Raw genomic sequence first — 57,372 nt, 5'->3', positions numbered from 1 at the left:
CGCCCGCGATCAGCCCTTCCTTGAGCGCGGTGACGAGCGAGTCCTCGCAGACGAGCCCGCCGCGCGCCGTGTTGATCAGCAGAGCAGTGCGCTTCATCATGCGGAACTGGTCGAGCGCGATCATGTTGCGCGTCGCGGGCTTGAGCGGCGTATGCAGCGAGATGACGTCCGATTCGCGAAGCACCTGATCGAAAGGCGCGTAGGCGGTGCCATCCAGCAGTTCCTTCCTCGACGAGCCGTGCTCGGCAAACAGCACGCGCATGCCGAAGCCGCGCGCAATGGCCGCCGTGCCGCGCCCGAGCGACCCTTCCCCGACGATGCCGAGGGTCCCGCCATGCAGGTCGCGAATCGGATGATCGAAGAAGCAGAACTGGTCGCTCGCCTGCCAGCGGCCCCGCCGCACGTCTTCGCGATACGCGCTCAGGTTGCGGCGCAGCGCGAGAATCAACGCGAATGCATGCTCGGGCACGGTATGGGTCGCATAGTTGCGGATGTTCGCGACCGCGATGCCGTGGTCCCTGCAATACGCGGTGTCGATCACGTCGTAGCCGGTGGCGGCCACCGCGATCAGCTTGAGACGGGGCAGCCTCGCGAGCGTGTCGGCACGCAGCGGCACCTTGTTGGTGATCGCGATGGTCGCGCCTTCGAGCCGGTGCGCCACGTCGCGAGGGGCGCTCACGTCGTACTCTTCCCAGCGATGCTCGAACGAAGGACGCCGCACATCGGCTTTCAAGGTGGAACGGTCGAGAAATACGATGTCTTGTCGCATGCTGTCGGCGTCCTGGGTGGTGGGTCGGTTCGGTTCGGTCAGGCCACGGCCGCGGCGCGCGTTTCGTCCCGCTTCTCCTGACGCTGCGCGGGCTTCTTCTGCGTGCGCTCGTGGGTGCGCCAGTATTGAGCGGCCGCGCCCACGCCGCTGCCCGGCCGCACGTCGATTCCGACGTCGAGCATCGCCATCTCCGCACCCGCGATCGCGCCCATCAGCATCAGTTCGTTGAGGTCGCCGAGGTGGCCGATGCGAAACACCTTGCCCGCCACTTTCGAGAGCCCGGCGCCGAGCGCCAGGTTGTAGCGCCGGTACGCACGGTCGATCACGTGGGCCGCGTTGAATTTCTCGGGAACGACAATCGCGCTCACCGTGTCGGAATGCCATTTCGGCGCCTTTGCGCAGACGTCGAGGTCCCAGCCTTCGGTGATCGCGGCGCGCACGCCCTGGGCGAGGTAGTAGTGGCGCGCGAACACGTTGTCGAGCCCTTCTTCGAAGAGCAGGTCGAGCGCGGTGCGCAGGCCGTAGAGGAGCGGCAACGCAGGCGTGTACGGAAAGTAGCCGGTCGCGTTCGCCTTGATCATGTCGGCGAGATCGAAGTAGCAACGGCGCGAGGTGGCCGTCTCGCTCGCCTTCAGTGCCTTCTGGCTCACGCACAGGATGCCGAGGCCCGCGGGCAGCATCAGGCCCTTCTGCGAGCCGGTGACGGCGAGGTCCACGCGCCAGTCGTCCATGCGAAAGTCGATGCAGCCGATCGAACTCACGCCGTCGACGAAGAGGAGCGCCGGGTGGCGCGCGCTGTCCATCGCGGCGCGCAATGCGCCGATATCGCTCGTGACGCCCGTCGCCGTCTCGTTGTGGCATGCGAGGATGCCCTTGATCGTGTGCTGCTTGTCGGCGCGAAGGATTTCTTCGATCCGCTCGACAGGCACGCCTTCACCCCATTCGACATCGACGATCTCCACTTCGAAGCCGAGGCGGTGCGCCATGTCGGCCCACAGATGGCTGAACTGTCCGAAGCGCGCGACGACCACCTTGTCGCCCGGCGAAAGCGTGTTCGTGAGCGCCGCTTCCCATGCACCCGTTCCCGATGAAGGGAAGATGAACGGCTGGCCCGTCGTGGTCTTGTAGAGCACCTTGAGATCGCTCAGCACGCCATTGGCGAGTTCGGGGAACCTGCTCGAACGATGGTCTTCCATCGACACGACCATGGAGCGCAGCACCTGATCGGGGATATTCGTGGGACCGGGCACGGCCAGGAAGTTGCGGCCCGGAATGCGCGTGCCTGAGGGATTCGACATGGTGTGCTCCTCAACGTGGTGGTGTGGTGATCGGACTGGATTCGCTGGATTCGCTGGACTCAGCTCGCGGCGCGGCCCGAACCGGTTTCGTGGCGCGCGAGGTCGTGATCGGGGGCATCGCCATAGACCGGAAAGCGGCGCGTCAGGGCCTTCACGGCGTCCGCGACCCGGCGGATGACGAGATCGTTCGCGGGCGCTTCCAGCACATCCGCGATCAGGTTGCCGAGCTGTTGCGCTTCGAGGTCGCGAAAGCCGCGCGTCGTCATGGCGGGGGAGCCGATGCGCACGCCGCTCGTGACGAAGGGCTTTTGAGGATCGTTGGGAATCGCGTTCTTGTTGACCGTGATCGAGGCGCGGCCGAGGGCGGCCTCCGCGTCCTTGCCCGTGATGTTTTTCGCGCGCAGATCCAGAAGGAAGAGGTGCGAGTCCGTGCGGCCCGACACGATGCGCAGCCCGCGTTCCTGAAGCGTCGTCGCCATGACGCGGGCATTGGTCAGCACCTGTTGCTGGTATTGCCTGAATTCGTCGCTCATCGCTTCGCGGAACGCGACCGCCTTCGCCGCGATCACGTGCATCAGCGGGCCGCCCTGAATGCCGGGAAAGATCGTGGAATTGAGGGCCTTCTCGTGTTCGGCGCAGGCGAGAATCAGGCCGCCGCGCGGTCCGCGCAAGGTCTTGTGGGTCGTCGACGTCACGAAGTCCGCGATGCCGACGGGGCTCGGATAAAGGCCGGCGGCGATGAGGCCCGCGTAGTGCGCCATGTCCACGAAGAGATAGGCGCCCACCTGGTCGGCGATCGCACGGAAGCGCTTCCAGTCGATCACGAGCGCATACGCCGACGCACCCGCCACGATCATGCGCGGCTTGTGTTCATGAGCGAGACGCTCGACTTCGTCGTAGTCGATCTCCTCGGTGTCGGGATCGAGGCCATAGGCGATAGCCTTGAAGAGCTTGCCGCTCATGTTCACCGACGCGCCGTGCGTGAGGTGTCCGCCGTGCGCGAGCGACATGCCGAGGATCGTGTCGCCGGGCTTGAGCACCGAAAGGTAGACGGCCTGGTTCGCCTGCGACCCCGAATGGGGCTGCACGTTGGCGTACTCGGCGTGAAAGAGTTGCTTCGCCCGGTCGATGGCGAGCTGCTCGGCCACATCGACATGCTCGCAGCCGCCGTAGTAGCGCTTGCCCGGATAGCCTTCCGCGTACTTGTTGGTCAGGAGCGACCCCTGGGCCTCCATCACGGCAGGCGACGCGTAGTTTTCCGAAGCGATCAGTTCGATGTGATCCTGCTGACGCAGCGATTCCGCGAGGATGGCCCGTCGCAATTCCGGATCGGTTGCCGCGATGGTCTGTTTGAAGCTGAACATGTGCGCGCCCCTGAGTGAGTGATCGGGTAGTGAGTTCGAGTGCGTTGCTGCGCTTGTCTCTGTTGAAACGATGGTAGTGGGGTGGCCGCGAAAAGACTCATTCGGGTTTGTTATTCAACCCATAACCGGCCCGCAAAGCCGTGCGCCGCGGGCTTCGCGCCTCAAGAGATACTCCGTTATGGGCATTGCCCGGCCCTCTGCGGCTGGTACAGTGAAGGCCAGATCAGCGAGTCCGGAAAGCTCGCGAGGGGAAGCGGATGTTGCACCTGACATTGCGTCAATTGCTGGTATTCGAATCGACTGCGCGCAACCTGAGCTTTTCCCGCGCGGCCGAGGAATTGCATCTCACGCAACCCGGCGTGTCGACGCAATTGAAGAATCTGGAAGAGCGCATCGGCATGCCGCTATTCGAGCAGATGGGCCGCCGCATCTTTCTGACCGAAGCCGGCCGCGAGGTTTTCAACCATGCGCGCGCGATCCAGCAGCAACTGACGTTTCTCGAACACTCGATCGACCAGTTGCGCGATACGAAGCAGGGGAAGATCAAGATCTCAGCGGTGACGGGTACCGCCAGTCATCTCGCGTTGCAGTTGATCGCGAAATACGCGCACGCGTTTCCGGGCGTGCGCGTGAACCTGAACGTGGCAAACCGCGAGTCGGTGTTGAACGAGCTTGCAAGCAACGAGACCGATCTCGCCATCATGGGGCAGCCGCCCGAAGGCCTCGGCCTCGCGGCGAAGCCGTTCATGAAGAATCCACTCGTGGTGATCGCGCCGCCCGATCATCCCTTGGCGCGGCAGCGCGGCATTCCGCTCTCCGCGCTCGAGGACGAGATATTCCTGATGCGCGAGCCGGGCTCCGGCACGCGCCTCGCGATGGAGCGCTTCTTCGCCGAGCATCGCGTGACGTTTCGGCCGGGCATGGAAGTGAGCAGCAATGAAGCCGTGAAATGCGGCGTGCATGCGGGCATGGGCTTGTCCGTCGTGCCGCTGCAGACGATCATGCCGGAGCTGGAAACGCTGCGCATCCGCGTGCTCGATGTCGAGCGTTTCCCGATCGTTCGCCACCTGTACGTCGTGCATCGCGAGAGCAAGCATCTCTCGGCCGCGGCCGGTGCGTTCAAGGACACCTTGCTTGCCGGATCGGCGCTTGCAAACGAAGGCGCAACCTGATGGGTCAGCTCCAGTCGTCCATGTCGTGCTTGATCTTGTGGCGGTTTTCGATCAGTGTCTCGACGCTCGGTTCGTTGTTCATCGCGCGCTGGATCGCGAGCTTGGTCGCTTCGTAGTTCGTGCGGTACATGTCGCGCCGGTCGATGTTCGGGTCCTGGACGCAACGCGGGTCGATCCACACAAGGCTGATGATGCACAGGTCATTGGCCTGATCCTTCGGGAGAATGCCTTCGATCAGGCAGTCGACCACCGCGTCGGCGGTTGCGGACTGCACGACGCCGCCGAACAGGTTCACGGTTTCCATGTCCTTCATCGTGACCTTCGGCACGATCATCGTGGCGGGACGCACCATCTGGTTGCAGGCGCGGATCGCGAACATCGCGGTATGGCCCTTGCTTTGCGCCATCATGTTGGCAAAGGCCTGACCGACAGGCCCATCGACGCGGCCGATCAGAATCTCGGGCATCGCATCGGTGGCCTGGCCGGGAGCGGCGAGCACGGTTGCCTCTCCTGCGCGGAAAATCAGGTTGTCACTCATCGGGAAAGACTCCGGAATAAAAGACGTTGAACGGAAGTGGCGCGGCCCATCACTCTTGCAACGCGACGTTAGCGAGCGAGCAGCACTTCGCCTTTGCCATCGACGGAGATATCGCCTGCGAAGCGGCGCATCGAAGCCTGCGTCAGTTCGTCGAAGGGGCCGCCCTCGCGGGCGAGGCTGCGCGACAGCAGACGCCAGAATACATCGACGTCGCCATGATTTTCAGCGAAGCGGTTATCGGGGACGGCTTGCGCGCCCAGCAGCAGGAGCGAGCCGCGCCGCATGCCGTAGGCGAGATGTTCGCCGACCCCGCCCACGATGCCGATCGTGCCCGCCACCATCCTCGACGCCGCGAACGCGCCGGCATTGCCGAATACGAGCGCCGTGCCGCGCCGCATGCGGTCGCCGAAGCGTGCGCCTGCGTCGCCGCGCACGATCAGCGTGCCGCCGCGCATGCCGTCGAGGTCGCCGGGCAGCGAGCCCGCCGCGAAGTCGCCCGTGTTGCCGCCAATTTCGACCCGTCCGCCGGCGAGCTGGCACGCGGCGAAGCTGCCGGCATTGCCATCGATGACGAGCGTGCCCGCCGTCATCTGCGCCCCCGTGAGATCGCCCGCATGACCTTCCACGACAAGCTGCCCGCCGTCCATCTGCCAGCCGATGCGGTCGAATCGCCGCATGTCGCCCGCGAACACGAGCGAAGGCGCATCAGCCTGATTCGAAGCGTCGCCCATGCGCACGTCGAACAGGTCTGCAAGCGCGATGCGTTCCGTTCCATGCCACAGTGGCCTTCGTTCGATTTCATCGGCGGTGAGTGCCGCAAGTGTCGAGGGGAGCAGCGTGCGCGCGTCGATGCGGAGCAGGGGCGCGTGCTTCACGCGCAGCGTAATGCGCTTCATGACGCCTCCCGTGCGCCGCACAGTTCGCGCAGATGAAAGTGAAACGGCCCGAGCTTGCCGCCGTAGTTGCCCGCTGAGATGCGCACGACGCCGCCGTCTGCGCCGCGCGCGGTCACGGCTTCGATTCCCGCGCGCATGGCCTGCGCGACATCGGCGTCGCTCAGGCCGTCGATGACGATTTCGAGCACGCTGCGGGTGTCGCCGGTCAGCACGGAGCGCGGTGAGCGCTCGGCGAGCGTGGGGCAGAACGCATCGTTGGTCGACGCGGGAAGCGCGGCATACTTCGAGCCGACCTTCGACCCCGAGCGCACGACCCCGCCCGGGAACGGCATGATCACGTTCGGCACGCGCCGCATCGCGTCAACGGCGGCCTGCGCCGCTGCGAGCGCCGCATCGGTGTCGCGCGCGAGAAAGAGGAGGTTGCCGCCGCCCACGCCCTTGATCACCGAGGTGGTTTCCTGCGCCACGAACTCGCCGTCCATGACAGGCACGCGCCAGTAACGCACGCCGTCGATCATCTTCGAGATCTGCCAGCCGTCGCCGAAGAAGCGCAGGTTCTTCGCGAGTGCGATCGCTTCGCCTGCTTCGATGCCCGCAAAGATCGCGGTCGTGGGACACGTCAGCACGCATTGGCCGACGCGGCGCTCGACCTGCTTCGCGAGCTCCTTGCCCGACATCGAGAAGATCAGGATCGCCATACCGGGCCGGCCGTCCGGCGTCTCGCCGGCGGGAATCTCGCGTTCGATGCCCGCTTCGCAGCCGCACGCGATCACGGAGGTCGCGAAGCCGGTCGCGGCCACCGCCGCATGACGGGCCCATACGGCGTCGCGGGCCGTGATGATGAGGCGCGTCGCCTTCATCGGAAACGCTTCGGCGAAGGTGTCGTCGATGCTCACGCCGTTGATGGCGAAGGGCGCGGACACGTCGCTCGCCGGGCCTGTGCTCACGGTTGCGCTCATGATGGCTCTCCCGCTGGCGCGTCGCCGTGCACGCCGCATGCGGCCGGCAAGAGCCGCCCTCCGTTGCAGCACGAGCAGAGTTCGTCGCGCCCGATGGCGGCATGTCGGAAATTGAAGGCGAGATGATGGTCGCTAAAGTCTTCGAGCGTGCGTTCGATCGACCGGTCGAATTCGGGCTCCACATAATGCGTGCCGCCCGCGGGCGTCGCCACGATGCGGCCATTGCGCGCGACGAGTTCGCCATCCTTGAACACATACTCGGGCGCGGTGAACATCGCTTCGCGGTCGGCGTTCTCGCGATACACGGCGATATCGGCGGCGGCCCCCGCGTTCAGGCGGCCGCGCTCGCGCAAGCCGAGCAGGCGTGCAGGTGCGGCGCGCGTGAGGATCGCGATTTCATCGAGCGTGAGTTCGCGGGCCATGCTTCCGAGCGGCGACTGTTGGGCGACGTCGGGATGGAGCCGGGCAAGCTGGTCGTCGCGGAATGACTTGTCCATGAGCAGGCGGATCAGGTGCGGATAGCTCGTGAACGGGCCACCGTTCGGGTGGTCGGTGGTCAGCGTGATCTGCCACGGGTTCTTCACCATCAGGAAAAGTTCGAGGCCGATCGTCCATTGCAGCGCGTTCACGTAGCTTTGCTCGCGATAGCGAAAGGGCACGACGCCGCAACCTGCATCGCACTCGATATCGCCCGCGATCCACTTGCGCGGCGACGCGAAGTCCGCCTGCCTGACCTGCTTCATGATGTCGCCGGAAGCGGTCACCGTCTGGCCGAACATGATCTGGCCGACGTCGATCGAGATGTTCGGATTCGCGTTGACCGCATCCGCGATACGCGTGGCCGCTGAAGAAAACTTGCGCGGCCCTTCGTTGCCGTAGCTGTGAAACTGGATGTGCGTGAGATGACCGGGCAGGCCTTCGAGCGCATCGATCGTGGCGAGCGTCGATTCGATGTTGCCCGGCACGCCCAGGTTGCTCGCATGAATATGCAGCGGATGCGGCACGCCGAGATCGGTGAGCGAGCGTGCGAGCACGTTGAGTACCTGGCGCGGCGTGATGTCGTAGTGAACGTGCGCTTCGTCGACATCGAGGCTGCGCTGGTTGAACTTGAACGCCGAGATGCCACCGGGATTCACGACCTTCACGCCGAGCGCCTTCGTCGCGTTGATCGTCCAGCCGACGTAGTCGCGAATGCGCTCGAAATCCGTGCCTTGCGCGAGCATGCGCAGGAACAGCTCGTCGTTGCCGAGCATCACATAGGCGCCGTGATCGATGACCGGCGTGTCGCCCATTTCCAGGTGCGTATGGCGCGCGTTCGACGCGATCATTGCGGGCTCGAAGGCGGCCGTGTAGCCCATTTCGGCATAGTGGTAGCCGGTGGCGAGCGTGCCCGGCGTGCACACGCCACAGGATGCGAGTTCGAGCGGGTTGCGGGCGGCTTCGCGGGTGCGCAGGCGGTGGTCCTCGGGCATCAGCATGCGCGCGAGATTGACCTTGCCGCCGCCGATGTGCGAATGCATGTCGATGCCGCCCGCCATCACGGCCATGCCGCTCACGTCGTATTCGTGACCGGCGCTTTCATCGGGTTTCAGCTCGACGATGCGGCCGTCGCGCACGCAGATGTCGGCAATCTGTCCGTCGATCCCGTTGGCCGGATCGAACACGCGGCCGCCGCGCAGACGAAAGGTGTTCATGCGATCGCCTCCGCGAGACGGTGGGCAAGGCTTGTTGCGACGCTCGCGACCGTTGGCAGCGTGTCCGCATACACCGGGGCGAGCGGCAACACCACGCCGCCGTCCGCGCGGAACAGATGGCCTGCCGAGCCAATGCCCGGCGTCGATACGGGAATGAACACCGTGGGTCCGGAACGATCCATACAGGCGGCCGCCAGCCCGGGATGACCGAGCACGATGACGGGCAAGGCGGTTTCCGGGGGCGGCAGGTCGGCGGTGAAACTCGCGACCCACAGCAGGGAATCGACGGCGTGATCGGCCAGCAGGCGCGCCGTGTCATAGCGATGCGGTTCGTGCGCGAGCCCGTCGGGATGCACGCCGGTTCGCAGCGGCAGCCCCGAGAGCCACGCGAGCGTCTGGTTCACGGCCGCGCCGCCGTCATCGCCGCCGAGCGCCAGACCACCGGCGCGTGTCGTGCGATTGAGGGTCTTCAACAAGCGGTCGATGCCTTCGACCAGCAACGTCGCATGCTCACCCGGCAGGTCCGCTGGGGTCCAGACGATGGCCGTGTAGCGTGCATCCAGCATTCGCCTGACGAGACCGGCAAGTTCCGGATGCGTGTCGCGCGGCGGTCTGGCGGTCAGGCTCGCGTTGAGCGCCGCGATCGTGTCATACAGGTCGCCCTGGAGCGGGATCGCGCGAGTCGAGACCCCGTCCGATGCCGTGCCGGTCAGTGCCGGATCGATCTCGCCGCCCACGAACACGATCTCGCGTTGCAGGGAGGTGCTGTCGCCGATACCGCAGCGCGCGAAGAACTCCGGATGGCGGCTGGAAGGCGCCGTTGAACCGATGCAGATGATCAGGTCCGCACGCGTGCGGATTTCGGCGAGCGTCGTCGTGAATGCGCCGCGGTCCTGAAGCGCCGTCAGTCCATGCATCAGGGCCCGGCCGTGCGCATGATCGATGATCGCGCCGCACGCGTTGGCCAGCCGATACAGCGAGCGTGCGCCCGCGACGTCGGTCGCCATGCCGCCGAAAAGCGGCTGGCGTGACTCGCGAAGCCACCGCGCCGCGGTGTCGAGCGCGGCATCGGCGGCTGCCGGCTGTCCGTTCACGAAAGACGTTGCCTGCGAAGGAACACTGCCGAATTGCTCCAGCGCACGGGTCGCGCGAGGACATGTCGTGCCGGTTGGCTTGAGCGTCTCGCCCGCATCGACGCCGAAGCGGTCGCATAGCAACGCGCAGAAAGGACAGGTCCAGGGCGGAGAGGAAAGTGTCGGGTTCATGCGCGCACTCTTGCAAGGCATATGCCATGCAAGCGGCGTCAACGGTCGCGTGCGGATCGATGCCGGATCGCGCGCTGTGGGCAACGCATAGTGCGCCGCTCGCCGCGCGGTTCGCTCTACACACTGTAACGCGAGGAAAGCGTGGCGAACGAAGCCGGTCGCACGCGTCCGGCATTGGCATGAAACGTGATAGTCAGCGTTGCAAGGGGTTTGACGCTTGCGTGGTCGCCGGAATGCGCCGGTCGTGAAGCGCGGAGGCGATGAGCCACGCGTCGGCGCCAGCGGCTTGGGCCGCGTGCAGGTCGTCGACATGACGGACGCCGCCCGCACCGACGATCGTTCGCTCGTTGCCCGCGCGTTGGCGGATCGTGGCGATGGCCGCGAGGTCGGGGCCGCTGAAGGAGCCGACGCGATCGAGCGACATGACGATGAGGCGCGAAGGCCAGTGCGACGTATCGGTCCAGAAGGCGGGCTCGCCCAGCGGCACGTCGTGGCGCTGGTCAAGCGACAGGATCGAGTTGCCGGGCACGTCGCAAACGGTATCGGCGCGCAGTGATTCACTGCCGAACACCGGCGTGACCGTCGCGCCCGTGCCGTGCAACTGCGCAATGACGGCGCGGGCGCAAGCGCTATCGGAAAAGCCGGCATCGAGCCACAGGTCGATGCCGGGAAGTTCGCGCATCAGGCGCGTGAGCGTCGCGAGTTGTGGCGCTCCTCGCATGATGCCGTCGAGGTCCGCCACATACAGCACCGACGCGGCGGAGTAGTCGAGCAGCGCCTGTGCGATGGCAACCGGATCGCAGCCGCTGCACAACTGCGATTCGAGCGGCTGGTAGCGGCTGCGTTCACCGCGCACGGCGCGTACGGCAATGCCGTCGAGCACATCGACAACCGGGATGATTTGCATGGGGAATGAGCGATGACGAATGGGCTGTTGTACGAATATATCAGCGGCGCTGGTTGGGTGGATGCCGACGTCGCGCGCGGGCTGTTTTCAATGGAACGCACGGTATCGGGTTCGCGCGCCGGTCGCGAGCGAAATCGATCCGTGCGTGACCTGCACGTGTCCCGCACGCGCGGCGGTGTGCATTCCCATGCGCACCGGACGCAACATGAAGAACGGAGCCGGCATGCCGCGTGATTTCGTGATCGGATGGGATATCGGCGGGGCGCATGTCAAGGCGGCCCGCATCGAAGACGGACGCGTGCGGGACATCGCGCAATGGCCGTGTCCGTTATGGCAGGGGCTCGAACATGTCGACAACGCGCTTGCGCAGGCCGCGCTGCGCTGGCCCGATCTGGCGCACGCCGACCACGCGGTGACGATGACCGGCGAAATGGCCGATCTTTTCGAGCATCGCGAGGCGGGCGTCGCGGCGATCGCGGCGCGCCTCGCGTCGCATTGCGGCGAGCGCATCGCGTTCTATGCCGGTGCCGCCGGCTGGGTCGCGTTCGATTCGGTCTCGGCTCACTGGGAGCGGATCGCCTCGGCCAACTGGTTCGCGACGGCTCAACTGGTCGCAAGCCGGATTCCGCATGCGGTGCTCGTCGATATCGGCAGCACCACCACGGACCTGATCCCGATTCAGGACGGCCGGATCGTCGCGCGCGGCACGGACGACGCGGGGCGTCTTAAATCAGGCGAACTGGTGTATCAGGGCGTGGTGCGCACGCCGCTCTGCGCGCTCGCGCATCGCATCAGGTTTTGCGGGGAGCACTACAACGTGATGAACGAATTCTTCGCGACCACCGCCGATGTGTACCGGCTGACCGGCGCGCTCGATCCATTGCACGACCAGCAGCCGGCAGCCGATGGCGGCGCGAAGGATCGCCACGGAACCTGCCAGCGTCTCGCCCGCATGATCGGCCGGGATGCACGCGATGCAGCCGGGCACGATTGGGTGGATCTCGCCCACCGGTGGCGCGATGCGCAACTCGCGCACCTGTCGCTGAATCTGACCCGCGTGCTTGGCCGCACCGGGCTTGCGCACAACGTCGTGCTGATTGCGGCGGGGTGTGGAGCTTTCCTCGTGGACGCGCTCGCTGAACCGCTCGGCCGCGACGTGGTGCGCTTCGATGCGCTGCCCGGCATCGGTATCGACGCGGGCGAGGCGGGCGACGCGGCCCGTGGATGGGCACGGGTATGCGCCCCATGCGTGGCAGTCGGCATGCTGCGCACCGATACCGATACCGATACGCGCGAGACAAGCGAAGCGCTGTTCGCCTGAACCGCGTGAAGCCACGAATGGAGCGCCTATGTGGGTGGTGAAGATTGGCGGCAGCCTGAGCCGCGACCCGTCGCTCAAACGCTGGCTGAACGAGCTGAGCGACTTCGGCGGCGGAAGAGTGCTGATCGTGCCGGGCGGCGGCGGATTCGCCGACCAGGTGCGCGAACACCAGGCCGTGTGGGATTTCGACGATGTCGCCGCGCATAACATGGCGGTGCTCGCCATGGCGCAGCACGCGTTGCTGATGCGCGGCGTATGCCGCAGCCTCGTCATCGCCGCGACTGAAGCGCAGATACTTCGCGCGATGCACGACGGCCGCGTGGTCGTCTGGGCGCCGCTCGACATGATGCGGCAGGAGGCGAGCATGCTGACGAGCTGGGATGTCACGTCCGACAGTCTTGCCGCGTGGCTTGCGAATCGCCTGAACGCCGAGCGCCTTCTGATCGTGAAGTCCTGCGCGATCGAACGCTCGCACGACATCGCGCGACATTCGGCGGACGGGCTGCTCGATCGCCGTTTCGCCGAACTCACGCGCGATGCGCCATACCCCGTCGATCTCTTCAGCAAGAACGAATGGCCGCGCATGCGCGACCTGTTGCTTCACGCTGCCGTGCCCTGAGCGACGCGCTCGCTTGCGCCGCTCAGCAACGCGCGCAATTCGCGCACTTTGGCGGGGTCGAGCCTGCCCGTGCGCGCGCCCGTGCAGACCGCCGTGCGGAACCCCGCGAAATCCGGTCCTAGCGCACGCAAGCGGGGCAGGTCCGGCAGGCGCAATGCACCCGCGAGCCCTGCCATGACCTCATGCGTGCGCGCGATCTGCACCATGCGATCGAGCACGCCAAGCGACACGCAATGGAACAGGTTGCCGCTCTTCTTGCGTGCGGTATCCGCCATGACGGCCGGGAAGCCCAATGCGCAAGCATATTCGACGAGTGAAAGATCGAGGCCGTCGTCTGCGAGCAGCACCGGAACCATGTTCCATTGCAACGCGCGCATGCGCCTGAGCGTCTCGCATGCGTGCGGCCCGGGCGGCACCCCTGCCTTCACGTAGTCCACGCCGCATCGACCGATCAGGCCCGCGTGATGCTCGACTGCCGCGTGATCGCCGGGCGCGAGGTCGCCGATGGTTGCGCTGACCGGCACGCCCGGATGCACCGCGCGCAGCATGCGCACGATCGAATCGACGCGCGCCGCGGGCAACGCGCCGAGCGCACCCGCACGCGGCTCCTTCAGATCGATGAACGCCGCGCCAGCCGCGGCGGCTTCGCGTGCCTCGTCGAGGTCACGCACACTGATGAGCAAGCGGATCATGCAGCCTCCTAAGCGCACGCGCGTTGGTGGTGGGTGGGTCATTCGGGCTTTAGCAGTTTGTGCAGCTTGCGATACGCAATGTGACCGTCCGTTGGCATCGCAACCGCGCTTTGCCTGGCGATGCGGATGCCGCAACGGCGCTGTCACGCGATGCGGCGGCCACTTGCGCGTTGCGATGCAGGCGCCGCCTTGGTCGCATGAAATATCCATTGCGACATTCGTGCCTAGCGCGGTTCTTGCATGACGACTGTCGCGCTGCGCGGAATCGCGCATGCGCCAAGGAAGGGACACTTCAAAACCAGGCCACAGGAGCATCGATGAATTCGATCGACAGCAGCATCTTCGAGCGGTTTCCGGATCGTTCGGCCCATGGCGCGCGGCGTGCGGGCGAGGACCCGTCGCAGGCGATGGACATCATCTTTATCGAAGGCTTCGAAAGCGAGACGGTGATCGGCATCGATCCCGAGGAACTGCATGAGAAGCAGCCGGTGCGCATCGACTTGTGGGCGGGGCTGCCGAAAAGCCGTGCGTGCGAGACCGACCATATTGCCGACACGATCGACTATGGCAAGGTGCATGCTGCACTGGAAGGCCTGCTGGCCGCACATGGAATGCAACTGCTGGAGGGATTGGCCGAAGCGATTGCGCAGACGCTGCTGGAGGATTTTGGCGCGCATTGGGTACGCGTCTCGCTCGTGAAGCCGCGCAAGTTTCCGAATGTGAGGGCAGTGGGCGTAACGATCGAGCGGCGCTGCGAGGCATCGGGCAGCGCTCGCGTGCCGCGGCGCGAACGAGTCAGCCTGGCACTGCTCGGGGCGGGCATGTTTCCGCCGTCGTCTTCGCTTTGACATTGACATTAACGCCCGGCCGAAGCCGGGTTCTCGAACGCGGGGAGGCGCGGCTTCGCTGCGCCTAGGCCTCATCGAGCCAGAGCGGATGGAGCAGATCGAAGCGCGTGGCCCCCGCGTGATACGTGCGCCCAGTTGTCAGGTTGCTCACCCACACTTCGGCCGGCGCGAACAACGCCGGGTCGATTCGATAGAAGTCGTAGTCGTACTCCTTGAAGATGTCGGCGAATGAACGCCCGAAATCGCGCGATTCCGACGATGGCAGCCGACGCGCGAGATCGCGCGCGGCATCGTCGGCGCCTGTCACCGTCAGGTGAACGCGGCCGCCATAGAGAATGGCGTCATTGGTGCGGCCCATTGCATCGATCGCCTCGCGCCCCGGCGGCGGCAACGGCGCGCTCGCCGTGCCTTCGACGATGTCGGCCAGTGGAAAGCCCAGTACGTGTGCCTTGTGCAGTGCCACTTCGAGCGCCCGTGCGACCACCTGCGTCGTGCCCGCGCGGCTCGCGGTGGGCGTGAGGATCAGCGTGAGACTGGCAGGACCGAGCCGGCAATCGCGCAGGATCTTTTCGATCACGACGGCGGGCGGCGCGCGGTCCACTTCGAGCACGAGGCAACCCGAACGCGCCTCGTCGCGATAGCGCAGTTCCTCGTAGAGCGGCTCCTTGCACGCGAGCGACCGCGCCGGACCCGAGCCGAGCGCAAAGAACTTCTTGCCGCCGGTTTCTTCCTTGCTCGCGGACAGGCTCCATCCCGCGTACTGACTGGCGAGGCACGCGAGCACGGGTTGCGCGCTGGAAATCTCGACGAAGGTCGGCCATTCGTCGCGCGCGCTGTTCGAAGCAGCCGCGCCCACGCGCACCTGGCCCAGCCCGCCCATGCAGATTTCGGCGATGGCGGCGCCCGCCGCCACGCTGCCCGGCGCCTTAATGCCCGCATCGACCATCAGCACGCCGGTTTCGTCGCGGCTCGCGTCGATTCCGATTTGCCGCATACGTTCGAGCAATCGCACAAGTAACGGCCGGGTCAGCGCGTTGACGCTCAACGGTACCTGCGACGCCGCTCTATCGGCAGGCAGCGAATGTTGGCTCATGGGATACCTTCAATATGAATTCGGCGGGGTTGCGATGGCGGACCCGATCGATGGTTCACGCGGCCGCTTGCGCGGGACGCTCGGCGAGCACCTCACGCGCCATGGCGAGCGCTTCTTCGAAGCCGAGATAAAGCGGCTTCTTCGTCGCGAGCATCTGTTCGAAGAGACGCCGCTGAACCTGATACTTGACATTGCCGATGGCAAGCGCGCCGATGCCCAGCGTCTTTCCATTTGCGATCGACTTGCCGTCGTCCATCACGCCGACGCCTTCGATGCCCGCTGGCGGCACGGCGTTCACATCGGCGGCAATCAGCAGGTGCGGTGCCGACTGCAGTTGGCTCGCGCTCAGCACCTGCACGCCGGCGGCGGCCGCGGCGAACACGACATCGGTTTCGGCGAGCGTCGAGGCAACGGCGGCCCCGGATCGCGCATCGGCGCCTGCCGTCTGCACGCTGAACCGTTCGTTGATCCGGCTGCTCGCGCTTTCTGCCGCTTCGAGGCCGCGACTGCTCGCGATCGATACGAGCGCACCCGCCTGGGCCGCAAGCACCGCGGCGATCACGCCGACCGGCCCGGTTCCGCCGAGTACCAGAACGCGTTTGCCGGAAAGATCCGTGTCGCGTGCGCGCAGCAAGTGCGACTCGACGCTCGCGACGAGGGCCGCAGCGGTCGTATACGAGCCGCTCGGATCGGCGAAGACCGACACCTCGAACGGTGGCACCATGGCCTTTCGAGCGATGCGCAGCATGTCGGCGGCCACGACGACATCGCGCCCGCCGATGAAAATGCCGGTGTGCGCGACGCCTTTCGGACCGCGCGAGAAGATCGCGTCTTGCGTGAAAGCGGCGATGTTATCGACGCCGACATCGGCGTAAGGCACGACGATCTGATAGCCGGCATCGACGGCCATGTTGACATCGAAAGGGCTCATCTGCCGCGTGGGCGTGAACATATGGAGAATGAACGGACGTTCCATCTTTCCTCGGCGAAGGGGTAAGTGAATCGATGGCCGGCGGGCGTTTGAACTAGCGTTGTGCCTGAGTTTCGGCCCCTGAAGACTTCGAGGTGCAGCGACGCGCTGGGCCTTGCGGACGCGATCATGAGCGGTTCTTCGGTCCATGACGGGACGGCTGGCAGGCCCCGACCAACGCAAGCGCCATGCCATGCGGATGGTGCTTGCGTCCATCGGAGGCGCGCATTCGCTCACGCGCGATTCGCGCATCCGCTAACGACAGGACCGGTTTGCCGCGCGCCGCCGACATGTGCTGTTACGAAGACATTCTGTAACGCTCCAGCGTCTGGCGAGACGTGCATCGCGCGAGCTTTTTTGCGGCTTCCGCGAATCCCTCGTTAGCGCGGGGTCCTGTATGTCCGATCAGAAAGCGGCGAAATGCATGGCAGGTTGGCGACAGGTGCCCGGCGCTAATACGGACGTTCAGCCACGTCCGAGCGATGGGCGTTCCGTTTACCTGGAGGGATCGCGATCTCGCGCGTACGCAGTTCCAGCCTTGGCGTATGCAGGGATACGAGGCTGATGCCCATGCTCGCCATCATCGCCTGCTTCCCCGATTCGTCGCTGTCGAGCGTGACGATTCCTGCCGGTGTGAAGAGGTGATTGCGCAGCATCAGATCGGCGACGGTGCGCGTTCCCGAGCCCGCTTCGCACGACAAGAACGTCTCATGGCGCAATTCCTGCAAGTCGAATTGCTGTGTCTGAAGCTGGCGCAGGGCGAGCGCACGAACCACGGTTCCATATCGGTGAGCAAGTTCGCGGGCGGCGACGAAGCCGGAAGATAAGCTCGGCCTTATAGGATGGCTAAGAATAACTGTCTTTGACTGAATCATGCGCTGGCGTACCCTCGAACCAACGCCGGGTCATTGTCCGGTCAACCTCTGAGATGTTCCATACGAAAGATGCCGGCCACGGCACACGAGCAACGAGACAACGTACGCGAAGGAGGAACGCATGGCCGTATCGCCTGGACTTTCCGCTGACGAACTGGCGCGGCTCCAAGCCGCCCCGCGGTACGTCGACCTTTCAACCATCCTGAAGTGAGGCGACCATGCACCAACGCCCTATGACCTTGCCCGAGTTTCTTGTCGGACAGTTGCGCGAAACCGTCGATGAAACGGACCGCCCGCGCCTTCAGGTCCTCCTTCAGGACATCGCCCGCGCCGTGCGCGCGGTGACGTCGATTGTCGCGCGCGGCGCACTCGACCACGCGGGCGGCGTGGAAGGCGGTGTCGACGCTCACGGCGACGAGCGCAAGCATCTGGAACTCGCGGCGAATGCGGAGTTCGTCGCGATGTGCGAGCGCAACGCGTGCGTGGCGGGGCTGGTGTCGGACGCGACGAATATCGCCCGCGAGACGAGCGCGGGCGGCGCGCGCGGCGAGTATCTCGTGGTGCTCGATCCGCTCGCCGGATCGTCGAACACGGGTCTGAACGTGGCGGTCGGCTCGATCTTTTCGGTGCTGCGCAGACGCGCGGGCCAGCCGGTTTCGGACGCGGCGTTTCTGTGCAACGGCCGCGAGCAGCTTGCCGCGGGTTATGCGATCTACGGTCCTGCGACGATGCTCGTGCTGACCGTCGGCCTCGGCACGCACGGCTTCACGCTGGATCGCGACGCGGGCGCATTCCTGCTCACGCATCCGTTCATTCGCATTCCCGCGCCGGCGACGGAGTTTTCGATCAACGCCGCGAACGAACGCTTCTGGGAGCCACCCGTGCTGCGCTATGTGCGCGAATGCCGGGCCGGCAGCGCAGGCGAGCGCCAGCAGGATTTCAGCGCGCGCTGGGTCGCGTCGATGGTCGCCGACGTGCATCGGTTGCTGATGCGCGGCGGCGTGTACCTTCACCCGCGCGATCGTCACAGGGCGAGCCATTCCGGCGGCCTGCGGCTCTTGCATGAAGCGAACCCGATGGCGTTCATCGTCGAGCAGGCGGGCGGGCTTGCGAGCACCGGGCGCGGGCGGATCGTGGATGCCGAGCCGGAGGCGCTGCATGACCATGTGCCCGTGATCCTCGGTTCGAAGGCGGAAGTGGAGCGGCTCGAACGCTATCACCGTGAATACGACAACGGCGTCGACAAGCCATTCGTCTCGCCGCTCTTCAATGAACGTTCGCTGTTCCGTCCGGAGGCACGCATCTGAATGCGCCCCGCGACGGACCCCGCGACCTGCGCGAAGCGCTTCGCCGCGTGGAGATGCCGCACGTCAACCAAGCCTTGTCCGATGAGAGTTTCACCATGTCGATCAGACACCCGATCGTGGCGGTCACCGGCTCGAGCGGAGCCGGCACCACCACCGTGATGAAGAGCTTCCAGCACATCTTCCGGCGCGAGAAGCTGAACGCGCAGGTGGTCGAAGGGGACGCGTTTCATCGCTACGACCGCACCGCGATGCGTGTCGCGATGAAGGAAGCCGAAGACAGCCGCAGGCAGTTCAGCCACTTCGGTCCGGAAGCGAACCTGCTCGAAGAACTCGAAGCGCTCTTTCGCGACTATGCGCAGACCGGCCGGGGCCGGGTGCGCAAGTACCTGCACGACGAGATCGAAGCGGCGCAGCATGGGCAGGACCCTGGCACGTTCACCCGGTGGTTCGGGATCGAGGACGAAACCGACTTGCTCTTCTACGAAGGGCTGCATGGCGGCTTCGCGGGTCACGGCATCGATGTCGCGCAGCACGCGGACCTGCTGGTCGGCGTCGTGCCGATCATCAATCTGGAATGGATCCAGAAGCTGCATCGCGACAAGAACCTGCGCGGCTATTCGCAGGAGGCGGTCATGGACACCATCCTGCGCCGCATGCCCGACTATGCCCATTACATCTGTCCGCAGTTCAGTCGCACGCATGTCAATTTTCAGCGCGTGCCGACGGTCGATACGTCGAATCCGTTTGCCGCTCGCGACATTCCCACCGCCGACGAAAGCTTTGTCGTGATCCGCTTTACCCATCCCAAGGGTATCGACTTCCCCTATCTGCTCACCATGTTGCGCGATTCGTTCATGAGCCGGCCAAACGTGATCGTCGTGCCCGGCGGGAAGATGGGGATCGCCATGCAGTTGATCTTCACGCCGATGATCCTTCAGATGATCGACCGCAAACGGCGTGCCGTCTGAAGCACGCCTCACTGAGAAATCACAGGAGACAAGCCATGCAAGTCATGCCGCGCAAACTGCCCGTCGACGCCGTGTTGTTCGACCTCGACGGCACCTTGCTGCATACGTCGCCGGATATCGGACGCGCGCTGAATCGCGCGCTCACCGAACGAGGCATGCCGCCGATCGCGCCGGATGCGGCGCAGGGGCTGATCGGTGGAGGATCGGCCGTGCTCGTGCAGCGGGCATTGAGTCTGCTCGGGCTCGACGACGAGGCGCATACCCATAGCCAGGTGCTGCGCCGCTACGAACTGGCCTACGAGAGCATTTGCCAGAGCGCGGACGGCCACCTGACGCAACGCTGCCCGGGGCTCGAAGCCGCGCTCGATCAATTGCGCGAGATGGGAGTCAAGCTGGGTGTGGTGACCAACAAGGAGATGCGCTTTCTTGAGCCGTTGCTGCTGCGCTTCGGCTTGTCAGGATGGTTCGACATCGTCGTGGACGGAACCACCTGCGCGAAGCGCAAGCCAGACCCGGCTCCGCTCCTGCACGCTTGCGAGGCCCTCGCGGTGGAGCCGGCGCATACGCTGTTCGTCGGCGATTCGATTTGCGATGTGCAGGCAGCGCAGGCCGCCGGCATGCCGGTCGTCTGTGTCAGCTACGGATACAGTGCGGATCATCCGGTGGCAGAGTTGCCGTGTCTGCACGTCATCGACGATCTCGGCGAGTTGCCTGAGCTGATCGGCGGCCAGCCGCAGTTGCGCAAGCTGCGGCGCCCGGCGCATGCTGCGCTCGCCGCGCAACGGCAGGACGATCAGCCCGGCTATCTGATCTGAGGCTTGCGGCGCGTCACGGCTTGATGTGAACGCGCCGCATCTTCCGATACAGCGTGTTGCGCGTGACGCCGAGCGTGATCGCCACCTTGCTCACATTCCAGTGGTGCCTTTCCAGCATCCCGAGCAGCGTTTCGCGCTCGCTTTGCAGGATCGCGTTGAGCGCGGGGGCCGTGGCCGGGCATGCGTCGTCTTCGTCGATCTCCACCTCGGCGGATGCTTGCCGCGTGCCGCGATCGGAAGGGGGAGGGCGCTCCGCGCGGCCGCGCACGATATCGGCGGGCAAGTGCTCGCAAGTGAGCACCGGCCCGTCGCACAGCGCGGCAGCCATGCGCAGGACGTTGCGCAACTGCCGGATGTTGCCGGGCCACGCGCAGTCGAGCAGCGCGTGCCGCGCGTCCGGGCTCAGCGACGGCGCGCCGTCATGGGCATCCTGTTCGAGCAGATGTCGGATCAAGGCGAGCTTGTCCTTGCGGTCGCGCAACGGCGGAATATGCAGCGCGGCGCCGTTCAGGCGGTAGTACAGGTCCTCGCGAAACTGGCCGGTGCGCACCAGCTCGGACAGGTCCCGATGGCTTGCGCTCACGAGCTGAAAGTCGACCTTGATGACCGTCTCGGAACCGAGCGGCGTGACCTCGCGCTCTTCGAGCACGCGCAACAGGCGGGCCTGCAGCGTGAGCGGCATGTCGCCGATCTCATCGAGGAACAGCGTGCCGCCATCGGCCTGAAGTATCTTGCCGCGCCTGCCTTCGCGCTGCGCGCCGGTGAACGCGCCGGCACGGTAACCGAAGAGCTCGCTTTCGATCAGATGCTCGGGCAGCGAAGCGCAATTCACCGCGATGAATGGTCCGCGATGCCGCGCGCTTGCCGCGTGCAGCGCGTTCGCGAACACTTCCTTGCCGCTGCCTGTCTCGCCGTGCACGAGGACGGCAATGCCGCGCTCGATCATGCGCTCGCCGAGACTGAACTGGCTGGCAAGACCGGCATCGCCGAATTCGACACGCGGCACGCCGGCGCGGCGTGCGCGTTCGGTGGCTGATCGTGCGCCGGCCCGTGCGGACATTGGCGGCGTTTCTTCTTCGACGGGTTCGACCACCTTGGCCGCGTGACTGCGCGGCTCCTGCGCGACCACGAAAAAGCGATTCGCGGCGTGCGCGCGGAAAATCGGAATCGGATGGAACGAACTGCGTGCGCTGCGTCCGACGATGTCGGAAAGCGATGCGTTGAAGATATCGGTGATGAGCTTGCCGGCCACGTCGGCGAGCGACGAAAAGCCCAGTTGAAACAGGGCGCTTCGATTTGCGCCGAGCACCGTGCCATTGTCTGCGATCGTGAGCTTGCCCGCATGCAGTGTATTGACGAACTCGGGCCTGCTGTGAAAATGCAGGACATGCGAGCGTGCGTGACGTGCATCGAGCAACTGGTTCTCGATCATCTGCCGCGACATGCCGACGAGCACCAGCGAGTGCTGCTGCAACAGTTGCGAGCGGCTCGTGACATCGAGCGCGCCGACCAGGGAACCGCGTTCGTCGAGGACGGGCGCGGCCGAGCAGGTCAACCCGGTGTAGCGCGAATAGAAATGTTCATGCTGGCGCACGGCGATCGCTTCGCCTTCCGCGAGGCAGGTGCCCATGCCGTTCGTGCCCGCTTCGCGCTCGCTCCACAGGGCCCCGACGCAGAAGCCCCAGTCCTCGACCTCTTCGGCGAATTCCGTCGAAGAGACGAGATGCAGGATCACGCCATCGGCATCGGTCAAGACGACTGCAAGCTCGGCATCGCCGAGTTGCTGATAGAGCGTCGCCATTTCGAGTTTCGCGCAGCCGATCAGGTCGGCGAGCGGCTCGCGCCGTGCGGCAAGTTCGGCGCTCGTGAGAACGGGCGGCGCTCGCCACGCGTCGGGACGAAGGCCGTGATCCTCGATACAGCGCGTCCACGACCGGATGATGGCTTCGCTGGGATCGAAGCGGCCAAAACGAGGCGCCCTCTGACGCATGATCTCGCTTAAGCGGCTGTCGTGTTCCTTCAGGGCCTGACATGATTCCATGACGCGTATCTCCGAATAATGGCCGGCGGGCGAGCGGCACCCTCTGGCGGATTATTCGTTGACGAATCGGGAGCGGCAATACACCTCGATGGCCTACTCCCCCGGAGGTAGGGGGAACACCCGATGGCAGAAGCGCACGCGTGCCGATGCTGCGCACAGCATCGGCTGGAAAGGATGGACCGTGCTGGCAGTCAGTGATTGCGCTGCTCGTGCTCGTGCCGCCACACGACGGCTTCGAGCCGCGAGTGCAGGTCGAGCTTGCGCAGCACGTGCTTGACGTGAACCTTCACGGTACCGACGCTGATATCGAGCTTGCGTGCGATCGCCTTGTTGCAGAGTCCGCCGACGAGGTAGTCGAAGACTTCCAGTTCGCGCGCCGTGAGATCGGTTTGCGTCGCGGGAATGCGCTGGCCGCCGGAGAGCGCATGAACGAGGCTGCCCGTGACGGCTTCGCTCAGCACCGCCGTGCCCTTCAAGGCCTTCTGCAAGCACACGCAGAGGTCCTCGGGGTCCATGTCCTTGAGGAGATACCCGTGGGCGCCCGCACGCAGTGCGGCCACCACGTCGCGTTCGTTATCGGACACCGTCAGCATGATGAAGCGTGAATCGACGCTTGCCTGGCGCATCAGATCGAGCGTCTCGATGCCGCTGATCTCGGGCATGTTCAGGTCGATCAGAATCACGTCGGGCTTGAGGCGCACTGCCATGTCTACGCCATCGCGTCCCGACGACGCTTCACCGACGACGGAAAACGCGGGATTCATCTGGATCAGTTGCGCGACGCCCTTGCGGAACAACGCGTGATCGTCGATGAGAAGAACCGTATTGGGGGACATTCTCTTATCTTCCTTGGGCTCATTGACCAGACTGCCTGTCTCTTACTGGAACGGCCTGTGTGCAGTCTCTTGCGGCATGCGTCGTGCATTTGGTGCGTGACGTCATGCCCGATTTCGAGCTGCGGCTTTTTTTCTGCCGGATAGTCTAACCGCGGACAGCATGCGAAGAAAAAACATCTCAAAAATATTTCGGGACCGGCCGCCATTCGACGAACCGGCCCGCGTGCTGGATGATTTCCTCAGAAGTGGTTGCGCAACTCTTCGCCGATCTCGAAGATGTCTCCGACGATGCCGTACTTCGCGATCGTGAAAATGGACGCTTCGGGGTCGGTGTTCACGGCGATGATGTTCTCGACGTGCTTCATGCCCGCCATGTGCTGCACCGAGCCCGAGATGCCCATCGCGATGTAGACCTTGCAGTTCGCGGCGGTCTTGCCCGACTGCCCGACCTGATGCGCTTTCGGCAGCCAGCCCGAGTCGGCGATCGGCCGCGAGCAGCCGAGCGTCGCGCCCACGGCATCGGCCAGTTCCTTGAACTGTTCGACGTGCGTCTCTTCCCCGATGCCCCGACCCACCGACAGGATGAAATCGGCGCCGGGAATATCGACGTCGCCGCTCGCGGCCGGCTCCTCGAATTCGATATGCGTGCTGCGCTCCGTGACCGGCGGCGCGGCGAACGAAGTGAGCGCAGCCGTGCCGCCCGCCTCGGGTGCCTTGAACGAGCCAGGGCGCAACGTCACGACGACCGTCGCGCGGCCCGGAAACTCGATCTCCATGTTGACCTTCTGGCCGTAACCGGAGCGCGTGGCGAGCCATGCGTCGCCGTCGCGCGAGAGGCCGAACGCGTCGGTCGTGAATCCGTGATTACCCTTGGCGGCGAGCGGCGCGGCATAGCCGAGCGTATCGATGGTGTGCGGCAGCAGCACGAGCGAGGGTGCGCGATCCTGAATCAGCGCGCGTGCAACGGCTTCGTACGTGTCGGGGTCGAAGGCGTCGCTCGCGGTCTGCACCGTCACGATTTCATCGACGCCCGCGAGTTGCAGCGCCTCCGTGAATGTACCGGGACTGGCGCCGAGCACGGCCGCCGTGAGGCGCTCGCCGCTTGCTTCCTTCGCCTGCACGGCCGCGCCGAGCACTTCGAGGCTCACGGGGCGCAGTTGCCCCTGACGATGTTCTACGAGAACCAGAATTCCTCTCATCACGCTTCTCCTCTGAATTCCTTGATCAGGCTCGCCAGGCGTGCGGCCTGTTCGGCGGGGGTGCCGTCGATCATTTGCGCGCGGCCCACTTCCGGCACGTACACGCGACGCACGCGCGAGAGCGAGCCGGCGGCGCCGGTTTCGTCGGCCGGCACGCCGAGGTCGGCGGGCGAGAACGTTTCGATCGGACGGGTCGCGGCCTGCTTGATGCCGCGCAGCGACGCGTAGCGCGGCGTGTTGATGCCCAGTTGCAGTGTCAGTACGGCAGGTGTCTGCACCTTGACGGTGGCGTAGGCGCCGCCTTCGAGTTCGCGGCGCGCGGTGGCGCACAGCGAACCGGGGCTGTAGTCGAGCCCGGCCACCACCGCGGCGTGCGGCCAGTCGAGCAGGCCGGCGAGCGCCATGCCGGTGGCGCCATACGCATGGTCGGACGCCTGCACGCCTGCGAAGATCATGTCAGGCGCCTCCTTGCGCGCGAGCGCGGCCAGCACGCGCGCAATGCCGACCGGGTCCGCGCCTTCGAGGTCGTCGCTCCAGATCCGGATCGCGCGATCCGCACCCTTCGCGAGACACTTGCGCAGTTCTTCGTCGGCGCTGTCGGGGCCGACGGTCGCGACCACGACTTCAACGCCGGCATCCTGAGCGCCTTCCTTGAGTCGCATTGCTTCTTCGAGTGCGTAGTGGTCCCATTCGTTCAGGTCGAAGACGTGGAAGTCCGCTTCGACGTCGCGGCCGTCGTCGCGCAACTCGAAATCTTCATCGAGCGACGCAACCTGCTTAATGGTTACGAGTATCTTCATCTTGGCTCCATCGTGTTCGTCGGTTCATGCACGGGGTGCTGCTGTAAATCGGGGGCTGCGATAGTGCCGCGGCACGGGACGCGTGCGCGGGCGATGTGTCTGGCGCGAGCGTGCGGCCGAAGTAGCCGAAGATGCGCATGCGCGCTTCGCTGTCCGGGTCGAGGCGCATGCGCCAGCGATCGGCGTCGGTGAGATTGGGATGCTCGAACACCAGCACGCGATGCAGCGGGTAAGCCTCCTCGCGCAGCGGCAGCAGTACGCGCCGCGTCGCCTGCCGGTTGAGGATCACGCCGCGCCGCACGTCCGGCACGTCATGTTCGGCGAGCCGGGCGAGGCCTGCCTGCGGCGTGGCCGGATTGCGCGCGACGCCGGAGAGCACGTCGATGTCGGTATCCCGCGCAAGCTGGCTCAGCACCGCGCGGGGCAGGTCGTCGCGATAGGCGACACCCGCGCGCACCCACGCCACGTCGTCGGTGGCGAGCAGGGCGAGCAGGCGCGCTGGGCAGCGCGGATGACGGCTCACCGCGCGGCGCACTTCCGATTCCGCGTCTTGCACAAGGCGTTCGAGCCATTCGGTCGAGCAAGCGGGATTGCGAGCGAGCGAGCGGCGCACCCATGCATCCGCATCTTCGGCAAGCCAGTCGGCGACCCTCGGTGCCACGTCGGCGCGCGCGGCCACGGCGCGTCGCACGGCGGGTTCCGCGTCGAAGCAAAGCGCGATCAGCGCGCCCGCCGGCGTGCCGGGGTTGACGGCGGCCGCGCGTCGCACGGTGGCTTCGTCGTCGCGGGCGAGCAGCGTTAGCACCTCGCCGCTCGTGCGCGCATGAAGCGCCACGCTGCGCTTCTCCGGCACCGACGCGGGAATCGAGCGCAGCAGCGCATCGGGGCAATATGGGTGGCGCAGCACCTGCGCGCGGACCGCGTTCGCGCGCGTGCTGTTCCACAGACGCGTGAGTGTCTCTTCGTCGGTGGCAAGGTGAATCGCGAGCAGGCGCTGCAGCGTCGCGATGCCGCGCCGTTCGAGCTGTGTCAAAAGATCCGCCGGTACGCCGACGTTCTCGCACAGGGCGCGCAGCACGGCGACGTCGTCGGTTCGCGAGGCGATCGCGGCAAGCAACGCGTGCGGCGCGTTCGCGTGGCGAGCGAGCAGTTGCCACAGGCGCCCGGCATCGTCGATTGCGCCGGCTTGCGAAGCCAGTGCGTCGAGCGCCGGGCCGGGCGTCGAAGGATTGCGCGCGAGGCGGACCCCGAGCGTCGTGTCACTACTTTCAGACGCGACGGTGGCAAGCCGCGCGAGCACGGCGGCAGGCGCGAAGGAGAGCGCCGCGAGCGCGAGCCGGTCGCGGCGCGTGTTGAAGAGCCGCGACCCGAGCCGTTTCCGGTCGCTGCCGCTGGCATACGGATAGAGCGCGGCCGCGCCGTACAGGTCGTCGGCTTCGAGAGCGAGGCAGACCAGTTCGCGCCAGTGACGCCTTGGCGTAGCCGCGACGGCCGGCGTTCGGACGGCCGGATCGGCGGGGGCGATGGGCATTTGCGGAGTGGACATGTGCGCCGGTCCCTGGTCGCCCTCACGCGGGCACGGCTTCGCGCTGGTCGTCCGATACGGGGCCGTCTCGCGCTGCATCGGCAAGACTTTCCGCGACCAGCTCGATGAGTTCGCGCACGACGAACTTGCCTTCGTAACCGCTCGTCTTCAGCGCGTCCTCGAACATCGTCAGATCCTTGGGGCAGCACACGACGAATACTTCGAGCCCTTCGATGCGCGCGGCCTCGTGCATGCGCAGTTGCGACGGCTTTTCGACGCCCACCGGATCGCTCATCCAGATCCTCCCGCCGCCCGCGCCGCAGCAGAACGAATTGTCGCGTGAGCGCGGCATCTCGACGAGGTCGCAACCGAGCGCGGCGAGAATCTCGCGCGGTGCGTCGTAGCCCTTGTTGAAGCGGCCGAGATGGCATGGATCGTGGAAGGTCACGCGATAGTCGAGCGAGCGCCGGGGCGTGATCGTGCGTTCGCGGATCATGCGCGCGAGAAGGCTCGTGTAGTGCTCGATTTCGTACTTGCCGCCGAAGTCCGGGTATTCGTTGCGGATCGTGTTGTAGGAGTGCGGGTCGGTCGTCACGATGCGCTTGAAGGTCGACTTGCCGAGCATCGCGATGTTGTTTTCCGCGAGCAGTTCATAAAGCCCTTCCTCGCCGACGCGGCGCACATCGTTGCCGGCGTTCGACTCCCCTTCATAGAGCAGGCCGAAGGCGACGTTTGCTTCATGCAGCAAGGTTGCGAAGGCCCGGGTCACGCGCTGGTTGCGGGGGTCGAACGAGGCATAGTCGCCGACGAACCACAGCATGTCCACCGGCTCCTTGCGCGCATCCTTGATCTCGAAGGGCAGGGGCTTGGCCCATGCCGCGCGCTTGCGCTTCGATTCGTTGAACGAGTTGCCGTTCTTGTGGATGGCCTGCAGCGTCTTTTGCACTTGCGGTTCCATCTCGCCGTCTTCGACGAGCTTGCGGCGCAACTGCACGATGATCGGCACATGCTCCACTGCCACCGGACAGATTTCGACGCACGCCATGCAGGTGCGGCACGACCATACGGTCTCCATGAACACCTGGCCGATGCCCTTGCCATGCACGTCGAGCTTGACCTCGTCGGGCAGCGTGTTCTTCTCGAGCGCCTCGTTCGCGAATTCGCGCAGCGACAGGATCACGTCGCGGGGGGAAAGCGGCGCACCTGACGCATTCGCCGGACACGCTTCATGGCAGCGTCCGCACTTCGTGCAGGCGTCGAGATTCAGCAGATGTTTCCAGGTGAAGTCGGTGATGGTTTTGTAGCCGACGCTCTCGCTGTCGGGCGCGATGCGCGGCAGCCGTTGCGCGGCGAGCGGATCGCGCATCATCAGCGAGCCCGACGCCGTGAAAATGTGCTTGATCTTCGTGTACGGAATCAACGCGATGAAGGTCAGCGCGAGCAGGCCGTGGAACCACCAGAGACCGGTGCGCAGGATGTACGCGCCGGACGATCCGAGCCCTGCGGCACGCATGGGCTCGGCGAGGAGGGCGGCGACCGGCGACCACCAGCGCGTGTCCCACACCACCGCGCGATCCTGCAGCCACACGAGACGCAGCGCGCTCAGCACGAAGCCGGTGATGCCGATCAGGATCAGCGTCCAGAGGAACGCCCAGTCTTCGCGGCGATAGCCGCTGCGGTCGTAGTCAGGGTCGCCAGGCTGGCGGTCGGGGCGCTTGTAATCGAGCTTGGGCGGCTTGATCCAGCCGCGGCGGACCATCATGTAGATCAGGCCGCCGATCAGCGAGACGCCGGCCAGGTTCATCGCGAGCTTGAAGAACAGATAGAAGTTGCCGTTCCAGAAGTGGTAGCCGAAGACGCGCGCCGTGATGTCGTAGTCGACCGTGACCGTCGCCGTGCCGATAAAGAGCACCGCGAAGCCGTAAAAGATCATGCGGTGCGCGCGGCCTGCTGCCGGATCGCGGCGCGCGATCGTGCGGTGGTCCGCCACGACTTTGAGCATGTCGGCGAAACGTGCGCGCAGGTCGATCGGACCGGTGACCGGCCGCCCGCGCCGGTACTTGCGGATCTGGATATGGACGCCCCACGCGAACACGCCGATTGCCGCGATGCCGACGGCATAGAAGAGCACGATCGCGAACGAAGGGAAGTTCTCGAACAGGATGCGCGTCACCGAGGTTTTGTCGAAGTTCGATGCTGTCAGCATGGTTTGTCGATTGGACAGGTTGAGAGAGGGTTGGGTTGGAGTAACACCGTTTGATGCGCTTGTGCTTCTATGGAACTTGTTTTGTTTTTGGTTTATTTGCTCTGCCCCTGTCCGGGGCGGGACTCACTTTCTTTGCTGCTGCAAAGAAAGTAAGCAAAGAAAGCAGCTTCCCACCGCCAATCCTTGCCAAGCGCCGCTAGCCCGTTATGTCGGAGTGGTCCAACCGGGGGAGTGTCGTTAGCGGGGTTTCCCCGTTGTTGGCATGTAGAAGAGGCACGGGCATCGCACCGCTATACGGAGTGGACCAGCAGTCATACATCCGGCCTCGCGCTACGCGCTCACCCGTCAGGCAAAACCGAAACCCGAAACCCATCGCTACATCACCATCCTACGTGCGTGTTTGCTGCATGCTTCAATTCACCGCTTAGCGAACCTGTCGTCGGGCACGCAGTGCCTAGACGGATGTATGACTGCTGATCCACTCCGCGCAGCGGTGCGACGTGCGCGCCTTTTCTACATGCCAACAACGGTGAAACCCTGCTAACGACACTCCCCCGGTTGGACCACTCTGAGGGAGCGGTCTGGAGGCGAATGGCAAGGATTGGCGGTGGGAAGCTGCTTTCTTTGCTTACTTTCTTTGCAGCAGCAAAGAAAGTGAGTCCCGCCCCGGACAGGGGCAGAGCAAATAAACCACTAAGAAAACAATTTCCATAGAAGCACAAGCGCATCAAACGGTATAAACACCTCACCTCACCTCACCTCACCTCACCTCACCTCACCTCACCTCACCTCAAGCGCCAGCGATCATCCCGCCCCGCATCACTTCTTGTAGACGATCTCAAACGTCCCGCCCGGCATATGCGGCGTGCCCCACACCGCGACTTCCCGCTTGTACGGCAATGGAATCTGCGGATTAGCTTCCTCGATCTCACGCGCGACGCGGTGACCCGTGAACGTCGCATCGGCGATCAGGCGCGGCGCTTCCGCATCGCCAATCAGGTAGACGGCCTTGACGCCCTTGTCCGCCCATTCGCCCTGACGGGCCTTCAGTTCGCGATACAGGCCGTCGTTCGACTTGCGGCCCGTGACGAGCACGAGCGAATCGAATTCGAGCCAGCGGTGCGTCTTGTTCGCATCGCGCGGCAACTGGCCCGCGCCCTTGTAGGTGCGGCGTGAACCATCGCCCCAGATGTTGTAGATCTCGATGCGGCCGCGTTCGATCCGGCTCGCGAAGTGATCGCCCAGTTCGTTCACGTGAAGCTCGTGCAGACGCCGCATCATGTTCGGATATTCGAGGGTGAAGTGCATGTAGTTCGCGAGATGCACGCCGCTCACGATCGTCACTTCATGTCCCGCCGCCGCGAGCTTTTCCGCGATGCTCGGCGCCATGAAGTACGTATCGGCGTTGAGGATCACGACGCGCTTGCCAATCGGCTTCTTGCCCGCGAGCACCTGTTCCGGCGTGAGCTGGTCGGGCTGCGATGCATCGGCGCCGGGAATCGGATCGTGCGTCAGGCAGTTCGTGCCGTCCGTGACCCAGTGCGAGCCCGTTGCAATGACGACCTTGTCCGCGCCATAGTCGAGCACGTCATCGGCGGTGAGCGGCTTCTGGCCGAGTGCAAGCTGGCTCTGCTTGTTCTTCTTCAGGAGCTTCGCGATCTGCGTTTCGCGGTAGTCGCGGTGATAACCCCATTCGCCGAGGCCCGGCAGCGTGACGACGCTGTTCAGATGGCCGCCGATCTTCTCGGCGGAATCCACGAGGTGGACCGTGTAGCCGCGCTGCATCAGCACGCGCGCCGCTTCCGAGCCAGAGGGGCCCGCGCCCACGACGAGCACCGAATTGTTCGAACTGCATTCGGCGAATTTTTCCGGATGCCAGCCACGGCGATACTCCTCGCCGGCGGTCGCGTTCTGCGTGCAGATCATCGGCGGGCCGCCGATTTCCCAGCGCGAGATGCACACGTTGCAGCCGATGCACACGCGAATATCGTCGATGCGGCCTTCCTCGACTTTCTTCGGCAGGAACGGGTCCGCGATCGAGGGACGCGCCGCGCCGATGATGTCGGCGATGCCCTTCGTGACGATCTCGGTCATCTTTTCGGGGTCGGTGAAGCGGCCGACGCCGAGCACCGGCTTCTTCGACACCTGCTTGATGAAGCGCGTCCACGGAATCTGGTGGCCTTGCAGGTTGAAGCGCGACGGCCCCGCATCCTCGCCCCATTCAGCGATGTCGCCCACGTCGACGTCCCACAGGTCGACGAGCGAGTCGGCCATCTCGACGAACTTCACGCCATCGCGCTCGACTTCGATGCCGCCCGTGCCATAGAGCGTATCCACGGCGAAGCGCGTGGCGATCGCGCAATCATGGCCGACTGCCCGGCGCACCTTTTCGAGCGTCTCGACCCAGAAGCGCGCGCGGTTTTCGAGCGAGCCGCCGTAGCCGTCCGTGCGCTTGTTGTAGTAGGGCGAGAGGAATTGCAGCGGCAGGTACGAGTGCGCCCCATACACATAGACGATGTCGAAGCCTGCGTCGCGTGCGCGCAGGGCTGCATCGACGTAGAACTGCTGGACGTCGCGGATATCGTCGAGGTCCATTTCCTTGCAGTACGTCAAGGTCTCGAACTCGGAGGCGAACTGGCTCGGGCCGCGCGGTGTCGCGCGGCTTTCCATGCAGGGCGCATGCGAGCCGCCGTACCACATCTCGATGCCCGCCAGCGCGCCGTACTTGTGCACTTCATCGGTCATCGCGCGCAGGTTGCGCACGTCGCCTTCGTCCCAGATGCGCGCGGAGAGACGATGCGTGTCGTCCGATTCCGGATGGATCGAACAGTACTCGGTGTTCATGGCCGCCCAGCCACCCTCGGCTTTCATCGAGCGGTGCGCAGCCTGGAAGCCGGGCAGGTTGCTGCCGGCGCCGATGCAGTGCGGCACTTGATAGAAGCGGTTGCGCAGCGTCTTCGGTCCGATCTGGATCGGCTCGAAGAGGACGTCATAACGTGAATCGCGTGGCATGGGGTGTCTCTCCTGGCTTGGGTCTTCGTAGACGATGTTCGAATGGCTTGGGAGTCTTGCGCTATGCCGCCACGCGCGTGCGCAGGCGCAGCGGGTCGTAGAACGGCGTCTTCGTGACGACGCCGCTGAACGTGCCGGCCTGGTCGCGAATCTCCAGCTTCGTGCCTAGGGCGGTGTGGTTGGGCTTCAGATGCACCATGGCAAGCGACTGCATCAGGTAGCGGCTGAACGTGGCACTCGTGACGATGCCCACTTGCTCGTCGCCGATGAAGATCGGTGAGCCGGCCGTGACCGCGCCTTCGTGCTTGACGATCACGCCCGCCTGCCTGAAGCGCTCCTTGCCGCGCGAGGCGAGCAGCGCGGCCTTGCCTACGTAGTCGCCCTTCTTGTCGGGGTCGATCATCCAGTCGAGGTTCAACTCCCACGGCGTGGTGTCGCCTTCGGGCATGTCGAACGGGTAGAAGAGCAGGGCCGCTTCGATGCGGGCCAGTTCGAGCGAGGTCCATGATGCGGGGACGATGCCGTGCGGCTTGCCTGCTTCGAGAATCGCATCCCAGATCGCGATGGCGTCGTCGGCGCTGCACGACACTTCGAACCCCTGTTCGCCCGAATAGCCGCCGCGCGAGATCACGATCCTGCGGCCGAAGAGGGTCGTCCCGACGTGCGCGAAGTAGGGAAGCTCGTTGAGCCTGATGCCGATGTGCGGCTGGAGAATATCGGTTGCGCGCGGCCCCTGCAGCGAAAGCATGTGGACATCGAAGTCCTGGCGCCACTCGACCTTGCGGCCCTCGGCGGCCTCCTTGAGCAGTTGTTGCGTGATGCCGCCGCCGTGCGAGATGCGGTAGCGCTCCGGCGCGTCGTAGATCACCATCAGGTCGTCGCAGACCGCGCCGCGGTGATCGACTTCCGCCGCGAGGCGCGCGGTGCCCGGCTTCATCTTCGTGACGTCGATGGCGCAGATGCTGTCGATGACTGCCGCTGCGTCAGGCCCGGTCACGTGCAGGATGTTCAGCGCGCTGATGTCGTAGAGGCCGGCTTTGGATCGCACGGCGACCACCTCGTCGCTCGGATCGCTCGCATAGAACCAGGGCAGCGGCATATCGTTCCAGGTATCGCCGTCAAGCTTCGAGCCGAGTTCACGATGGCGGACATTCAGAATGGATTGCCTTGTCATAGCTGTTTCCCGAGAGTGGAACCGAACGTGATGGGGTGCCCGGAGCGGCCCGAGCAGCGAGTGGCCTCGGATGGCCATTGGATGACAGCAAGTCTCGTTCGTTAAAATCAGCGTCACAATGGCCCAATGGCGCTACCTCCGAGTGGGTAGCACCGGCTACTCCGCGCGCGCCGGAAAAATAGAAATCAAAGGGCGCGCGGGATGAGCGAGAAACTCCTTACGTCATCTGTAAGCCTGTTTGTAAGGCATGCAGAGCCGCTCTGGACGCGGCGCGGGAAGCATTCGATACGCACACGCTGTAAGTCTGCGAGCGCATTTTCGCGTGCCTTTGCTTGCCCGATTGCTACCGCGCGGGGCTACCTCCAATGAATCATTGAATTGGATTTTTTGCTGGCCGATTCTAGCTTCGTGAATTCGCTGACGTGGACGCATGGCCTGCACGGTCATGCGCCCACGCAATCGAGCCTTGATAAAGGCGCAATCGACACGAGGATGAGCGGGCATGAATGGACCGAAAACGATCCCGGTACGCGTAGCGCAAGTCGAACCGGTCACGGATGATGTGCGGCGCTTCACGCTCGTGCCGGCGGAGGGCGGACATCTGCCCGCCTATTCCGCGGGCAGCCACGTCATCGTCACGATGCGCGGAGAGTCGCGTGTATGGCGCAACGCCTATTCGCTCACGACGCCCTCCGGCGTGCGCGACGCCTATCAGATCATGGTGCGCCGTGTGCCCGCATCGCGCGGCGGATCGGCGTTCATGCATTCGAGCGTGAGCGAGGGCACACGGCTCGACATCTCGGTGCCGTCGAACTTCTTTCCGCTCGCGCGCCGCGGCGGCAAGCACGTGATGATCGCGGGCGGCATTGGCATCACGCCGTTTCTTTCGATGCTGCCCGAGCTGGCCCACGTCCGAGCCCGCGTCGAAATGCATGTGTGCTGTCGTCCGGAAGACGCGGACGCCTTCACGGATCTCATCGCATCGCGCACGACGGGCGGCGTGGCGGTGTATGTCGAAGTGGCCGGTGCGCAGGAGCGCTTTGGCGCGCTGCTCGCTGACCAGCCGGCCGGCACTCACCTTTACACCTGTGGCCCGGCGGGGCTGATGGAAGGCGTCGCCGAGACCGCTCGCGCGCTTGGCTGGCCGGAAAGTCACTTCCATCAGGAGAGTTTTGGCGGCGCGTCGCACGGCGAGCCGTTCACCGCGGTGCTGGCGAAGAGCGGTCGCGAAGTCGAGGTGACCGGCGACCAGAGCCTGCTCGAAGCGCTCGAAGGTGCGGGCGTCGATGCGCCCTACATGTGCCGCGGCGGCGCGTGCGGAACGTGTGCGCTGGAGGTGCTGGAAGGCGTTCCCGAGCATCGCGACTTTTTCCAGAGCGCCGCCGAACGCGCGACCAACTGCACGGTGCTGCCCTGCGTGTCGCGTGCACGCGGCGCGCGGATCGTCCTGAACATCTGACCGAGGCCACGAACGGAAACGCCATGACCCTTGTCTTCAACGAAGAAAATTTCCGCGCTCCCTATACGTTCCGGAACAGCGACCAGGCCATCCTGCGCTTTCCGTTTCCGTTCCCGGAGGACCGCTACATGTACTCGGTGAACATCGAGCCGCACGTAAAGGGCGGCGCGTCGGCCGCGTTCGGAGCAACGTTCGATATCGACGAGCACTATGTCTCCGAATGCCGCGACCGGGCGCTCACGCTGGAGCGCGATCCATTGCGCTCGCAGGTGCTCGATCACATGGACGCCGCGCAGTGGGACACGCTCGAAATGATCATGGAAAGCCTCGCGGCCGACTATCCCGAGCATTTCAAGTTGACACGCGACGGCGACCACTGGACCTGGATCAACCAGCCGCTCGGTCTGGAGCAACAGTTCGTGTTCGGCGACGAGGCCACGCTGCCGTGCCCGCCCTTCGAATACATCACGCGCCAGGCCCAGGGCGACTATGTCCTGCTCGACCATCGCGACGACAACCTCTTCATGGATGGCGGCACGGTCACGACGCAGGCCGACTGGTCGCTCGACTTCGATCTCGGCATGAGCTTCATGGAGTGGCATGGTCCCGTGCCGCTCGCGCATCAGGCGGGCATCTTCGAGCGGGCGCTCAAGTTCCTGCTGCGCCTGCAACTCGGCGCGCCCGTGCGGCGCCTGAACTGGACGATGACGGTCAATCCGCGCCTCGACACGTCGCCCGAGAGCTATCCCGAATGGGGCCCGGACCGCGCGAGCATCACGCCCGAGAACGTGGGAGGCAAGCTGCACCTGCGCGTCGAGTTGCAGACGCTTTTCAGGCTGCCGCGCAGCAACGCGATCCTCTTTTGCGTGCGCTGCTACCTGATCGCGCTCGACGAACTGGTGCGCGTGCCGAAATGGGGAAGGCGCATGCATCGCGTGCTCGCTTCACTGCCACCGGAACTCGTCGACTACAAGGGCATTACGCGGTATCGGAAGACCGCGGTGCAGTGGCTCTCCCAGTTCGACGACGGATCGCCCACGAGCGCCGGCACGCAGTCGGAAGCCGACCGGCTGGAGGAGCAAGTCACGTAAACCCGCAACGTCCCCGCTTTTTGTCATTGCTTTAATCCTGTACCGCCGCAATGCCCTCCTTCCCGAGCGTGCCCGATCGCGACAACGCGCGGGAAGGACGCTCGTGATGATTCCACGTATCCGTGACTCAACCTGAAAGGAAGACGGAGATGAGTGCGATTCCCGAAGACTATGCCGGCGAACCCGACGGTTCCCTGCAGCGCAAGATCAGCTGGACTGGTGCGTTCTGGGTGGCGAGCGGCGTGCCCGCGCTCGTGTTGTTCTCGATCGGCTCGATTGCCGCGACCGTCGGCAAGCTGTCGTGGGCCGTGTGGATCATCTCGATCGGACTCGGCTTCGTCCAGTCGTTTGCCTACGCGGAGATCGCAGGGCTGTTCCCGCACAAGTCGGGCGGGGCATCGGTCTACGGGGCGATCGCCTGGGTCCGCTATTCGAAACTGTTCGCGCCGCTGTCGGTGTGGTGCAACTGGTTCGCGTGGTCGCCGGTGCTCGCCATCGGCTCGGGTCTGGCGGCGGGGTACATCCTCTCCGTCATGTTCCCGCCCGACGCCGCGATCAACACCTGGCAGATCACGCTTTGCAGTCTCGACTGGCTGCGATCGGGCCTGAGCCTGCGCATCAACTCGACGTTCATCCTCGGCGCCGCGGTCCTCCTGATCACGTTCGCCATCCAGCACCGCGGCATCCTGAACGCCGCGCGCATCCAGACGATTCTCGGCGTCGCCGCGCTGATCCCGCTGATCCTCGTCGGCACGGTGCCGCTGATCACGGGCGACCTGCCGATGCAGAACCTGCTGCCGCTCGTGCCATTCGCAAAGGATGCCGCGGGCCAGGTCGTGGACGGCGCGTGGGGCATGGGCGGCGTCACGCTGATGGCGGGCGGGCTGTTCATCGCCGCGTGGTCGACCTATGGTTTCGAGACCGCGGTCTGCTATACGCGTGAATTCCGCGACCCGAAGGTGGATACGTTCAAGGCGATCCTGTATTCGGGCCTCTTGTGCATCTTCGTGTTCACGGTCGTGCCGCTCTCGTTCCAGGGGGTGCTCGGCCTGGGCCACCTCGTCACGCCCGAAGTGAAGGACGCATCGGGCAAGGTCGTTGCGGCGGCGGTCTACAACGGCATGCTGTCGCCGGACATCTATAGCGGCATGGGCGTCGCGAAAGCGATGGCGCCGATGATCCACGGCGGCCTGCTCGTCGAGCGGATTCTGATCGTGATGCTGGTGCTCGCGCTCGTGCTCGCGATCATGACCTCGATGGCCGGTTCCTCGCGCACCTTGTATCAGGCATCGGTGGACGGCTGGCTGCCGAAGTACCTCTCGCATGTCAACTCGCACGGTGCGCCGACGCGCGCCATGTGGACCGACCTGTGCTTCAACCTGATCCTGTTGCTGATGTCGGACTACGTGTTTGTTCTGGCGATGTCCAATGTCGGATACATCATCTTCAACTTCCTGAACCTGAATTCGGCGTGGATCCACCGGCTCGACCGACCGGACTGGAGCCGTCCGTTCCGTGCGCCGAACTGGCTGCTCGCGCTCGGCACGCTGTTCTCCTTCGTGAACCTCGCGCTGCTCGGCATGGGCGCGGACATCTGGGGCGCAGGCACGCTGTACTCGGGCCTCACGTTCGCCGCACTGATCCTCCCCGTGTTCGTCTACCGCCACTACATCGTCGACAAGGGCCATTTCCCTGACGCGATGAAGGAGGACATGCAACTCGTCGGCAGCGGCAGGGTGCAGAAGCGCGCGGGAATCCTGCCCTACGCGACGGTGCTGGCCGGCATCATCGTGGTGGCCGTCACGCATAACATGGCCGTTTATTGATTGCTCGAGCCGATCACATAAGCCGATCACATAAGCCGATCCCGCAATCCGATCACGCAGCGTTCAACTGGAAGGCACCGAGACGATGACTTCGACCAACACGAGCCGCCCGACCTATGTCCCGCTGGAAGCGGACCCGCATGGAACGCAACACTGGTTCGTCACATCCGGTGCGACCGATGCCGACCGCGCCCGCGCCGAAGATGCGCTGAGCCGGGCTGTGCCGCTTGAAGTATGGGCCGTGGGCGCGGTTGCATCGCAAGCCGGGGCTGAGCGCCGGTTCGACGATGAAGGCGCGCTCCTCGCCGCGCTCGAACCTGCGCTGCGCGACGCGAAGATCGGTATGCGGATCTATGCGCTCGGCAGCGAGCCGTTCATCTGGTCCGTGCGGCAACTCGGCGAGCGCTTCGCGCTTGCGCGCGAAGCGGTGAAGCTGGCTCACAGCGGCAGCCTGCATCGCCGGGTGTACTGCATTCATTGCCGGACCCTGAACGAAGGCGTGACCACCAACGTCGCCGAGTGCGGAGGCTGCAAGCGCAGCCTCTTCGTGCGTGACCATTTCTCACGGCGACTGGCGGCTTTCATGGGCGTGCAGGTCGATGCGGAGAAGCCCGGCGAGTTGCCGCAGCCAGAGCAGCTTTACCTGTAGTTTCCACTTGCTGGCGTGATCTCGAAGGGATGCCGTGAGCCTGTCGACACCCGCAGCAGACGCGGTGCTGGTCGAGCCGAAATCCGCCGGAGTCCACCCGGCGGATTTTTTTATTTGCGGGGCGCCGGTTCGCGGATTCACCGGCCAGAGTCACTCGCCCGGCTGCGCGCCTTGTCAGCCGTGATCGAAGCGGGGACGAACGTCAGCACCACGCGCGACCCGGTGCCGGGCGAGCGGATATCGAGCCGCCCGCCGAGGCTTCGCGCCCGCTCGCGCATGATCGCGAGGCCGTAGTGATGCTCGTCGCCCTGCTCGCGCGTGATGCCGCGTCCATCGTCTTCGATCATCACCGTGACCTCGCTGCCACTTGACGACAGTTGCACGAGCGCCGTCGACGCCCGCGCGTGACGCACTACGTTCGTCAGTGCCTCGCGCACGATCTGCACGACGTGCAATTCCTCGTTGACCGTCAGCCGCATGCGACGGATCCGGTTGTCGATCGAAATCTGTATCTCGCTGCGCGATGCGAACTCGTCGACCACCTCCTCCAGCGTCGACGCGAGGCCTTGCGCGTGCATCGAGGTGCGAAAGGTCGTGAGCAGCTCGCGCAGATGCCGGTAGGCGCTGTCGATGCCTTCGCGGATCGCCTGCGCGATCTGTCCGACGTCGCTCTTCGCCAGCTCCTCCGGCAGCACGGCCTGCAGGCGCGCCAGCTGAATCTTCATGTACGAAAGCGATTGCGCGAGCGAATCGTGCAGTTCGCGCGCGATCGCATTGCGTTCTTCGAGCAGGACCATGCGGCGATCGCGCACGTCGCGGCCCAGGTTCGAGATTGCGTGAGCCAGCACGCTTGCGATCGTTTCCATCAGGTGAAGATGGCGCGGCTCGAAGCGCGTGTCGGGGTCGCCTTCGCAGATCAATACGCCATAGGTTTCCGAAGGCACGCGAACCGGCGCGGCGAGCACCGGCAGCGGCACGCCAGTGCGTTCGCTGGCGGAAACGGCGCGCACGCCGGAGAGCGTCATCAGTTCGTGCACCACGCGGTCGCGCACGATGAGCGGCGGATCGCCGCCTGGCGAAACCACCACGTCGACGCCCAGCAGGTGCGCCGAGGATTCCGACAGCACGAGCGCCACGCGGCGCGCCCGCGAAATGCCCACGAGGCGTTGCAGCAGCGCTTCGAGCGTGCCGCGCGACGGCACGTCCTCGGCGAGTTGGGCGCAGATGTAGTGAAGCAGGTCGAGCGACTGATCGGCGAACGCGATGTGGTCCTCGACGATGCGCTTCAGGCGCGCCGATTCGTCCTTCTCGCTGCGCAAGCGCGCCGACAAGTGGTCTTGCAGCTTCAGCAGCCGGTCGATTTCGTCACGGCCTTGGGGCGGCGTATGTCCTGCCTGCGTGAGTGCCTGCAAGGTCAGCGCCGGACGCACGACGAACGCGCTGCGCGCGCTCCACGCGAGCGTCGCGACGCCCACGAGCAGCAGGATCGCCGTGCAGGCCTGCAAGAGCGCGATCACGGCCGCATGCGCTTCGGCTTCGCGTTCGATCTCGGCGCGCAGGGCATCGAGGGCCGTCACGGCATCGAGCCTGCCGCCGGACACCGGGCTCGCATCGGGCAACGCCTTGAGCAGGCCGTCGAGCGCCGGGCTCGGCGCGCCGCGTTGCCTCCAGTCCGCCAATAACGTATCGTTGCGAACGAGCAGGTCGGCGCGCATGCGCGCCGACGCGGCCGCTTCGGGTGAGGAGGGCGCGGTGTCGGTGGCGAACTGCCATAGCCGGGCGGATTCACGCAGACTGGAGGCGGCCTCGCGATAGGCAACGTCACCGTCGACGCGCATGCGTTCGCTCACGAACAGCAGCATCATCAGCGCAACGAGGCAGGCGAGGACCGCGCAGGTTTTGGCGTAGAGTGGATGACGGCGATACGGCGCGGGCTGGGCAGCGTTCATCTGTGAGTGGTTGACTGGGAAGCGCGCAGCGGATGCGCTCGTGCTCCATGTTCCGGGATCGCGAGACCAAAGCGCCATGTCAGTTTATCTGTTTTCCACCCTGTTGCTGCTTGCCGTCGCCTCGCTCGTCGTGGCGCGGCTCGGCATCGGGCCGCAAGTGGATGGGCTCTTGTATGTCTATACGGCGCTTGCGGGCGCCATTGCGGCGGGGCTTCTGGTGATGGCCTACGCATCGGGCGCGCGACGCGCCACGCGGCGCGGCACGCCCGGCGCCGAATCGCCGCAACTGAGCGCGTTCGCTGCGAATCTTTCCACGCCGGCCGTGCTGCTCGACCGCGACGCGCTCGTGTTCGTCAACGAGGCGTTTCTCAAGCATGCGCACTGGGAGCCCTATGTCGATGATATCGTCGGCATGCCGTTCAACAACCTCGTTCATCCACAGTCGCTGCTCGATCTGACCAAGCTGCTTCAGGACGCCGGCGGCGACGAGGAACGCACCGCCGGTTCGCTGCGGATCGCGTATGGTGACGGCACGTTCCGCCTGCATCCGGTGACGGCGCTGCGCGGCAAGGGCTCGCACCTCACGATGCTGCAGTTTCCCGCGCCCTACACGAGCGCCGACGAGCAGCGCAACGAAGCGCAGGTTCAGCATTATTGTCAGGACGTCGTGGTGCAATTGCCGCAGGCGCTCTTTCGCGTCGACCGCGAACTGCATCTGATCTTTTCGAATCCGGCATGGCGCAACCTGATGCGCATCGTCGGCAACAGCGTGGATCGTGCGCCGTTTGCGAGCTTCTTCCATCCGGAGGATCGCGAGGCGCTGAGCGCGAAGCTGACGGGCGTGCTCGATGGCCACCTCAGCGAGCTCAATACCGAAGCCCGCATGATCCGCTCCGATGAAACCCTGATCCACGTCGAATTGCGCTGCCATGGCGTCACCGACGACGAGGGCAAGCTGATCGGCGCAGTCGGTCTTGCGAACGACATTTCGAATCGCCGCCGCAACGAAGACGCGCTGCGTGCGAGCCGGCGGAGCCTGCGCACGCTGCTCGCGAATCTGCGCGCGATGATCTATCGCGGGCAGAACAACCGGCGCTGGTCGATGGAGTTCGTCAGCGAAGGGTGCTTTGAACTGACGGGCTATGAAGCGAGCGAACTGCTCGACGACGAGCGCATCACCTTCGGTTCGCTGATCCATCCCGACGACCGCGAGTTTGTCTGGAACGAAGTGCAGTCGCGCCTGCTGACACGCGAGCCGTACGAATTGACGTATCGCATCATCGACCGGTCCGGCGAAACGAAATGGGTGTGGGACCAGGGACGTGGCATCTTTTCCGCACGCGACGAACTGATCGGCGTGGAAGGCTTCATCATCGAAGTGACGCGCAGGCGTCTCGCGGAGGAAAGCGCGCGGCGGCGGCTCGTGTTCGACCGGTCCACCGGCCTCACCAACGCGACGATGTTCATGGACCGCCTGAGCTTCGCGAACGCGATGGCGCGGCGCACCGGCCTCCTGTGCGCCGTGTTCGCGGTGCGCGTGACGGGTCTCAAGCATATCGCGGAGCGCTTCGGGCAGGATTACGCGGACCGGGTGCTGGTCCATCTCGGCATGCGCTTGCAGAACACGGAGGCGGACGTGAACTGCGCGACGCTGCTCGACAAGCAGGACTTCGCGATGATCGTCGCTGATTTCCAGGCGTCCTCGCTCGGCTGGTGCGATGCGGCCGCGCAGATCGAGCAGTTGGCGCAGCGTGACCGCGACGCGGCGCTCGACATGCTTGCAGACGAACTGCGGCGTCTCGTCGGCCGGCCGCTGCGTCTGGAAGGGTATGAATTCAATGCATCGGTACAAGTGGGGTGGGCGCTCGCGCAGGGTGAACCGGCGAACGCGCAGGACTTGCTCGACCGTGCGCTCGATGCGGCCGGCGCCGTGCCCGCCACCGACGCCGCGCCACCGGAGGACAAAAGCACATGACGAGACACACGGACGCGGACTCGAAGCACGCGGAACCGATGCCCGAAGGGGCTGAGAGCGATCGACCGTCGGCGTCGATGTCGATCGAGCATTTTCTCGGCAAGGTCGTGCGGGAGAATCGCACGAACCAGGGGCTGACGCTCGCCGAACTCGCCGAGCAAAGCGGCCTGTCGCGCGGCATGGTGTCGAAGATCGAAAACGGGCAGGTCTCGACGAGCCTGGAATCGATGGTGAGCATCGCGCGCGCGCTCGGCATTTCGATGTCGTCGCTCTTCAAGAACTTCGAAGGACAGGAAGGCCGCGCGCAACACGTGAAGTCGGGCAAGGGCATGGAAGTGGTCCGCCGCGGGACGACGAAAGGGCATACGTATCACCTGCTGGCTTACGATCAGGGGCCGGTTAAACTCTTCGAACCGTTCCTCATCACGATGGACGACGAATCCGAGATCTTTCCGACATTCGAGCATCCCGGTACCGAGTTCATCTACATGCTGCAAGGCAAGATGGAATACCGCCACGGGAACCGCAGCTATCTGCTGCAACCCGGCGATGCGTTCACGTTTCGCGGCTCGGTGCCACATGGCCCCGAGCGGCTCATCAAGCTGCCGATCCGCTTCATTACCATCATCATGTACGGACAGATGCAGGGCAGCGTCGAGTCCTAGTGCGCGCGATGTTTCTTCAGCCGTTTCCTTCCGTGCGATGGCTCGGCTGGTGTCTCAGCCACGACTGCATCACGAGCGCCTGCACTTCCTGGGCGCCGAGCTTCGTCGAAACGGATTCGACATAGGCGTGGTGCCAGGAACGCAGCGGTGCATCGAGGCGCCGGGCGTCGAGATACCGGAGCAGCGCGATCTTCGTGTGGCCGCACGCAATGCTGTGCTCGAACAAGGCCAGGGCCGCAGCGGGATCTCCTGATTCGGAGACGCGCCGCGCGAGTTCACGCGTGCGGTTTCGATCCAGCTTCACGTGCATCCTGGCGTTCAGGCAATTTGCGCCCTGATTCCGGCGAGCCCGAATGATTCGTGACCTGCATGTCAGGCTGCGCGGCGCTCGGCATGCCCATCGAATTGACTTGTCGAAGCGTCGATCAGGCGATATGAGATTGCCGGCTGCTGGCGCCGGGACGGGAAGACGCGCCACGAGCCATCGTCGTGGCGGAAGAAGAAGATGACGAACGGATACGACTGCTGCGCCGACTCGATACGCACAAATCGTTGCTTGTTCTCCCGCATGCGACCGAATTGCGTGACGTGCGCCGGCGTCTCGGGGTTCGGTGCAAACCATTTCTCAACGAGTTGACGCAACGAGCTTTCGCCGGTGTTCATCTGTCTCTCCTCAATCCATGCCAGGTCGTTTGGCCGTGATTCTTCCGGAGCTTTTCGCGGCAGTGATCGTATGGCGCGTGCGACTCCTTGCAACCCATTATTCGCGCGGGAAACGGCCGGTACAATTGCCCAGGATGGGCTGCCCCCTTGGGGGTAGGACCGCTACGCCGTCGCGCTCGTCAGGCTCATGCAGCGGCTTTCCCGAGGTCCATCGACAGGCCGAATTGACGAGCGATCGAGTGAAGCCGCTCGTGCCACTCCCACTTGCCAAAGACATCGTGAACGTTTTGCAGGCAACTGAGCAGTTCGACGGTCGCAGGGTCGTAGACGTTGATGCGGGCGCGGAGCAACGCCTTCCTGAGCGCTGCGACGCCCACGTCCATATAGGCGGGAACGGCGGCCGGTGACTTGCCGATGAAACGGATGGGCACGCCTTCCATCGCCGTCATGTAGTCACGGGGCTTGATGAAACTGCCAACAGGGCAGCCTCCGCAGTAACCCCGATACGCACCGCCGCCGCGCGGCAGCAAAGCCGCCTGACCCTGGCCGAAGAGATGATCGACAGCGCGGTCGAAGATCTGCTGTTGGGTAAGGAAATTCAGGTTGTCCATGTGGGCCTCCGCTGCGCGTGACGTGGGCGGTCATTCAATGAGTCCGCACTTGTAGTATTGCCGACCTGTTGCTGGTCGCAATTGTCCAGAGGAGGGTGCCCCGTTGAGGGTAGTGTCGGGATGACGCGCAAGCCGGCGCCCGGATCGCGGTCGATTGGATGGCTGACTCATGCTCCCGCGGCAGCGTGGCTGCGAGGCATGTCAATGGTCGCGTGCGCTGTGTTCGTGGCGCCAGACGACCGCCTCCAGCCGAGAATGCAGATCGAGTTTGTGCAGCATGTGCTTGACGTGGACCTTCACGGTACCGACGCTGATATCGAGCTTGCGCGCGATCGCCTTGTTGCTGAGGCCTGCAACGAGGTAGTCCAGTACTTCGAGTTCGCGGGCGGTGAGGCCGCTCGGCTCGACCGGCATGCGTTGTCCTGCGGACAAAGCATGCACGAGGCTCCCGGTCACCGCTTCGCTGAGTGCCGGCTTCCCGCTCAAGACTTTCTTCAGGCTGGGGCAGAGGTCTTCCGGGTTCATGTCCTTCAGGAGATAGCCCTGAGCGCCGGCGCGCAGCGCGGCCACGACATCGCGCTCGCTGTCGGATACCGTCAGCATGACGATGCGCGAATTGACTCCCGCCTGGCGCATCAGTTCGAGCGTCGCAATGCCGCTCACTTGCGGCATGTTGAGATCGACCAGAATGACGTCCGGCGTGAGCCGCACCGCCATTTCGACGCCTTCGGGTCCGGACGACGCCTCGCCCACCACCGTGAACTCAGGGTCCATTTCGATCAACTGCGCGACGCCGCGCCGGAATAGCGCGTGGTCGTCTATCAGGAGAACGGTGTTGGTGTTGGAGGACATGATCCACGCTTCCTCGACGCATTCGTCTCACGGTCGATGTAATGGAACAGTCAGCGTTTCGGCTCTGCGTTGCGCCGCCGCAATCTTTCGACGGTGACGCCAAGTTGCGGATGCCCTGGCTCTTGGTCAGTCTAGTACGGCATCCCGTCAATACGCACTTAATAATTATCCTGCATCTCGGTTTCGCGAACAGCCGGGCCGGGGCTGTGCCGCTATTGCCTGATTCGGTGCGGGAGCCGTCGCCGGCCTGCAAGATACGCGCGCACGCCGGTAACAGGCGAATGGTGCAGAATAGGACCGTGAGCGCCTCCGGACACACGTGGAAGGACATGGCGCCCGACTCCGGTCATCAGGACCCAGACGTTAGCGAGACAACCTTGCTGCAGAGAGATCAATGAAGAAAGGAAAGACAAAACTTACCCGCCAGGATGCTGAGCGCCTTTTCGAGGGTCTGCCCGGCGGGAACGCGAAAGTATCGAGCCGGCCCGAGAACCCATTCGAAGCAGGGGTATTCGAGGCGGTCGAGCGCGTCGACGACGAATCCAAACTCTGGAAGGACAACCTCATTACGCTTCCGATGGCGATCGAGTTGCCTGCTGGCTACGAGTCGGTATCCCGCCTGCGCGACGCGATGGTGCGGGCATGGCGCGTGAGGTGGGTGAGGGAGGGTAAGAAGGAGGTTGTCGCCGAGTTTCCTGAAGGATGGACAGCCGTCCGCCCCGAGAGCGGCCCTATAGCGTTGCGAGATCCGTCCGGCGTGGTCCGCGCCGTGTACGGGTGGGCCGAGGATGCCGAACTCCGGATTCTGCCACGGTATCTGGTTGAGTCACAGGCGAACAGTTCGAGCGGACTGGGCAGCTTGCTGGTCCGTGATCGCGGGAACGGTCAAATCCTTGAGAGATCGTCGATCTGGTCTGCTCAAACGGGCACCAACCATCCGGATTGGACCAGGCTGTCGGCGTGGCTCAACCTACGCTTTCCACAACATCAAGATCCGCTGCGATACTGGGAAGATTGCGAGGAAAACATTCGAAACTGAGGTGCCTTGTACGCGTGTCGGAGTTCACGCTCATCGCGGCTCCGGAGCGCCTTGCGAGCGTCGCGGCGAAGACTGCAATCACTGCGATACGCACGCTCAATTGGGGCGGCACCGAAGTGCGCCAATGAGCGGACCGATCGTCGTCCACATGCTCACTTTCATGCCGAGTGCAGCGATGCGGAATTCCCACAGGAGTCGGTCTCGACGGGACAAGTGATCGGCGTCGATGCGCTGGCACGCAGACTGGAAATTCTGTAGCGCAATGCACGCTGTGACTGCAACCGCCGTCCGACTTTCCCTCCGACCTGGCATGGAGCAAAGCATGGCCTATAGCAACTATCACAAGCGCAAGATCGCCGATCGGGATCTGCACCCCGAGACGCAGATGATGTCGTACGGCTACGATCCGTTCCTGTCCGAAGGGTCGGTGAAACCGCCGGTCTTTCTGACTTCGACGTTTGCGTTTCGCACCGCCGAAGACGGCGCCGAATTCTTCGATATGGTTTCAGGCCGCAAACCTTTGCCGGAAGGGGAAAGTGCGGGCCTCGTGTATAGCCGCTTCAATCACCCGAACCTCGAGATCGTCGAAGATCGTCTCGCGTTGCTCGACGGTTCTGAATCCGCGGTCGTGACGTCGAGTGGAATGTCCGCCATCGCCGCGATCCTGCTTGCGTTCCTGAGGCCCGGCGATTGCGTCGTTCAATCGGTGCCACTGTACGGCGGCACCGAGACGCTGATTTCGAAGTTCCTTCCGGAATGGGGCGTCAGCTCGCAGGTGATCGACGATGGGCTGTCGGCGGACGCCATCCGCGTTGCACTCGAAGCGGCGGCGCAAAAGGGTAACGTGCGGATGTGCTACATCGAGACGCCGGCGAACCCGACCAATGCGCTGTTCGATCTGGCGGGATTGCATCGTGAAATCGACGCGTTCGAGGAGCGTCACGGCTACCGTCCGCTTTCGGTGTGCGACAACACTCTGCTGGGCCCGTTGTTTCAGAAGCCTGCCAAACAAGGCATGGACCTGAGCGTGTATTCGCTGACGAAGTACATCGGCGGTCATAGCGATCTCGTCGCAGGCGGTGTCACGGGCAGCCGCAGCCTCATCATGAAGGTACGAGCGATCCGCAGCGCACTTGGCTCGCAACTCGATCCGCACTCGTCGTGGATGATTACCCGCTCGATGGAAACGCTCGTGCTGCGCATGGAGCAAGCCGCGCGAAGCGGCAGCACCGTAGCGCGATGGCTGTCGAGCAATCCGTTCAAGCCCGTCAAAGTTCTTCATTCCGAACTCATCGACGACCCGGCGTATCAGGCGGTCTATCGACGCCAATGCACCGGGCCTGGCTCGACGTTCGCCTTCGTCCTCGACGGTGGTCGCGAGCAGGCGTTTCGCTTCATCAATGGCCTGACGCTGTTCAAGTCGGCGGTGAGCCTTGGCGGCACGGAGTCGCTGGTCTGTCACCCCGCCTCAACGACGCATTCGGGCGTCCCCGCAGAGGCGCGCGCCGCGGCGGGTGTGTCTGAAGGCTTGATACGGGTGTCGGTTGGGCTGGAGCATCCTGACGACCTGATCGCTGACCTGTCGAACGCACTGGAACGCTGCTAACGCCATCGAGGTGGGTGGCGCCGTCAGACGTCTCGGCGTTGCTGCGCACGCATCGGCCCAGATCACCAGCAAGGGCAACACGGCCCGGAAAGGCACGTGGGCTGGGCGCATGGCGGTTACGCCCGCTCACGCCCGCGAATTCGCGCTCCGGCAATCAGCTCCGTTTGACGCCACGTTTTGGCTTGGCGTCGCGCAAGTCGCGGCGAAATGCGCCCCTTACGTGAGCAACTCGGCGAGTTTCTTGCGGTCGACCTTGCCGTTTACGTTCAACGGAAAGTTCTCGAGATGAACGCTCCGGTGCGGCAAGGCATAAGCTGGCAGACGCTGCCGGTATCGCGCGAGTAGTTCGCTCTCGTCGACCTTGGGATTCAGCAGGAACGCGACGAGTCCCTTTGGAGCGCCCGCCGGATCGCATGGCCATGCGAGCACGCAAACCAATACGGCGTCGCTGCACTTTCGCACGATATCTTCGATTTCCTGCAACTCTAATCGGTGACCAAAGAGCTTGATCTGCGTGTCGATGCGTCCGCGAAACAGCATGCCATATCGATCGGATACGCATGCGACGTCGCCGCTTCGATACCAGCGGGTGCCGTTTTGCCCGGGATAGTGATGCAGCAAGAACTTGCGGTGATCGTCCTCGCGGTCAGAGAGGTATCCACTGGCGAGCTGACTCCCTCCGAGCAAAAGTTCTCCACTGTTTCCGGAGCGAACCGGTTTCAGCTCCTCATCGACGACGACCGCTTCCTGCCCGCCAAGGGGCCAACCGATCGGCGTCACGGCAAGGCTTGTTTCCGCCAGGAACTCAGGCGTTACGTCGAAGCGAAAGCAAGCGACGGTCGCCTCGGTCGGCCCGTAGACATTGGCGACCTGCGTTGCGGGAGCGGCTTGCATCCATGCGCGCACGAGGTCGGTAGGCAGGGCTTCGCCGCCGAAAATCGAGATTCGCAAGCTAGGGAACGCGTTCGCGCGAAGCTTGCGAAATCGCTGCATGAAAATGCCGATAGAAGGTACGGAAAACCAATGGGTGATCCGCTGTTGCTTGACGAACTCGGCCAGATACAGAGCGTCCAGCGAGGCCGGAACGTGCAGGCAGCCGCCGTTCGCCCAACACACGAACATGTCATGCACGGACGGATCGAATGTGAGATCGGAAACCTGGCTGTATCGAGCGTCAGCCATTGGCGGAGTAAAGCGCAACTGGTTGGCGATGTACGCGCAGGCGCTCCCGTGGCTGACACTGACTCCCTTGGGAATGCCGGTGGTGCCCGAGGTGAAAAGAATATACGCCGCATCGCCGGCGGACCCGTTCGACCGGAGCGTGGCGCTCGTCGGCGCATCGTGCGAAGAGAACACGTCGTCGAACAATATGATGCGCACCGGGAAATCGATCAGAGGCAGTACCGCTTCCATATGTTCGCGGCAGCGTTCGTCGACGAGAATAATCGGGGTGCCGGCGCGCTTGATCATCGATGCGGTGCGTTCGGGGGGGAACGTCGGGTTGAGAGGCACATACGCCATTCCAGCCGCAAGAATACCGAGTACGCCGCTATAGGCACTCGCACTGCGGTGTGCGAACAACAAGCAGGACCGTATCGTCTGCCCCGGTATCCGGCTGCATTCGTCGATCAGCCGAGCCTTCACGCGAGAGGCGCAAGCGGCCAGCTCGGCGTAGCTTAAGGTTGCGCCATCCACGCAGAGTGCGGGAAGGCTTGGGTGACGCTCGACAGTATCGATGACGAAATCATGAAGCATGACGTTCCTGATCATTTCTTGATCGGCCGGGAATCGACTGCGGCGCCAGGAGCTTCGGCAGGTATGCGCGGACGCAAGCCTTTAGCGAAGCGCAATGAAGTCTAGCGTGTAGTCGGACACTGGGCTGATCCCACCTCGCTCAAATCCACTGGTTCGCTCAGCAGAGCGGCACGCGATCGATCGCCGTGTGACCAGTTTCCAGGTGCCGCAATGGTGTCGGCCTTTCGGGATTGCATAAACGCTTCGCAACGTTCGATCACTTTGGCCGCTGCATGCGGGCTCAGCAAGGCGTGATCGATCTCTGCCAGCACTTCCACCTTGACCTTGGCGCCGTTTGGCAGGCGCCTGCCATGCTTCCCAAACTGCGCATGCAACTGGTCGAGCCCGGCATCCAGTTCTCCGTACACCAGCAACGTGTCCACGCCTTTACGCTGAAGCGCGAGTACGACGCCGCGCGGGTCGTTTGCGGGCGGATCGCTTCGCAAATCCAATGCGTTGTCCAATCTCGAACGCAACCGGGCCGCGGCGTGGCCAATGATGGCGCGGGCGATCGGCGTCAGACTGCGTTCGCCGCGAAAGACCTTGCGCCATCTGGACCAATCGGATAGTGACGAAGCATACCCGGCCATCGAATTCATTGAGGAAAGCGCCATTCCCTTGGGAACATAAAACCTTTGCAAATTCACCGCGATCACTCCTGTGATCGCAGGCTCGACCAAGGCGGCGCGCAGCGTCGCATAGGCGCCCGAGCAAACTCCGAACGACACCACGTCCGCATAGCCCTGCGTCTCAAGCCAGGCAGCAGCGCGCGCAATGTCTTCGACGATTCCGTTTGAATGTATCGCGTCGCTTGGATTGCTCGGCATTTGATCGGGCGGCAAGGGGGCGCTATCGCCGAAGCCACGTGCATCGATGCGCAGCGATGCAAAGCCCTGGCGCGCCAGCGTTCGCGCGATGCGAACCGAAAGACGACTGTCACCCACGTGCGCATTCGCCGATGTGTTGGCTATGAGCAGCACGGAGTCATGGCGGTCCACGCCACGCGGCTCGCAGAGAATGGCGAACAGACCTGGCGCGCCGTAGAAGACCGGACGTTCAACCGAATGCACGGTTCGAATTGACGGCGCGGCATTCCGGGCTGCGGCCAGCGGAGTACGAGCCGACGGGCTTTGCCTCATGCTGCCAGCGGACGCCCAGTTGACGACCGTCGCCAGCGCCTCACGTGGCATGACTGAAAAGGCGGTTTGCTGCATGAATGCGCTATAGCCTTCGAAAATGCGGCACTCGGTATCCGAGCCCAGGCGGCGCAATGTCTTATGCAGCTTCTCGCTCGCACCGCTTGTCACATCCAGAATGAGCGACCGGTCAGCTAGCGGGACGCGACGGGACTCGAACGCGTCCGCGATATCGAGTGCGCAAAGCTGCGCGACATGCTCGGCTCGATAGATCTGTCCAAGCACGTTAAGCTCGCCGCCATCAGGCTGAGCGTCACGGATCGGAGCAGGCAGTTGGTCAAGCCAGGTTTTACGCAAAAGGGAAAGTTCGCGTATGTAACGTCTGCCGTCGACGATGGGCGCAAGGAGTATTAACGCGTTCACGAAGGAGCGGCATGCAGCGAGCGCGGCGAAGGACGCTCCCAGACGGAAGCCGCAGAGGGTCACGTCTGTGATCCGGGAGTCTTCCTTGAGCTTTGCAACGGCCGCACATACGTCATCGACCGCTGCATCGATGATGTTGTTCGATTCTTCCGCGTCGGCCGAGTCACCGGTGCCGATGTAGTCGAATCGCAGAACGGTGAAGCCGTGCGCGCACAATTGCTCGGCGAGCGTCCTCAGAGCCTTCCTGCTCCACGTGTCCTCATGGCCATAAGGGCTGCACAGCACAATACCGCGGGCCCCGGTTCCCGCATGAAGCCATCCAAAGCGGTCGCCGAATACGATGGGTTTCATTCAGCTCCTCTCGACTTGGAGGGTGATCTCATTACGCTCAGCGACCGAGTGCGACTAGAGAGCAAGGATTTGTTTCCGCCAGTCAGTCATGCGAGTGCCGCCGCATGATCCTTGCTGAGTCGAACGGCAAGGAATCTCGACTCACAATGTTTGTTCATTGCGCCTTGACGCTTGAACAGCGCGATGAAGTGAGTCGATGCTTTCAAATAGCTTCGGTGTCATTGCCTCGTCGGAAATTTCGATTCCGAAATGCGATTCGATCGCCATGATTACCTCGATCGTCGTCAAAGAGGATAGCCCGGCCGCGAATAAATCATCGTCGTCTCGCAACGATTCCACAGGGACTTGCAAATTCGCGACCTCCTTCAAAATCCGCCTTATTTCTTCTTTCATGTGTAGTCGCTTCAATAGTAAAAATCGGCAGTATTTTCTCCGGGACGTTATTTTTTACGAAACACTGTCAGTAAAAAATCCTTATTAAGCAAAATAATTGGGTAAATTTGACCACAATCCTTCGTCTTTTATGCGAAGAACCATCGAAATTGAAAAATCCGCGAAGGTCTCAGTGAATACGACTAGCAGAGTGGGCTCTGTGCGTTGCCGAACATTGGACGCGAAGCGCCGCCGATTTTTCGGTACGTGGAATTGCACATGCGGCTTTCACCAAGTGATACGGCGGAACGCGATTCTTTCGCAGCGCCGGACGTGTTCGGAGGGAAGAATGTGGGCAAACATGCGCATTTTGCGGCTGCGAAGTTGTGGTCGCGACGCCGCCCTGCTGTTCGCAGGCGACACGCGCGACGAACGCGAGGCCCAGGCCCTGAGCCGCCACCTTTCGCGCGGGCCGAGAAGAACATGCAGCGCGACAGGCCATGCGTGGATGATGACAATGTCCGACGAACGCGCGCTCGAATTAGTGTCGAGAACCGGCTTCGTAGGTGAATCAAGAGGGATGCGATTTGAGAAGTCCGTCCCACCGGGCGTGATTTGATCGCGTTCCGATCGTTTTGATATCTGGTTAATATCTCCAACGCCGAACGAGTTTCTTCAAAGCCCCACCCTAAAGAACTCGCCCCCGCCGAATCAGCCGCACCGGCCCTGACCCCACTCGCGTCGCCGAAGCCTGCCCCGCGCTTCTCTCCCTGGCGACGACATGCGCCCCCGTCCCGCCCGACTTCCGCCTTGCCGCGTGCCGCTCGATCACCCTCTGAAGCAGGCAGAACGCGCAAAGCAGCGCGCCGATCACGATCCGCGTCCACCACGAGCTGAGCGTTCCATCGAAGGTGATGAGCGTCTGAATGGTCCCGAGGATCCCCACGCCGAAGACCGATCCGATCACATATCCCACGCCCCCCGTGAGCAAGGTTCCCCCGATCACCGTCGCGGCGATGGCGTCGAGTTCCATCCCCTGTCCCTGCAAGCCATAACCCGACAGCACGTACAACGTGAAGACCAGTCCGCCGAGCGCGGAGCACAACCCGCTCAGCGCATACACGCCGACCTTGGTCCGTGCGACCGGCAACCCCATCAGCAGCGCCGAGCGCTCGTTGCCGCCGATCGCATACACGTTGCGGCCGAAGCGCGTGTAATGCGCGACAAAAATCGCCGCGACGAGCGTGGCGATCGCGATCAAGGAGCCTGCCGTCAGCGACCCGCTGCCGATCTGCACGTGAAAGCCTGAGATCGCGTGAAAGACTGGGTCGTTGATCGTGATCGACTGCGTCGTGATGAGAAAGCATGCGCCGCGCGCGAGGAACATGCCGGCCAGCGTCACGATGAACGGCTGCAACCGGAAGAAGTGGATCAGCGCGCCCATCGCCGCGCCGTACAGCGCGCCGAGCAGGAGGATCAGCGGCACGATCACCCATACCGGCCAGTGCAGGCGTTCGGTGAATACGGCGGCGAGGATCGTCGTGAGCGCGACCACCGATCCCACCGACAGATCGATCCCGCCCGATACGATCACGAACGTCATGCCGATCGCGACGATCAAGAGAAACGCGTTGTCGACGAGCAGGCCGAGCAGCACCTGCAACGAGAAGAATCCGGTGTACATCACCGAGCCGAAGCCAAACAGCACCGCAAACAGCACGACAGTGACGACAATCGGCAACGTGCGCGGGTCGAGCAGACGGTCGAGGTGTTTTCTCATCAGGCAACCTCGCTCAGGGACTTGGCCCGGTGACTCGGAAATAAGCGCCGCATCTGCTTGCCGAGCACCGCGCGCGCCGTCGCGGACTGGATCACGCTGACCACCAGAACCACCGCCGCCTTCACGACCAGCGTCGCCTCGGGCGGCACGCCGATCGAGTACGTGGTGTAGGTGAGCGTCTGGATGATGAGGGCGCCGAGCACCGTGCCCGCCAGGCTGAAGCGCCCGCCGAGCAGCGACGTGCCGCCGAGCGTCACGGCGAGAATCGCGTCGAGTTCGAGCAGGAGGCCAGCGTTGTTGCCATCGGCGCTGCGCACGTTCGAGCTGATGAGAATGCCCGCCAGCGCCGCCGTCAGCCCTGAAAACGTATAGACGCCAAACACGATCGCCGCCGAGCGCAGGCCGACCAGACGCGTCGCGACCGGATTGATGCCGATCGCGCGGATGAACAGCCCGAGCGCCGTGCGGTTCATCAGTAGCGCGGTCACGGCGACCGCCGCGATCGCCACCCACACCGAGCACGGCACGCGCGCGAGATACCCGCCACCGACGGCCAGATACCCGGCCGCGTCGATCGGGATGATCTGGCCGCCCGTCAGCAACTGCGCGACGCCGCGTCCGGCCACCATCAGGATCAGCGTGGCGATGATCGGCTGCATGCCGACGAAGGCCACCAGCAAGCCGTTCCACATGCCCGCCAGCACGCCGACGCCGACGGCGGCGAGGAGGGCGGCACCGACCCGCGAAGGGTCGTCGGCGAGCAGGCTCGCGGCCGTCGCGCCCGCGATCGCGACCACGGCGCCCACCGAGATGTCGATGCCGCGCGTCGCGATCACGAGCGTCATGCCGAGCGAGACGAGCACGAGCGGCGCGGCGCGGTTGAGGATGTCGATGGGCGCGCCGAACAGATGTCCGTCGAGCATCGTGACCGAGAGGAAGTGCCGGTTCTGCGACAGGTCCAGCAGGCACAGCAGGACGAGCGTGAACGCCGGCCAGACGAGCGGATGCTGCAACATCGCCTTGACGCGCTTCATGGATTTCCCCCTCCGGCGATCAACTGATAGACCTGGTCCTCGGTCGCCGCATTGCCCGCGACTTCCGCCACCTTGCGACGGTCGCGCAGCACGGCGATCCGGTGGCTCACGCGCACCACCTCGCTCACTTCCGACGAAATGAACAGGATGCCCAGCCCCTTCGCGCACAGCGCGAGCACGCGGTCCATGATCTCGAACTTCGCGGCGACGTCGATGCCGCGCGTCGGTTCGTCGAGTATCAGCATCTTCGGTTCGGTCGCGAGCCAGCGCGCGAGCAGCGCCTTTTGCTGGTTGCCGCCCGACAGCAGGCCGATCGGCTGCTCGGCGTCGCGGGCCTTGATGCCGAGGCGCTCGATATAGTCGTCGGCGATCTGGCGCTGCTTCGCGCGGCTGATGTTTCGCCACCAGCCGCGCCGCGCCTGCAACGCGAGGATGATGTTCTCGCGTAGCGAAAGCTCCGCGACGATGCCTTCCTTCTTGCGATCCTCCGGACAATAGCCGATGCCGTGGCGCACCGCATCGCGCGGCGAATGGAGCTTCACCGGCTTGCCGGAAATGGTCATCGCGCCCGAGTCGGCGCGTTCGGCGCCGAACAGGAGCCGCGCCGTCTCCGTGCGGCCGGAGCCGAGCAGCCCGGCAAGGCCGAGGATCTGGCCCGGTTGCACGTCGATATCGACGGGATTCATCAGCCCGCGCCGGCCGACCTCGCGCATTTCGAAGAACGGCGGCACGGCGGTCTTCTGCGCCGGCGGTTCGGTCGCGGCGCGCTTCATGCGCTCGGTCATCCGCTCGTGGCCGACCATCTTCGAGACCAGCAATTCCACCGGCAAGTCGGCCGCGAGATATTCTCCCTCGCGCTCGCCGTTGCGCATGACGGTGATGCGGTCCGAGATCGCGTAGGTCTGTTCGAGAAAGTGCGTGACGAACAGGATTCCGATGCCGGACTGCTTCAGCTTGCGCAAGACGTCGAAGAGCCGCGCGACTTCGCTGTCGTCGAGGCTCGATGTGGGTTCGTCGAGGATCAACACGCGCGCATCGACCGACAGTGCCCGCGCAATCGCGACCATCTGCTGCACGGCGATCGGGTAGGTGTCGAGCGACTTGGTGACGTCGAGCGAGACATTGAGTTCGGCGAGCGCGGCTTCAGCGCGCGCATGGATCGACTTCCAGTCGATCGCGCCGCGCCGCTTTGGTTGCCGGCCGGCGAACACGTTCTCTGCCACCGACAGGTTCGTGCACAGGTTCACTTCCTGATACAGCGTGCGGATGCCGGCCGCTTCGGCTTCGAGCGGCGTCGAGAAATTGACGGACTGGCCGCCGAGCAAAATCTCGCCCGCCTCGTGCGAATGCACGCCGGTCAATACATTGATGAGCGTCGACTTGCCGGCGCCGTTCTGTCCCATGAGCGTGTGGATTTCGCCGGGGAAGAGCCGGAAGTCGACGTTCTGAAGCGCTTTCACGCCGGGAAAGGTCTTGCAGAGGCCGATGGTTTCGAGAATCGGAGAGACGGTCATGAGCGCGGCCGGAAGGGGTCAAACGGCGGCCCGCCGCGTTGCGCGGCGGGCCGGTGCGACGCTCAGTACTTGCGCTGCGGCAGCACCTGCGCGGCGACGCTCATCGGGAACACGGTTTCTTCCGTGACGATGCGCTTGGGCAACTGCTTGCCCGCGACCACGTCCTTCACAGCGGTCATCAGTTGCGGCCCGAGCAGCGGGCTGCATTCCACATCGACGTTGATCTTGCCCGCGATCATCGCCTGGAAGCCGCCCTTGGTTGCATCGAACGAGACGACGCTCACGTCCTTGCCTGGCTTCCAGCCGGCTTCTTCCATCGCCTGGATGGCGCCGAGCGCCATGTCGTCGTTGTGCGCGTAGACCACGTTGATCTTTTTGCCGTAGGTCTTGATGAACGCTTCCATCACCTGCTTGCCGCCCGCGAGCGTGAAGTCGCCGCTTTGCGAGGCGATCACCTTGAACTTCGGATCGTTCTTGATGACTTCGAGCAGGCCTGCGCGGCGGTCGTTGGCCGGCGCCGAGCCGACCGTGCCTTGCAACTCGGCGATGTTGATCGGACCCGGCTCGTTCTTGTAGCGCTCTTCGAGCCACTTGCCGGCGCGCCGTCCTTCCTCGAGGAAGTCCGAGCCGATCATGGTCACGTAGAGCGAGGTGTCCTTCACGTCGATGTTGCGGTCGGTGAGGATCACGGGGATCTTCGCGTTCTTCGCTTCGATCAGCACCGGCTCCCAGCCGGATTCGACCACTGGCGAGAAGGCGATCACATCGACTTTCTGCGCGATATAGGAGCGGATGGCCTTGATCTGGTTTTCCTGCTTTTGCTGGGCGTCCGAGAACTTCAGGTTGATGCCGGCGTCCTTTGCCGCGGCTTTCACGGAAACCGTGTTGGCGGTGCGCCATGCGCTTTCGGCGCCGACTTGCGCGAAACCGAGGGTGATTTTCTTGTCGTCGGCGTGGGCGGTTGTGCCGAACGCCAGCATCAGCGCGGAACCGATGATCGCGCCCAGCGCGGCGCGTCGTGAATGTGTCATAGCTGTCTCCGATGTAGTTGTTCTTTAAGTGTCGTTATGGTGAGCAGCGCCGCTTTTTTGGTCACGCTTTTGCAACGAATATCGGCACGTACCGGGATGGAGATTAGCGCCACTGCCGATGACGGTCCAATCAGTTAATTCTTCTCTCCGATACCGAATTTGATATACGGGGAAACGCGATGAGGGAAAACCAGACGCGGGAGATGGGTCGCTGGCGCTGGGGGCGGGGGTGGGGTGGGTTGGTTTGGTTTGGGTTTACACCGTTTGATGCGCTTGGGCTTCCATGGAACTTGTATTGGTTTTGGTTTATTCGCTCTGCCCCTGTCCGGGGCGGGACTCACTTTCTTTGCTGCTGCAAAGAAAGTAAGCAAAGAAAGCAGCTTTCCAAC

The 57,372-nt window shown here is 64.2% G+C and carries 48 protein-coding genes (1 of these 48 only partly in view); 15 read left to right on the top strand and 33 right to left on the bottom strand.

The genetic code is table 11. The features are described 5' to 3' along the window. The 3 genes in view from AWB68_RS12400 to glyA are tightly spaced (at most 59 nt apart) and all read right to left on the bottom strand, a layout consistent with a single transcriptional unit that may run on beyond the window. Positions 1-769, bottom strand: partial view of a D-2-hydroxyacid dehydrogenase gene (locus tag AWB68_RS12400; protein WP_087644646.1) — the 5' portion only. It extends 191 nt beyond the left edge of the window; 769 of the gene's 960 nt are visible here — the first part of the coding sequence; the start codon lies at positions 767-769; its stop codon lies beyond the left edge, outside the window. A gap of 38 nt (positions 770-807) precedes the next feature. Next, positions 808-2,067, bottom strand: a complete 1,260-nt coding sequence (locus tag AWB68_RS12395; protein ID WP_087644645.1) for an aminotransferase class V-fold PLP-dependent enzyme — start codon at positions 2,065-2,067, stop codon at positions 808-810. Between the two features lie 59 nt (positions 2,068-2,126). Further along, the gene (gene glyA, locus AWB68_RS12390; RefSeq protein WP_087644644.1) at positions 2,127-3,431 is read right to left on the bottom strand and encodes a serine hydroxymethyltransferase; all 1,305 of its coding nucleotides are present in this window, start codon (positions 3,429-3,431) and stop codon (positions 2,127-2,129) included. A 257-nt stretch (positions 3,432-3,688) separates the two neighbouring features. On the opposite strand from glyA, the gene AWB68_RS12385 reads away from it, so the two are divergent. Continuing rightward, positions 3,689-4,603 carry a LysR family transcriptional regulator gene (locus tag AWB68_RS12385; protein WP_087644643.1) on the top strand — a complete coding sequence of 305 codons (915 nt, stop codon included), beginning with the start codon at positions 3,689-3,691 and terminating at the stop codon, positions 4,601-4,603. Between the two features lie 4 nt (positions 4,604-4,607). Here the strand turns inward: AWB68_RS12385 and fae are convergent, their stop codons facing one another. The 6 genes from fae to AWB68_RS12355 all read right to left on the bottom strand — a co-directional run bounded on the left by fae (position 4,608) and on the right by AWB68_RS12355 (position 10,862). Next, positions 4,608-5,141, bottom strand: a complete 534-nt coding sequence (gene fae / locus AWB68_RS12380) for a formaldehyde-activating enzyme (RefSeq protein ID WP_087644642.1) — start codon at positions 5,139-5,141, stop codon at positions 4,608-4,610. 68 nt (positions 5,142-5,209) lie between these two features. Continuing rightward, positions 5,210-6,037, bottom strand: a complete 828-nt coding sequence (locus AWB68_RS12375) for a formylmethanofuran dehydrogenase subunit C (RefSeq protein WP_087644641.1) — start codon at positions 6,035-6,037, stop codon at positions 5,210-5,212. Continuing rightward, the gene (gene fhcD, locus AWB68_RS12370) at positions 6,034-6,996 is read right to left on the bottom strand and encodes a formylmethanofuran--tetrahydromethanopterin N-formyltransferase (protein WP_087644640.1); all 963 of its coding nucleotides are present in this window, start codon (positions 6,994-6,996) and stop codon (positions 6,034-6,036) included. Before fhcD ends, AWB68_RS12375 begins: the two co-directional genes overlap by 4 nt. Continuing rightward, positions 6,993-8,690 carry a formylmethanofuran dehydrogenase subunit A gene (locus AWB68_RS12365; protein WP_087644639.1) on the bottom strand — a complete coding sequence of 566 codons (1,698 nt, stop codon included), beginning with the start codon at positions 8,688-8,690 and terminating at the stop codon, positions 6,993-6,995. The genes fhcD and AWB68_RS12365 overlap by 4 nt, the downstream gene beginning before the upstream one ends. After that, positions 8,687-9,955: a molybdopterin-binding domain-containing protein gene (locus AWB68_RS12360; RefSeq protein ID WP_087644638.1), complete on the bottom strand. Its 1,269-nt coding sequence runs from the start codon at positions 9,953-9,955 to the stop codon at positions 8,687-8,689. The genes AWB68_RS12365 and AWB68_RS12360 overlap by 4 nt, the downstream gene beginning before the upstream one ends. A 193-nt stretch (positions 9,956-10,148) precedes the next feature. Continuing rightward, entirely contained in the window at positions 10,149-10,862 is a 714-nt protein-coding gene (locus tag AWB68_RS12355) for a HisA/HisF-related TIM barrel protein (RefSeq protein WP_087644637.1), read from the bottom strand. 61 nt (positions 10,863-10,923) lie between these two features. Between AWB68_RS12355 and AWB68_RS12350 the strand changes: the two genes are divergently transcribed. Together AWB68_RS12350 and AWB68_RS12345 are read left to right on the top strand one after the other, a co-directional pair. Continuing rightward, the gene (locus AWB68_RS12350) at positions 10,924-12,183 is read left to right on the top strand and encodes a hydantoinase/oxoprolinase family protein (RefSeq protein ID WP_235028293.1); all 1,260 of its coding nucleotides are present in this window, start codon (positions 10,924-10,926) and stop codon (positions 12,181-12,183) included. A 28-nt stretch (positions 12,184-12,211) separates the two neighbouring features. Continuing rightward, on the top strand, positions 12,212-12,802 hold the full coding sequence (locus AWB68_RS12345; protein WP_087644636.1) for an amino acid kinase family protein: 591 nt from the start codon (positions 12,212-12,214) through the stop codon (positions 12,800-12,802). On the opposite strand, the gene AWB68_RS12340 is transcribed toward AWB68_RS12345, so the two are convergent. After that, entirely contained in the window at positions 12,784-13,494 is a 711-nt protein-coding gene (locus AWB68_RS12340; RefSeq protein ID WP_087644635.1) for a (5-formylfuran-3-yl)methyl phosphate synthase, read from the bottom strand. The two genes, AWB68_RS12345 and AWB68_RS12340, sit on opposite strands and share 19 nt — an antisense overlap. 317 nt (positions 13,495-13,811) lie before the next feature. Between AWB68_RS12340 and AWB68_RS12335 the strand changes: the two genes are divergently transcribed. Beyond that, positions 13,812-14,342, top strand: coding sequence for a dihydroneopterin aldolase (locus AWB68_RS12335; RefSeq protein WP_235028292.1), 531 nt, complete (start codon positions 13,812-13,814; stop codon positions 14,340-14,342). A gap of 64 nt (positions 14,343-14,406) precedes the next feature. On the opposite strand, the gene mch is transcribed toward AWB68_RS12335, so the two are convergent. The 3 genes from mch to AWB68_RS12320 all read right to left on the bottom strand — a co-directional run bounded on the left by mch (position 14,407) and on the right by AWB68_RS12320 (position 17,280). Then, positions 14,407-15,435, bottom strand: coding sequence for a methenyltetrahydromethanopterin cyclohydrolase (mch, locus tag AWB68_RS12330; RefSeq protein WP_087644634.1), 1,029 nt, complete (start codon positions 15,433-15,435; stop codon positions 14,407-14,409). Between the two features lie 55 nt (positions 15,436-15,490). Continuing rightward, positions 15,491-16,411, bottom strand: a complete 921-nt coding sequence (locus AWB68_RS12325) for an NAD(P)-dependent methylenetetrahydromethanopterin dehydrogenase (RefSeq protein WP_087644633.1) — start codon at positions 16,409-16,411, stop codon at positions 15,491-15,493. Between the two features lie 446 nt (positions 16,412-16,857). Then, positions 16,858-17,280 carry a LysR substrate-binding domain-containing protein gene (locus AWB68_RS12320; protein ID WP_374729569.1) on the bottom strand — a complete coding sequence of 141 codons (423 nt, stop codon included), beginning with the start codon at positions 17,278-17,280 and terminating at the stop codon, positions 16,858-16,860. Positions 17,281-17,498: 218 nt separating this feature from the next. Here AWB68_RS12320 and AWB68_RS12315 point away from each other — a divergent pair, with 218 nt between their 5' ends. From AWB68_RS12315 to gph, 3 genes are all read left to right on the top strand, one after another. Further along, positions 17,499-18,587 (top strand): class 1 fructose-bisphosphatase, encoded by a 1,089-nt coding sequence (locus AWB68_RS12315; protein WP_087644632.1) that lies wholly within the window; start codon positions 17,499-17,501, stop codon positions 18,585-18,587. Positions 18,588-18,682: 95 nt separating this feature from the next. Further along, positions 18,683-19,555, top strand: a complete 873-nt coding sequence (locus tag AWB68_RS12310; protein ID WP_087644674.1) for a phosphoribulokinase — start codon at positions 18,683-18,685, stop codon at positions 19,553-19,555. Between the two features lie 35 nt (positions 19,556-19,590). Further along, positions 19,591-20,370 (top strand): phosphoglycolate phosphatase, encoded by a 780-nt coding sequence (gene gph, locus AWB68_RS12305; RefSeq protein ID WP_087644631.1) that lies wholly within the window; start codon positions 19,591-19,593, stop codon positions 20,368-20,370. Positions 20,371-20,383: 13 nt separating this feature from the next. Here the strand turns inward: gph and AWB68_RS12300 are convergent, their stop codons facing one another. The 8 genes from AWB68_RS12300 to AWB68_RS12265 form a co-directional block, all read right to left on the bottom strand. Further along, positions 20,384-22,411, bottom strand: coding sequence for a sigma-54-dependent Fis family transcriptional regulator (locus AWB68_RS12300; protein WP_087644630.1), 2,028 nt, complete (start codon positions 22,409-22,411; stop codon positions 20,384-20,386). Positions 22,412-22,602: 191 nt separating this feature from the next. Continuing rightward, a complete protein-coding gene (gene narL, locus AWB68_RS12295; protein ID WP_087644629.1) occupies positions 22,603-23,247 on the bottom strand; it encodes a two-component system response regulator NarL in 645 nt (214 codons plus the stop codon). 239 nt (positions 23,248-23,486) lie between these two features. Further along, positions 23,487-24,446: an electron transfer flavoprotein subunit alpha/FixB family protein gene (locus AWB68_RS12290; RefSeq protein ID WP_087644628.1), complete on the bottom strand. Its 960-nt coding sequence runs from the start codon at positions 24,444-24,446 to the stop codon at positions 23,487-23,489. Next, on the bottom strand, positions 24,446-25,246 hold the full coding sequence (locus AWB68_RS12285; protein ID WP_087644627.1) for an electron transfer flavoprotein subunit beta/FixA family protein: 801 nt from the start codon (positions 25,244-25,246) through the stop codon (positions 24,446-24,448). The genes AWB68_RS12290 and AWB68_RS12285 overlap by 1 nt, the downstream gene beginning before the upstream one ends. Further along, a complete protein-coding gene (locus AWB68_RS12280) occupies positions 25,224-26,792 on the bottom strand; it encodes a hypothetical protein (RefSeq protein ID WP_125482923.1) in 1,569 nt (522 codons plus the stop codon). The genes AWB68_RS12285 and AWB68_RS12280 overlap by 23 nt, the downstream gene beginning before the upstream one ends. Before the next feature lie 22 nt (positions 26,793-26,814). Then, positions 26,815-28,977, bottom strand: coding sequence for a heterodisulfide reductase-related iron-sulfur binding cluster (locus AWB68_RS12275; RefSeq protein ID WP_087644625.1), 2,163 nt, complete (start codon positions 28,975-28,977; stop codon positions 26,815-26,817). Between the two features lie 819 nt (positions 28,978-29,796). Next, positions 29,797-31,989, bottom strand: a complete 2,193-nt coding sequence (locus AWB68_RS12270; protein ID WP_087644624.1) for an oxidoreductase — start codon at positions 31,987-31,989, stop codon at positions 29,797-29,799. Between the two features lie 61 nt (positions 31,990-32,050). Continuing rightward, positions 32,051-33,163 carry an aminomethyl transferase family protein gene (locus AWB68_RS12265; RefSeq protein WP_087644623.1) on the bottom strand — a complete coding sequence of 371 codons (1,113 nt, stop codon included), beginning with the start codon at positions 33,161-33,163 and terminating at the stop codon, positions 32,051-32,053. 502 nt (positions 33,164-33,665) lie between these two features. Here AWB68_RS12265 and AWB68_RS12260 point away from each other — a divergent pair. The 4 genes from AWB68_RS12260 (at position 33,666) to AWB68_RS12245 (ending at position 38,188) form a co-directional block, all read left to right on the top strand. Continuing rightward, positions 33,666-34,622, top strand: a complete 957-nt coding sequence (locus AWB68_RS12260; protein WP_087644622.1) for a PDR/VanB family oxidoreductase — start codon at positions 33,666-33,668, stop codon at positions 34,620-34,622. A gap of 23 nt (positions 34,623-34,645) precedes the next feature. Beyond that, positions 34,646-35,713: a heme-dependent oxidative N-demethylase family protein gene (locus AWB68_RS12255; RefSeq protein ID WP_087644621.1), complete on the top strand. Its 1,068-nt coding sequence runs from the start codon at positions 34,646-34,648 to the stop codon at positions 35,711-35,713. A 149-nt stretch (positions 35,714-35,862) separates the two neighbouring features. Beyond that, a complete protein-coding gene (locus AWB68_RS12250; protein WP_087644620.1) occupies positions 35,863-37,539 on the top strand; it encodes an APC family permease in 1,677 nt (558 codons plus the stop codon). 85 nt (positions 37,540-37,624) lie between these two features. After that, positions 37,625-38,188 (top strand): dimethylamine monooxygenase subunit DmmA family protein, encoded by a 564-nt coding sequence (locus tag AWB68_RS12245; protein ID WP_087644619.1) that lies wholly within the window; start codon positions 37,625-37,627, stop codon positions 38,186-38,188. A 137-nt stretch (positions 38,189-38,325) separates the two neighbouring features. Here AWB68_RS12245 and AWB68_RS12240 read toward each other — a convergent pair whose 3' ends face one another. After that, the gene (locus AWB68_RS12240) at positions 38,326-40,137 is read right to left on the bottom strand and encodes an ATP-binding protein (protein ID WP_087644618.1); all 1,812 of its coding nucleotides are present in this window, start codon (positions 40,135-40,137) and stop codon (positions 38,326-38,328) included. Between the two features lie 76 nt (positions 40,138-40,213). Between AWB68_RS12240 and AWB68_RS12235 the strand changes: the two genes are divergently transcribed. Both AWB68_RS12235 and AWB68_RS12230 read left to right on the top strand, forming a co-directional pair. Continuing rightward, positions 40,214-42,112 (top strand): PAS domain-containing protein, encoded by a 1,899-nt coding sequence (locus AWB68_RS12235; RefSeq protein ID WP_087644617.1) that lies wholly within the window; start codon positions 40,214-40,216, stop codon positions 42,110-42,112. Between the two features lie 38 nt (positions 42,113-42,150). Then, positions 42,151-42,777 carry a helix-turn-helix domain-containing protein gene (locus tag AWB68_RS12230; RefSeq protein ID WP_087644673.1) on the top strand — a complete coding sequence of 209 codons (627 nt, stop codon included), beginning with the start codon at positions 42,151-42,153 and terminating at the stop codon, positions 42,775-42,777. A gap of 16 nt (positions 42,778-42,793) precedes the next feature. Here AWB68_RS12230 and AWB68_RS12225 read toward each other — a convergent pair whose 3' ends face one another. From AWB68_RS12225 to narL (AWB68_RS12210), 4 genes are all read right to left on the bottom strand, one after another. Further along, positions 42,794-43,081 (bottom strand): hypothetical protein, encoded by a 288-nt coding sequence (locus AWB68_RS12225; protein WP_200828681.1) that lies wholly within the window; start codon positions 43,079-43,081, stop codon positions 42,794-42,796. Between the two features lie 68 nt (positions 43,082-43,149). After that, positions 43,150-43,440 (bottom strand): hypothetical protein, encoded by a 291-nt coding sequence (locus AWB68_RS12220; protein ID WP_087644616.1) that lies wholly within the window; start codon positions 43,438-43,440, stop codon positions 43,150-43,152. Between the two features lie 185 nt (positions 43,441-43,625). After that, complete coding sequence (locus tag AWB68_RS12215) at positions 43,626-44,051, bottom strand: hypothetical protein (RefSeq protein WP_087644615.1); 426 nt, start codon at positions 44,049-44,051, stop codon at positions 43,626-43,628. Between the two features lie 201 nt (positions 44,052-44,252). Further along, positions 44,253-44,903 (bottom strand): two-component system response regulator NarL, encoded by a 651-nt coding sequence (gene narL, locus AWB68_RS12210; RefSeq protein ID WP_087644614.1) that lies wholly within the window; start codon positions 44,901-44,903, stop codon positions 44,253-44,255. A 394-nt stretch (positions 44,904-45,297) separates the two neighbouring features. Here narL (AWB68_RS12210) and AWB68_RS12200 point away from each other — a divergent pair, with 394 nt between their 5' ends. Next, a complete protein-coding gene (locus AWB68_RS12200) occupies positions 45,298-45,942 on the top strand; it encodes a hypothetical protein (RefSeq protein ID WP_087644612.1) in 645 nt (214 codons plus the stop codon). A 322-nt stretch (positions 45,943-46,264) separates the two neighbouring features. After that, the gene (locus AWB68_RS12195) at positions 46,265-47,548 is read left to right on the top strand and encodes a cystathionine gamma-synthase family protein (RefSeq protein ID WP_087644611.1); all 1,284 of its coding nucleotides are present in this window, start codon (positions 46,265-46,267) and stop codon (positions 47,546-47,548) included. Positions 47,549-47,764: 216 nt separating this feature from the next. Here AWB68_RS12195 and AWB68_RS12190 read toward each other — a convergent pair whose 3' ends face one another. From AWB68_RS12190 to AWB68_RS12160, 7 genes are all read right to left on the bottom strand, one after another. Beyond that, positions 47,765-49,318, bottom strand: coding sequence for an amino acid adenylation domain-containing protein (locus tag AWB68_RS12190; protein ID WP_235028291.1), 1,554 nt, complete (start codon positions 49,316-49,318; stop codon positions 47,765-47,767). An 86-nt stretch (positions 49,319-49,404) separates the two neighbouring features. After that, complete coding sequence (locus tag AWB68_RS12185) at positions 49,405-51,252, bottom strand: alpha/beta hydrolase family protein (protein WP_087644609.1); 1,848 nt, start codon at positions 51,250-51,252, stop codon at positions 49,405-49,407. A 141-nt stretch (positions 51,253-51,393) separates the two neighbouring features. Then, entirely contained in the window at positions 51,394-51,645 is a 252-nt protein-coding gene (locus tag AWB68_RS12180) for an acyl carrier protein (RefSeq protein ID WP_087644608.1), read from the bottom strand. Positions 51,646-52,312: 667 nt separating this feature from the next. Further along, positions 52,313-53,404 carry a galactofuranose ABC transporter, permease protein YjfF gene (gene yjfF / locus AWB68_RS12175; RefSeq protein WP_087644607.1) on the bottom strand — a complete coding sequence of 364 codons (1,092 nt, stop codon included), beginning with the start codon at positions 53,402-53,404 and terminating at the stop codon, positions 52,313-52,315. Beyond that, on the bottom strand, positions 53,404-54,438 hold the full coding sequence (locus AWB68_RS12170) for an ABC transporter permease (protein ID WP_087644606.1): 1,035 nt from the start codon (positions 54,436-54,438) through the stop codon (positions 53,404-53,406). The genes yjfF and AWB68_RS12170 overlap by 1 nt, the downstream gene beginning before the upstream one ends. Beyond that, complete coding sequence (locus tag AWB68_RS12165; protein WP_087644605.1) at positions 54,435-55,952, bottom strand: sugar ABC transporter ATP-binding protein; 1,518 nt, start codon at positions 55,950-55,952, stop codon at positions 54,435-54,437. Before AWB68_RS12165 ends, AWB68_RS12170 begins: the two co-directional genes overlap by 4 nt. Before the next feature lie 62 nt (positions 55,953-56,014). Then, entirely contained in the window at positions 56,015-56,983 is a 969-nt protein-coding gene (locus tag AWB68_RS12160) for an ABC transporter substrate-binding protein (protein WP_087644604.1), read from the bottom strand. Between the last annotated feature and the right edge of the window lie 389 nt (positions 56,984-57,372).

This window comes from Caballeronia choica (assembly GCF_001544535.1).
Lineage (GTDB): Bacteria > Pseudomonadota > Gammaproteobacteria > Burkholderiales > Burkholderiaceae > Caballeronia > Caballeronia choica.
Note: the sequence above shows the minus strand (reverse complement) of the source record. Positions and strands in the feature narration are given on the sequence as shown.

Bases quoted from the DNA above. Each gene is read 5' to 3' on its own strand.
- AWB68_RS12395 (WP_087644645.1), bottom strand. From the start codon at position 2,067: ATGTCGAATCCCTCAGGCACGCGCATTCCGGGCCGCAACTTCCTGGCC.
- glyA (WP_087644644.1), bottom strand. From the start codon at position 3,431: ATGTTCAGCTTCAAACAGACCATCGCGGCAACCGATCCGGAATTGCGA.
- AWB68_RS12385 (WP_087644643.1), top strand. From the start codon at position 3,689: ATGTTGCACCTGACATTGCGTCAATTGCTGGTATTCGAATCGACTGCG.
- fae (WP_087644642.1), bottom strand. From the start codon at position 5,141: ATGAGTGACAACCTGATTTTCCGCGCAGGAGAGGCAACCGTGCTCGCC.
- AWB68_RS12375 (WP_087644641.1), bottom strand. From the start codon at position 6,037: ATGAAGCGCATTACGCTGCGCGTGAAGCACGCGCCCCTGCTCCGCATC.
- fhcD (WP_087644640.1), bottom strand. From the start codon at position 6,996: ATGAGCGCAACCGTGAGCACAGGCCCGGCGAGCGACGTGTCCGCGCCC.
- AWB68_RS12365 (WP_087644639.1), bottom strand. From the start codon at position 8,690: ATGAACACCTTTCGTCTGCGCGGCGGCCGCGTGTTCGATCCGGCCAAC.
- AWB68_RS12360 (WP_087644638.1), bottom strand. From the start codon at position 9,955: ATGAACCCGACACTTTCCTCTCCGCCCTGGACCTGTCCTTTCTGCGCG.
- AWB68_RS12355 (WP_087644637.1), bottom strand. From the start codon at position 10,862: ATGCAAATCATCCCGGTTGTCGATGTGCTCGACGGCATTGCCGTACGC.
- AWB68_RS12350 (WP_235028293.1), top strand. From the start codon at position 10,924: ATGCCGACGTCGCGCGCGGGCTGTTTTCAATGGAACGCACGGTATCGG.
- AWB68_RS12345 (WP_087644636.1), top strand. From the start codon at position 12,212: ATGTGGGTGGTGAAGATTGGCGGCAGCCTGAGCCGCGACCCGTCGCTC.
- AWB68_RS12340 (WP_087644635.1), bottom strand. From the start codon at position 13,494: ATGATCCGCTTGCTCATCAGTGTGCGTGACCTCGACGAGGCACGCGAA.
- AWB68_RS12335 (WP_235028292.1), top strand. From the start codon at position 13,812: ATGAATTCGATCGACAGCAGCATCTTCGAGCGGTTTCCGGATCGTTCG.
- mch (WP_087644634.1), bottom strand. From the start codon at position 15,435: ATGAGCCAACATTCGCTGCCTGCCGATAGAGCGGCGTCGCAGGTACCG.
- AWB68_RS12325 (WP_087644633.1), bottom strand. From the start codon at position 16,411: ATGGAACGTCCGTTCATTCTCCATATGTTCACGCCCACGCGGCAGATG.
- AWB68_RS12320 (WP_374729569.1), bottom strand. From the start codon at position 17,280: ATGATTCAGTCAAAGACAGTTATTCTTAGCCATCCTATAAGGCCGAGC.
- AWB68_RS12315 (WP_087644632.1), top strand. From the start codon at position 17,499: ATGCACCAACGCCCTATGACCTTGCCCGAGTTTCTTGTCGGACAGTTG.
- AWB68_RS12310 (WP_087644674.1), top strand. From the start codon at position 18,683: ATGTCGATCAGACACCCGATCGTGGCGGTCACCGGCTCGAGCGGAGCC.
- gph (WP_087644631.1), top strand. From the start codon at position 19,591: ATGCAAGTCATGCCGCGCAAACTGCCCGTCGACGCCGTGTTGTTCGAC.
- AWB68_RS12300 (WP_087644630.1), bottom strand. From the start codon at position 22,411: ATGGAATCATGTCAGGCCCTGAAGGAACACGACAGCCGCTTAAGCGAG.
- narL (WP_087644629.1), bottom strand. From the start codon at position 23,247: ATGTCCCCCAATACGGTTCTTCTCATCGACGATCACGCGTTGTTCCGC.
- AWB68_RS12290 (WP_087644628.1), bottom strand. From the start codon at position 24,446: ATGAGAGGAATTCTGGTTCTCGTAGAACATCGTCAGGGGCAACTGCGC.
- AWB68_RS12285 (WP_087644627.1), bottom strand. From the start codon at position 25,246: ATGAAGATACTCGTAACCATTAAGCAGGTTGCGTCGCTCGATGAAGAT.
- AWB68_RS12280 (WP_125482923.1), bottom strand. From the start codon at position 26,792: ATGTCCACTCCGCAAATGCCCATCGCCCCCGCCGATCCGGCCGTCCGA.
- AWB68_RS12275 (WP_087644625.1), bottom strand. From the start codon at position 28,977: ATGCTGACAGCATCGAACTTCGACAAAACCTCGGTGACGCGCATCCTG.
- AWB68_RS12270 (WP_087644624.1), bottom strand. From the start codon at position 31,989: ATGCCACGCGATTCACGTTATGACGTCCTCTTCGAGCCGATCCAGATC.
- AWB68_RS12265 (WP_087644623.1), bottom strand. From the start codon at position 33,163: ATGACAAGGCAATCCATTCTGAATGTCCGCCATCGTGAACTCGGCTCG.
- AWB68_RS12260 (WP_087644622.1), top strand. From the start codon at position 33,666: ATGAATGGACCGAAAACGATCCCGGTACGCGTAGCGCAAGTCGAACCG.
- AWB68_RS12255 (WP_087644621.1), top strand. From the start codon at position 34,646: ATGACCCTTGTCTTCAACGAAGAAAATTTCCGCGCTCCCTATACGTTC.
- AWB68_RS12250 (WP_087644620.1), top strand. From the start codon at position 35,863: ATGAGTGCGATTCCCGAAGACTATGCCGGCGAACCCGACGGTTCCCTG.
- AWB68_RS12245 (WP_087644619.1), top strand. From the start codon at position 37,625: ATGACTTCGACCAACACGAGCCGCCCGACCTATGTCCCGCTGGAAGCG.
- AWB68_RS12240 (WP_087644618.1), bottom strand. From the start codon at position 40,137: ATGAACGCTGCCCAGCCCGCGCCGTATCGCCGTCATCCACTCTACGCC.
- AWB68_RS12235 (WP_087644617.1), top strand. From the start codon at position 40,214: ATGTCAGTTTATCTGTTTTCCACCCTGTTGCTGCTTGCCGTCGCCTCG.
- AWB68_RS12230 (WP_087644673.1), top strand. From the start codon at position 42,151: ATGCCCGAAGGGGCTGAGAGCGATCGACCGTCGGCGTCGATGTCGATC.
- AWB68_RS12220 (WP_087644616.1), bottom strand. From the start codon at position 43,440: ATGAACACCGGCGAAAGCTCGTTGCGTCAACTCGTTGAGAAATGGTTT.
- AWB68_RS12215 (WP_087644615.1), bottom strand. From the start codon at position 44,051: ATGGACAACCTGAATTTCCTTACCCAACAGCAGATCTTCGACCGCGCT.
- narL (WP_087644614.1), bottom strand. From the start codon at position 44,903: ATGTCCTCCAACACCAACACCGTTCTCCTGATAGACGACCACGCGCTA.
- AWB68_RS12200 (WP_087644612.1), top strand. From the start codon at position 45,298: ATGAAGAAAGGAAAGACAAAACTTACCCGCCAGGATGCTGAGCGCCTT.
- AWB68_RS12195 (WP_087644611.1), top strand. From the start codon at position 46,265: ATGGCCTATAGCAACTATCACAAGCGCAAGATCGCCGATCGGGATCTG.
- AWB68_RS12190 (WP_235028291.1), bottom strand. From the start codon at position 49,318: ATGATCAGGAACGTCATGCTTCATGATTTCGTCATCGATACTGTCGAG.
- AWB68_RS12185 (WP_087644609.1), bottom strand. From the start codon at position 51,252: ATGAAACCCATCGTATTCGGCGACCGCTTTGGATGGCTTCATGCGGGA.
- AWB68_RS12180 (WP_087644608.1), bottom strand. From the start codon at position 51,645: ATGAAAGAAGAAATAAGGCGGATTTTGAAGGAGGTCGCGAATTTGCAA.
- yjfF (WP_087644607.1), bottom strand. From the start codon at position 53,404: ATGAGAAAACACCTCGACCGTCTGCTCGACCCGCGCACGTTGCCGATT.
- AWB68_RS12170 (WP_087644606.1), bottom strand. From the start codon at position 54,438: ATGAAGCGCGTCAAGGCGATGTTGCAGCATCCGCTCGTCTGGCCGGCG.
- AWB68_RS12165 (WP_087644605.1), bottom strand. From the start codon at position 55,952: ATGACCGTCTCTCCGATTCTCGAAACCATCGGCCTCTGCAAGACCTTT.
- AWB68_RS12160 (WP_087644604.1), bottom strand. From the start codon at position 56,983: ATGACACATTCACGACGCGCCGCGCTGGGCGCGATCATCGGTTCCGCG.